The sequence below is a fragment of the Buttiauxella sp. S19-1 genome (genome assembly GCF_022134725.1).
Classification (GTDB): domain Bacteria; phylum Pseudomonadota; class Gammaproteobacteria; order Enterobacterales; family Enterobacteriaceae; genus Buttiauxella; species Buttiauxella ferragutiae.
Map to the genome: position 1 here is coordinate 1 of NZ_JAHWLU010000027.1, position 48,761 is coordinate 48,761.

General features: G+C 50.2%; 40 protein-coding genes, 2 tRNA genes and 1 pseudogene. 17 read left to right on the forward strand and 26 right to left on the reverse strand.

What is annotated here, in order from left to right; all coding sequences use genetic code 11:
• Window positions 1–142, reverse strand: a 142-nt coding sequence (locus tag MES37_RS08790; protein ID WP_237931144.1) for a tautomerase family protein, incomplete at its 3' end; no start/stop codon positions are given.
• 61 nt (window positions 143–203) lie between these two features.
• Window positions 204–1,004: an arylamine N-acetyltransferase family protein gene (locus MES37_RS08795; RefSeq protein WP_064547290.1), complete on the reverse strand. Its 801-nt coding sequence runs from the start codon at window positions 1,002–1,004 to the stop codon at window positions 204–206.
• 87 nt (window positions 1,005–1,091) lie between these two features.
• Here MES37_RS08795 and MES37_RS08800 point away from each other — a divergent pair, with 87 nt between their 5' ends.
• From MES37_RS08800 to pqqU, 4 genes are all read left to right on the forward strand, one after another.
• Window positions 1,092–2,198, forward strand: a complete 1,107-nt coding sequence (locus MES37_RS08800) for a LacI family DNA-binding transcriptional regulator (protein WP_064547292.1) — start codon at window positions 1,092–1,094, stop codon at window positions 2,196–2,198.
• A gap of 112 nt (window positions 2,199–2,310) precedes the next feature.
• Complete coding sequence (locus MES37_RS08805; RefSeq protein ID WP_237931137.1) at window positions 2,311–5,406, forward strand: beta-galactosidase; 3,096 nt, start codon at window positions 2,311–2,313, stop codon at window positions 5,404–5,406.
• A 209-nt stretch (window positions 5,407–5,615) separates the two neighbouring features.
• Window positions 5,616–7,082 carry an L-asparagine permease gene (ansP, locus tag MES37_RS08810; RefSeq protein WP_064547296.1) on the forward strand — a complete coding sequence of 489 codons (1,467 nt, stop codon included), beginning with the start codon at window positions 5,616–5,618 and terminating at the stop codon, window positions 7,080–7,082.
• A 244-nt stretch (window positions 7,083–7,326) separates the two neighbouring features.
• On the forward strand, window positions 7,327–9,450 hold the full coding sequence (pqqU, locus tag MES37_RS08815) for a TonB-dependent receptor PqqU (protein WP_237931138.1): 2,124 nt from the start codon (window positions 7,327–7,329) through the stop codon (window positions 9,448–9,450).
• 62 nt (window positions 9,451–9,512) lie between these two features.
• Here the strand turns inward: pqqU and tonB are convergent, their stop codons facing one another.
• A complete protein-coding gene (tonB, locus tag MES37_RS08820) occupies window positions 9,513–10,232 on the reverse strand; it encodes a TonB system transport protein TonB (protein WP_133522039.1) in 720 nt (239 codons plus the stop codon).
• Between the two features lie 223 nt (window positions 10,233–10,455).
• On the opposite strand from tonB, the gene MES37_RS08825 reads away from it, so the two are divergent.
• Window positions 10,456–10,752, forward strand: coding sequence for a YciI family protein (locus MES37_RS08825; RefSeq protein ID WP_064547302.1), 297 nt, complete (start codon window positions 10,456–10,458; stop codon window positions 10,750–10,752).
• 77 nt (window positions 10,753–10,829) lie between these two features.
• On the opposite strand, the gene MES37_RS08830 is transcribed toward MES37_RS08825, so the two are convergent.
• On the reverse strand, window positions 10,830–11,177 hold the full coding sequence (locus MES37_RS08830) for a hypothetical protein (protein WP_064547305.1): 348 nt from the start codon (window positions 11,175–11,177) through the stop codon (window positions 10,830–10,832).
• Window positions 11,178–11,465: 288 nt separating this feature from the next.
• On the opposite strand from MES37_RS08830, the gene MES37_RS08835 reads away from it, so the two are divergent.
• Together MES37_RS08835 and MES37_RS08840 are read left to right on the forward strand one after the other, a co-directional pair.
• The gene (locus MES37_RS08835; protein ID WP_064547307.1) at window positions 11,466–11,723 is read left to right on the forward strand and encodes a DUF1471 domain-containing protein; all 258 of its coding nucleotides are present in this window, start codon (window positions 11,466–11,468) and stop codon (window positions 11,721–11,723) included.
• 112 nt (window positions 11,724–11,835) lie between these two features.
• Window positions 11,836–11,991, forward strand: a complete 156-nt coding sequence (locus tag MES37_RS08840; protein ID WP_157092958.1) for a hypothetical protein — start codon at window positions 11,836–11,838, stop codon at window positions 11,989–11,991.
• Between the two features lie 47 nt (window positions 11,992–12,038).
• Here MES37_RS08840 and MES37_RS08845 read toward each other — a convergent pair whose 3' ends face one another.
• Window positions 12,039–12,221, reverse strand: a complete 183-nt coding sequence (locus MES37_RS08845; protein WP_074388575.1) for a YciY family protein — start codon at window positions 12,219–12,221, stop codon at window positions 12,039–12,041.
• Between the two features lie 205 nt (window positions 12,222–12,426).
• Here MES37_RS08845 and cls point away from each other — a divergent pair, with 205 nt between their 5' ends.
• Together cls and MES37_RS08855 are read left to right on the forward strand one after the other, a co-directional pair.
• On the forward strand, window positions 12,427–13,887 hold the full coding sequence (gene cls / locus MES37_RS08850) for a cardiolipin synthase (protein ID WP_064547309.1): 1,461 nt from the start codon (window positions 12,427–12,429) through the stop codon (window positions 13,885–13,887).
• A gap of 37 nt (window positions 13,888–13,924) precedes the next feature.
• Window positions 13,925–14,254 carry an HI1450 family dsDNA-mimic protein gene (locus tag MES37_RS08855; protein WP_034455830.1) on the forward strand — a complete coding sequence of 110 codons (330 nt, stop codon included), beginning with the start codon at window positions 13,925–13,927 and terminating at the stop codon, window positions 14,252–14,254.
• A gap of 50 nt (window positions 14,255–14,304) precedes the next feature.
• Here MES37_RS08855 and MES37_RS08860 read toward each other — a convergent pair whose 3' ends face one another.
• From MES37_RS08860 to MES37_RS08890, 7 genes are all read right to left on the reverse strand, one after another.
• Window positions 14,305–15,111, reverse strand: coding sequence for an ion transporter (locus MES37_RS08860; protein WP_064547311.1), 807 nt, complete (start codon window positions 15,109–15,111; stop codon window positions 14,305–14,307).
• Between the two features lie 80 nt (window positions 15,112–15,191).
• Complete coding sequence (gene oppF / locus MES37_RS08865; protein ID WP_064547313.1) at window positions 15,192–16,196, reverse strand: murein tripeptide/oligopeptide ABC transporter ATP binding protein OppF; 1,005 nt, start codon at window positions 16,194–16,196, stop codon at window positions 15,192–15,194.
• Window positions 16,193–17,206 (reverse strand): ABC transporter ATP-binding protein, encoded by a 1,014-nt coding sequence (locus MES37_RS08870; RefSeq protein ID WP_064547315.1) that lies wholly within the window; start codon window positions 17,204–17,206, stop codon window positions 16,193–16,195. The genes oppF and MES37_RS08870 overlap by 4 nt, the downstream gene beginning before the upstream one ends.
• A gap of 11 nt (window positions 17,207–17,217) precedes the next feature.
• Entirely contained in the window at window positions 17,218–18,126 is a 909-nt protein-coding gene (gene oppC, locus MES37_RS08875; RefSeq protein WP_064547317.1) for an oligopeptide ABC transporter permease OppC, read from the reverse strand.
• 14 nt (window positions 18,127–18,140) lie between these two features.
• Complete coding sequence (gene oppB, locus MES37_RS08880) at window positions 18,141–19,061, reverse strand: oligopeptide ABC transporter permease OppB (protein ID WP_064547319.1); 921 nt, start codon at window positions 19,059–19,061, stop codon at window positions 18,141–18,143.
• Between the two features lie 217 nt (window positions 19,062–19,278).
• Window positions 19,279–20,913 carry an oligopeptide ABC transporter substrate-binding protein OppA gene (oppA, locus tag MES37_RS08885; RefSeq protein ID WP_064547322.1) on the reverse strand — a complete coding sequence of 545 codons (1,635 nt, stop codon included), beginning with the start codon at window positions 20,911–20,913 and terminating at the stop codon, window positions 19,279–19,281.
• Window positions 20,914–21,673: 760 nt separating this feature from the next.
• Window positions 21,674–22,321: a YchE family NAAT transporter gene (locus MES37_RS08890; protein WP_064547324.1), complete on the reverse strand. Its 648-nt coding sequence runs from the start codon at window positions 22,319–22,321 to the stop codon at window positions 21,674–21,676.
• A gap of 479 nt (window positions 22,322–22,800) precedes the next feature.
• Here MES37_RS08890 and adhE point away from each other — a divergent pair, with 479 nt between their 5' ends.
• Window positions 22,801–25,488 carry a bifunctional acetaldehyde-CoA/alcohol dehydrogenase gene (gene adhE / locus MES37_RS08895; protein ID WP_121815560.1) on the forward strand — a complete coding sequence of 896 codons (2,688 nt, stop codon included), beginning with the start codon at window positions 22,801–22,803 and terminating at the stop codon, window positions 25,486–25,488.
• 122 nt (window positions 25,489–25,610) lie between these two features.
• On the opposite strand, the gene tdk is transcribed toward adhE, so the two are convergent.
• Window positions 25,611–26,216, reverse strand: a complete 606-nt coding sequence (tdk, locus tag MES37_RS08900; protein ID WP_064547328.1) for a thymidine kinase — start codon at window positions 26,214–26,216, stop codon at window positions 25,611–25,613.
• A gap of 556 nt (window positions 26,217–26,772) precedes the next feature.
• Here tdk and hns point away from each other — a divergent pair.
• A complete protein-coding gene (gene hns, locus MES37_RS08905) occupies window positions 26,773–27,183 on the forward strand; it encodes a histone-like nucleoid-structuring protein H-NS (protein WP_034494985.1) in 411 nt (136 codons plus the stop codon).
• 144 nt (window positions 27,184–27,327) lie between these two features.
• On the opposite strand, the gene MES37_RS08910 is transcribed toward hns, so the two are convergent.
• The 5 genes from MES37_RS08910 to rssA form a co-directional block, all read right to left on the reverse strand.
• Window positions 27,328–28,338, reverse strand: a complete 1,011-nt coding sequence (locus MES37_RS08910) for an NAD-dependent epimerase (RefSeq protein WP_064547330.1) — start codon at window positions 28,336–28,338, stop codon at window positions 27,328–27,330.
• Window positions 28,339–28,352: 14 nt separating this feature from the next.
• Entirely contained in the window at window positions 28,353–29,693 is a 1,341-nt protein-coding gene (locus tag MES37_RS08915) for a UDP-glucose dehydrogenase family protein (RefSeq protein ID WP_064547332.1), read from the reverse strand.
• Window positions 29,694–29,717: 24 nt separating this feature from the next.
• A complete protein-coding gene (gene galU, locus MES37_RS08920) occupies window positions 29,718–30,626 on the reverse strand; it encodes a UTP--glucose-1-phosphate uridylyltransferase GalU (RefSeq protein WP_064547333.1) in 909 nt (302 codons plus the stop codon).
• A 199-nt stretch (window positions 30,627–30,825) separates the two neighbouring features.
• Window positions 30,826–31,839, reverse strand: coding sequence for a two-component system response regulator RssB (rssB, locus tag MES37_RS08925; protein WP_064547335.1), 1,014 nt, complete (start codon window positions 31,837–31,839; stop codon window positions 30,826–30,828).
• A gap of 92 nt (window positions 31,840–31,931) precedes the next feature.
• Window positions 31,932–32,840, reverse strand: a complete 909-nt coding sequence (gene rssA / locus MES37_RS08930; RefSeq protein ID WP_064547337.1) for a patatin-like phospholipase RssA — start codon at window positions 32,838–32,840, stop codon at window positions 31,932–31,934.
• A 115-nt stretch (window positions 32,841–32,955) separates the two neighbouring features.
• Between rssA and MES37_RS08935 the strand changes: the two genes are divergently transcribed.
• From MES37_RS08935 to MES37_RS08950, 4 genes are all read left to right on the forward strand, one after another.
• The gene (locus MES37_RS08935) at window positions 32,956–33,414 is read left to right on the forward strand and encodes a YchJ family protein (RefSeq protein WP_064547339.1); all 459 of its coding nucleotides are present in this window, start codon (window positions 32,956–32,958) and stop codon (window positions 33,412–33,414) included.
• A gap of 53 nt (window positions 33,415–33,467) precedes the next feature.
• A complete protein-coding gene (gene purU / locus MES37_RS08940; protein ID WP_064547341.1) occupies window positions 33,468–34,310 on the forward strand; it encodes a formyltetrahydrofolate deformylase in 843 nt (280 codons plus the stop codon).
• Window positions 34,311–34,476: 166 nt separating this feature from the next.
• A tRNA-Tyr gene (locus MES37_RS08945) sits at window positions 34,477–34,561 on the forward strand.
• Window positions 34,562–34,604: 43 nt separating this feature from the next.
• A tRNA-Tyr gene (locus tag MES37_RS08950) sits at window positions 34,605–34,689 on the forward strand.
• 305 nt (window positions 34,690–34,994) lie between these two features.
• Here the strand turns inward: MES37_RS08950 and narI are convergent.
• The 8 genes from narI to narU form a co-directional block, all read right to left on the reverse strand.
• Window positions 34,995–35,672, reverse strand: a complete 678-nt coding sequence (gene narI / locus MES37_RS08955) for a respiratory nitrate reductase subunit gamma (RefSeq protein ID WP_064547343.1) — start codon at window positions 35,670–35,672, stop codon at window positions 34,995–34,997.
• 2 nt (window positions 35,673–35,674) lie between these two features.
• The gene (narJ, locus tag MES37_RS08960; protein WP_237931140.1) at window positions 35,675–36,376 is read right to left on the reverse strand and encodes a nitrate reductase molybdenum cofactor assembly chaperone; all 702 of its coding nucleotides are present in this window, start codon (window positions 36,374–36,376) and stop codon (window positions 35,675–35,677) included.
• Entirely contained in the window at window positions 36,373–37,908 is a 1,536-nt protein-coding gene (narH, locus tag MES37_RS08965; RefSeq protein ID WP_237931141.1) for a nitrate reductase subunit beta, read from the reverse strand. Before narH ends, narJ begins: the two co-directional genes overlap by 4 nt.
• On the reverse strand, window positions 37,905–41,651 hold the full coding sequence (locus MES37_RS08970) for a nitrate reductase subunit alpha (RefSeq protein ID WP_237931143.1): 3,747 nt from the start codon (window positions 41,649–41,651) through the stop codon (window positions 37,905–37,907). Before MES37_RS08970 ends, narH begins: the two co-directional genes overlap by 4 nt.
• A gap of 299 nt (window positions 41,652–41,950) precedes the next feature.
• Window positions 41,951–43,216 (reverse strand): MFS transporter, encoded by a 1,266-nt coding sequence (locus MES37_RS08975; RefSeq protein ID WP_232886818.1) that lies wholly within the window; start codon window positions 43,214–43,216, stop codon window positions 41,951–41,953.
• 92 nt (window positions 43,217–43,308) lie between these two features.
• Complete coding sequence (locus tag MES37_RS08980; protein WP_064547353.1) at window positions 43,309–44,283, reverse strand: sugar phosphate isomerase/epimerase family protein; 975 nt, start codon at window positions 44,281–44,283, stop codon at window positions 43,309–43,311.
• 8 nt (window positions 44,284–44,291) lie between these two features.
• Window positions 44,292–44,999, reverse strand: a complete 708-nt coding sequence (locus MES37_RS08985; protein ID WP_064547355.1) for a GntR family transcriptional regulator — start codon at window positions 44,997–44,999, stop codon at window positions 44,292–44,294.
• Window positions 45,000–45,194: 195 nt separating this feature from the next.
• The gene (narU, locus tag MES37_RS08990) at window positions 45,195–46,589 is read right to left on the reverse strand and encodes a nitrate/nitrite transporter NarU (protein ID WP_064547357.1); all 1,395 of its coding nucleotides are present in this window, start codon (window positions 46,587–46,589) and stop codon (window positions 45,195–45,197) included.
• 307 nt (window positions 46,590–46,896) lie between these two features.
• On the opposite strand from narU, the gene narX reads away from it, so the two are divergent.
• Both narX and MES37_RS09000 read left to right on the forward strand, forming a co-directional pair.
• Window positions 46,897–48,687, forward strand: a complete 1,791-nt coding sequence (gene narX, locus MES37_RS08995; RefSeq protein ID WP_237931145.1) for a nitrate/nitrite two-component system sensor histidine kinase NarX — start codon at window positions 46,897–46,899, stop codon at window positions 48,685–48,687.
• A pseudogene (locus tag MES37_RS09000) lies at window positions 48,674–48,761 on the forward strand (two-component system response regulator NarL); the annotation flags it as partial. The gene narX and the pseudogene MES37_RS09000, both read left to right, overlap by 14 nt.

Consider the following 48,761-nt stretch of genomic DNA (forward strand, 5'->3'; position numbering starts at 1 on the left):
GGATTGGGGTCAACGCGACAGACAATGATTCATCCGTTGAATTGAAATGCTTCTTGAGTACGGCACAAATATCGGCAGCCAGCGCTTCTTTTTGTTCGTCAGTCAGTTCACGCGGAAAGTGTTTTACAGTGATATGTGGCACAGTGGTTCTCCCCTTTATTGGAAACAATATACTTACGTTAAGCGCCCGTTCCTTGCAACTGTTAAGGCAGAGAAATCGCTGCGAATTCCGCAAGACTGAAGCCATAGCGTGGGTGATTGACCCGCAAACCAAATTTATCCTGTAGCAACTGATAAAACTCGGCGGCATCGTCAAGCGTCCGCGGCTGGCCATCGTTAAATTGCCTGTCATTTTGCGTAAACGTTGTGCCATCGGCATTTTTCAAACAGATCATTAAATGTTGGCAGAAATGCGACTGCGGCCAGGTCGAAACATAATAATTAGCCACCTCGAAGTCTGACAGATACTGGGGCTGCAAATCGAAACGATACAGCGCCAGCCATTTATCCTGCTGATGCGTGCTCAGCAAAAAGTCACCGTCCACCTGCGTTAATTGATAATCACCGAAATCGGTGGTCTGCACGACGTCCATGTCGAATCGCAGCGGGGACGTCAGCGTTTTGCCACCAAAACCAACATCGGCCAGGTAGCGTTGTTGATTGAGGGTGACGAGCAATAAACGATGCGTTCGCGGCGGCATCTCGGTAGGTTGCGTAATCAACACCCGGGCAGCCAGGTCTTCGACCACAAAGCCGATACTCTCAAGAGCCGCACGCAGCAATGCATTTTGCTCGTAGCAGTATCCCCCTCGCCCTGCGACCACCAGTTTTTCAAAAACGGACTCTATTTCTAAGCGGATTTCTCGTCTTAACAGCACATCCAAATTTTCAAAAGGAATGGCGCACGTATGCAGCAGATGAATGCGTTGTAAGGTTTCCAGATCCGGTTTTGCCTCGCCCTGCAAACCAATGCGCGTGAAATATGCCTGAAGGTCAAAAGCCATGATCTCAATCTCTTAAAAACAGATGAATTCACTATAATGCGTTTTTTTGCTCGCAGATGATCGATAATGCCCTACACACTCAGGAATATGAGCGCCATAAGGAAACTCACCGTGAAAACCAAGTCGATAACGCTTTACGATGTGGCGAAACATGCCAATGTTTCCTATCAAACGGTGTCACGCGTGATTAATCAGGCGACGCATGTTTCTGATAAAACCCGGCGTAAAGTCGAAGCGGCCATGCAGTCGCTCAATTACGTTCCCAATCGTGTAGCGCAGCAGCTGGCGGGGAAACTGAGCCAGAACATTGGCCTGGTGACCAGTAATTTGTCGCTACATGCCCCGTCGCAAATCGCCGCTGCCATTAAGTCACAGGCCAGCCGGCGGCACTTTAATGTCATGATGTCGATGATTGAACAGCCTGATCCAGAAGCCTGCAAAAGTGCGGTCAACAACTTGCTTGCGCAGCGCGTCGACGGTTTGATCGTCAACATTCCATTGGAAAGTGAGCAGGCACGAATCATCAACGAAATGTCTGGCACGGTGCCCGTGCTGTTCCTCGATGTCTCACCCGCGCTGAATCTGGACAGTATTATCTTTGATGCTACGGCAGGTGCGCATCTGGCGGTTGAGCATCTGGTTGCGCAAGACCACCAGCGAATTGCTTTACTGAGTGGGCCGTTGGCTTCCGTTTCTGCGCGCCTGCGTCTTGAAGGCTGGCAACAGGCGCTGGCAAAGCATCAGCTGACCGCCGTGGCACAATTGCAAGGCGACTGGAGCTCACAAGCGGGTTATCTACAGACACTGGCATTAATCGGCCAGGGCATCACTTTCACTGCCCTGCTGGTCGCCAACGACCAAATGGCACTTGGCGCGTTACGGGCGCTGAATGAATCTGGTTTAGCGGTGCCGGGGCAAGTATCGGTAATGGGTTATGATGACACCGAAGACAGCGCCTGTTTTATCCCACCGCTGACCACCATCAAACAAGATTTTAAGCTGCTGGGTTCTGCCAGCGTTGACCGCCTGATTGAACAAATACGCTCGCCAAATATGCCCGTGCAGGCCACGGTACTGCCGATCACGCTTATCGAACGTAAAACGACGGCCGCGCCAGATACCTCAACCCCTTCCCCACAAACGCTGGCCGATGCGCTGACTGTGCTCGCCCGCCTGGTTTCGCGGCTGAAGTAATTTCTGTGAATCGCCTCACCTGAAGCTGTTTTGCTGCTTTACTTTGCCAGTGACAAAAATCATATTGCTATAAATTGTGAGCGCATCACAAAAATGCAAAGGAACCTCCAGCATGACAATTCAATCAGGTACTGTTGCCGCCTCTCTGGCAGCGATTCTTGGCCGCCGTGACTGGGAAAACCCGGCAGTCACGCAATTAAACCGCCTGCCAGCTCATCCACCGTTTGCCAGCTGGCGTGATGAACGGGCTGCGCGCGAAGACGCAGTTTCAGAAAGTGTGAAACACCTGAACGGGGACTGGCAGTTCAGCTACTTTACGCAACCCGAGAAGGTTCCCGAAGATTGGCTGGATGCGGACTTAGCGGATGCACAGACTTTTCCGGTACCATCAAACTGGCAAATGCATGGTTTCGATGCGCCGATTTACACCAATGTCACTTATCCCATTCCGGTCACCCCACCGCACGTTCCTGAAGAAAACCCCACTGGTTGTTACTCGCTCACATTTAGTGTCGAACCTTCCTGGCTTGAGAGCGGCCAGACACGGATTATTTTTGATGGTGTGAATTCAGCGTTTCACTTGTGGTGTAACGGGCACTGGATTGGCTACGGGCAAGACAGCCGCCTGCCATCGGAGTTTGATCTCAGTGGCGTGCTGCACTCAGGGCAAAACCGCCTTGCGGTCATGGTGCTGCGCTGGTCCGACGGCAGCTATCTGGAAGACCAGGACATGTGGCGTATGAGCGGGATTTTCCGCGACGTGACGCTGCTGCATAAACCCACCACACAAATCAGCGATGTGCGTATCAGCACGCAGTTAAACGAAGATTTTAGCCACGCGATGTTACAAGCGCAGGTGGTTGTTAAAGGCAATATCGACAGCGCTGGACAAGTCAGCTTGCAATTGTGGCACGGCGAAGATTGCATCGGCGAAACACAACAAGCCCTCGGCAGTGAAATTATTGATGAACGTGGCGCATATCATGACCGCACAACGTTAAAAATTGCGGTCGCCAACCCGCACCTGTGGAGTGCCGAGCAACCCCACCTATATCGCGCAGTGGTGACGTTACGCGATAACCAGGGCGCGACGATCGAAGCAGAAGCTTATGATGTCGGTTTCCGTAAAGTTGAAATCCATCAGGGGTTGTTGAAGTTAAACGGTAAACCATTGCTGATCCGTGGCACCAACCGCCATGAACATCATCCGCTAAACGGCCAGGTCATGGACGAACAAACCATGCGCCAGGACATCGTGTTAATGAAGCAGCACAACTTCAACGCCGTGCGCTGCTCGCATTATCCCAATCACCCATTATGGTATCGGCTGTGCGACCGTTACGGCTTATATGTGGTGGATGAGACGAACATTGAAACCCACGGTATGGTGCCAATGAATCGCCTGAGTGACGACCCGGTCTGGCTACCTGCGATGACAGAACGCGTCACGCGCATGGTACAACGCGATGTTAACCACCCTTCTATTATCATCTGGTCGCTCGGTAATGAGTCCGGGCATGGTGCGAACCATGACGCTCTGTATCGCTGGATAAAATCATTCGACCCCACACGCCCGGTGCAATATGAAGGCGGCGGTGCCAACAGTGTTGCCACCGATATCATTTGCCCGATGTACGCGCGTGTCGACCAGGATCAGCCGTTCCCGGCGGTGCCAAAATGGTCGATTAAAAAGTGGATCGGCATGCCGGATGAAACACGCCCGCTGATCCTTTGCGAATATGCCCACGCCATGGGCAACAGCTTTGGCGGCTTCCACAAATACTGGCAAGCATTCCGCCAGCATCCTCGCTTACAAGGCGGCTTTGTCTGGGATTGGGTCGACCAGTCGTTGATTAAACATGACGAAAACGGTGAAGCCTGGTCAGCTTACGGCGGTGATTTTGGCGACAAACCAAACGATCGGCAGTTCTGTATGAATGGCCTGGTGTTTGCCGACCGCACACCGCATCCGGCGCTGTATGAAGCCCAGCAAGCACAGCAGTTTTTTCAGTTCGCCCTGCATCGTGAAACCCCATTGCGCCTTGAGGTGATAAGCGAATATTTGTTCCGCCCTAGCGATAACGAGCGCCTGATTTGGGAGGTTTCGCAAGCTGGAGTGCTGCTCGCAGAAGGTGAAGTGTTGTTAGATATTGCCCCTGAAGGCACACAGAACCTGGTTTTTGATGCCCTGCCGCCGATAACCGAAAATGGCGACGTGTGGCTGACGGTGAAAGTGCAGCAAATCCACGCTACCGACTGGTGTGAAGCCGGGCATGTTTGCGCCTGGGATCAATGGCAGTTACCGGGCATACTCAGCACCACACCGCTGCCATTTAGCGGTGAAACGCCAGGGCTTGAAACCAGCCATTGTCATTTCACTATTCGCCTCGGCAAGCACCACTGGCAGTTCAATCGTGAAACCGGTTTATTAAGCCAGTGGTGGAAAGCGCAGCAACCCGCACTGCTGCAACCACTGCAAGACCAGTTCACTCGCGCCCCGCTGGATAACGACATTGGCGTCAGTGAAGCCAGCCGTATCGATCCCAACGCCTGGGTCGAACGCTGGAAAGCGGCGGGCATGTATCAACTGGAATCCCAGTTGCAAAATTGTGAAGCCGAACAACTGGCCAACGAAGTGCTGATCCGCACCACTCATAGCTGGCAGCACAACGGGAAAACGCTGTTTGTCAGCCATAAAAGCTGGCGTATTGATTGCGAAGGCACAGTACATATTAGCGTTGATGTTGAGGTGGCTTTTGGCACCCCGCCTCCGGCGCGCATCGGGCTGACTTGCGAGTTAGCGCAAATTGATGCGCCTGTCAGTTGGCTGGGGCTGGGGCCGCATGAAAACTACCCTGATCGCCAGCAATCGGCATTATTTGGCCACTGGCAGCGCCCGCTTGAAGATCTGTATACGCCATATGTTTTCCCATCCGAAAACGGCCTGCGCTGCGCTACCCAGAGGCTGGAATATGGCGACAACCTTTGGCAGGGGAACTTCCATTTCAATATCAGCCGCTTTAGCCAACAACAATTGCGCGAAACCTCGCATCGCCATTTATTGGTCAAGCAAGCTGGAACTTGTTTAAATCTGGATGGTTTCCATATGGGCGTAGGTGGCGATGACTCCTGGAGCCCGAGCGTATCACCCGAGTTTTGGCTTGATAAAAAACACTATCACTACGCGATAAGCTGGCAGCGCCGCTGATTCCTCGCATCTTCCTCTATGCAGCGCGGGTTTTCCGCGTTGCATTTTCGTAACATTTTTTTCGCGCCCCAACCCCCTTTTTCAAAAAAAGACATTAGCGTCCGTTAACAATCCTGTATAGGATCTAGCGCCCGATTTGCCATGGCGCTGAAGTTATAAAAATGCCAGGCAAATGCACGGGGATCTTTTAACAAGGGAACAGGGTTAACATGAAAGCAACACACAAAACGGAAGCAGAAAAACACGCAGCCAAGCGACGCTGGCTCAATTCTCATGATTCCGGTTATCACAAAGCGATGGGTAATCGTCAGGTACAAATGATTGCCATCGGCGGCGCCATTGGCACCGGTCTGTTTTTAGGTGCAGGTGCTCGTCTGCAAATGGCAGGCCCGGCGTTAGCGCTGGTGTATCTGGTTTGCGGGATCTTCTCTTTCTTCATTTTACGCGCACTGGGCGAGCTGGTGCTCCATCGCCCATCAAGCGGCAGCTTCGTTTCTTACGCCCGTGAATTTCTCGGTGAAAAAGCTTCGTATGTTGCAGGCTGGATGTACTTCGTCAACTGGGCAATGACCGGCATTGTCGACATTACCGCTGTCGCTTTATATATGCATTATTGGGGTGCCTTCGGTGATGTACCGCAATGGGTATTTGCACTGTGCGCACTGGGTATAGTCGGCACCATGAACATGATCGGCGTGAAGTGGTTTGCCGAAATGGAATTTTGGTTCGCGTTAATTAAAGTCCTCGCCATCGTGGTCTTTTTGGTGGTGGGTACTATTTTCCTCGGCAGCGGGAAAATGCTCGATGGCAATACCACGGGTTTCCATTTAATTACCGATAACGGCGGATTCTTCCCACACGGTTTATTACCGGCATTAGTGCTGGTGCAAGGCGTGGTATTTGCCTTCGCCTCGATTGAACTGGTGGGTACGGCGGCTGGCGAGTGTAAAGACCCGCAGAATATGGTACCAAAAGCCATTAATAGCGTTATCTGGCGTATCGGTCTTTTCTACGTCGGTTCGGTGGTTTTACTGGTGCTGTTGTTGCCATGGAATGCCTATCAAGCCGGACAAAGCCCATTTGTCACCTTCTTCTCAAAACTCGGCGTGCCGTATATCGGCGACATTATGAATATGGTGGTTCTGAGTGCTGCATTATCCAGCCTGAACTCTGGCCTCTATTCCACCGGACGTATTTTGCGTTCGATGTCGATGGGCGGTTCAGCGCCTAAATTCATGGCGAAAATGAGCAAGCAGCAAGTCCCTTACGCGGGTATTCTGGTGACGCTTGGAGTGTATGTGATTGGCGTATTCCTGAATTACCTGGTGCCGTCGCAGGTATTTGAAATCGTCCTTAACGTGGCTTCGCTGGGTATTATTTCTTCCTGGGCGTTTATCGTGGTTTGCCAGATGCGTTTACGCAAGGCGATTAAAGAAGGCAAAGCCGCAGATGTCAGCTTTAAAATGCCGGGTGCGCCTTTCACCTCGTGGCTGACGCTGTTATTCCTGTTCAGCGTGTTAGTGTTGATGGCCTTTGATTACCCGAATGGAACCTACACCATCGCCTCTATCCCATTGATTGCTTTGGTGCTTGTCATTGGCTGGTTTGGTGCACGTAAACGTGTCCATGAACTCGCTCACGATGTTAATAAACACTACGAAGACAACGCCAGCTGACAAAACTTGCGCAAAGGGTGGATGACGCTATCGCTAATCCCCCTGCAACACCTGTTTAGTGGCCTTTGTCAGCCATCTGATAGCCCCATTTTGGGGCTATTTTTTTAGCCTGCCGTTTTTCATCGCATTAACGTTATGTGCCGTTAACACTTTTCAAACATTCATCACAAGTATTAACATATGCACTTGAATGTTCCAGATGGTTCGTCCGGAGCGTAAATGTTCCTACCTGTGAAAATGTCTGATGAAAATTGTGCAACATGGAAAGCTGTCGCTTCCACTTATCTTAGTTCCGGCCCTTTCTTCGTTCGCCCTGCCCGCGCTTGCGGCAGAAGAGACGATGGTCGTGACTGCAACACAAGGCACGATTTCCGAGTTGGATACGCCTGCGGCTGTGAGTGTTGTTAATGGCGATGATATGCGCCAGGCGGCACCGCGTGTGAATCTTTCCGAGAGCCTGGGCAGTGTTGCAGGCTTGCAAGTCCAGAACCGTCAAAACTATGCGCAGGATTTACAGTTGTCGGTTCGTGGTTTTGGTTCGCGTTCCACTTACGGTGTGCGTGGCGTACGCATGTATGTAGATGGCATTCCGGCAACCATGCCTGATGGCCAGGGCCAAACCTCAAATATCGACATCAATAGCGTAGAAAGTATCGAGGTGTTACGTGGCCCCTTCTCCGCACTTTACGGCAACGCTTCTGGCGGTGTGGTGAATGTCAGCACCACTACCGGAACTCAGCCACCAACGCTGGAAGCCAGCAGTTATTACGGCAGTTTCGGAAGCTGGCGCAACAGCATTAAAGCCACCGGTGCAACAGGCGATGGCACACAAGCAGGCGATGTCGATTACGCGGTTTCGGCTTCGCGCTTTACCACTCATGGTTATCGTGACCACAGCAGCGCGCAAAAAAATCTCGGTAACGCCAAATTGGGTGTGCGCCTTAATGAAGCCAGTAAATTGACGCTGCTGCTCAATAGCGTCGATATTGATGCCAACGACCCAGGCGGTTTAACCGAGCAGGAATGGCACGATAACCCCACTCAGGCACCTCGCGCTGAGCAGTACAATACGCGTAAAACCACAAAACAAACGCAGGCCGGCCTGCGTTACGACAGGCAATTAACCGCTAATGATGACCTCAGTGTCATGACCTATGCAGGTGTGCGCGAAACCACTCAATACCAATCGATACCCGTCGCTCCGCAGTTAAACCCAACTCATCCCGGTGGTGTGATTGAGCTGAGCCGCCATTATCAGGGGATTGATTCACGCTGGACGCACCGTGGCAATCTGCTATCTGTCCCAGTGACATTTACCACGGGTCTTGATTACGAAACCATGTCAGAAAAGCGCAAAGGCTATGAAAACTTTGTGGTCGAAAATGACACCACGGTTTTGGGTGAGAAAGGCGATTTGCGCCGTGACGAACGTAATCTGATGTGGAATGTTGACCCGTATCTACAAACCGCGTGGCAACTCACCGATAAGCTGAGTCTCGATGCTGGTGTGCGTTTTAGTTCGGTTTATTTCGATTCGAATGACGAATACATCACTGCCCGGAATGGCGATGACAGTGGTGACGCGAGCTATCACAAATGGCTGCCAGCGGCGGCACTGAAGTATGCAGTCAACGATGCGTGGAATGTGTATACCTCTGCGGGTCGCGGTTTTGAAACACCGACCATCAACGAACTCTCCTATCGTGATAATGGCCAGGCGGGTTTGAATTTCGGTCTGAAGCCATCCACCAGCGACACCATAGAAATCGGCAGCAAAACCCGGGTCGGCAACAGTTTGTTGACCGCCGCGCTATTCCAGACAGACACCGACGATGAGATTGTTGCCGACCAAAGTAGTGGTGGCCGCACAACCTATAAAAATGCCGGTGAGACACGCCGTCGTGGCATGGAGCTTTCTGCTGATAGCCAGTTAGGTTATGACTGGCGCGTAAAAATGGCGTGGACTTATCTGGATGCAACGTATCGCAGTAACGCTTGTGGGGGTGAAGACAATTGCGAGGGAAATCGCATTCCGGGTATTGCGCGTAACATGGGCTACGCGGCGCTGGAATACGCACCGCCAGAAGGTTTTTATGCCGGTGCTGACGTTCGCTATATGAGTGACATTCAGGCCAATGATGAGAATAGCGAACAGGCGCCTGCTTATACGGTTGCCTCGCTCAACAGCGGTTACAAATTGCGTATTCAGGAACGCTGGCTGTTGGATGTTTGGGGGCGTGTCGATAACTTATTTGATCGGGAATATGTCGGCTCTGTCATCGTCAACGAAAGTAATGGTCGCTACTTCGAACCTGCACCGGGGCGCAATTATGGCGTGGGTGTGAATTTGAGTTACACCTTCTTGTAAGTACAGCTTATAAACAAAAAACGGAACCATTAGGTTCCGTTTTTATTTGGCAAGGAGCTTGATCACTCCATCGTTGCGCCGCCGTTAAGTTTGAAGACCACATTGACAATCAAACCCTGGCCTGGCTTTCCGCTTTCGTAGCGCCATTTTTTCATCGCCATTTTCACTTCACGCTCAAACATATTGGCAGGCGTTGCGGAGAGGATGCTCACGTTACTCACGCTGCCATCCGGGCCAACATCAAACTTCACCCGCACTTTACCTTCAATGCGTAACGCATGTGCACGAGAAGGATACTGTGGCGAATTACGGTTAAGCGCGCGTGGCCCTGTCGCAACCGGAGCGGTAGACGCCACTGGTGCCGTTTTAGCAACCGGTGCCGGACGAGCTGGTGCCGTGTTAGTTACCGCAGTTGCTGGACGGGGTTCAACCGGTTTGGCTTCTGGCTTCGGCTGTTCCACTTTTTTCACCGGCTTTGGCTTAGGCTTTGGTTTGGGTTTCGGCTCAGGCTTATGGATGACTACCGGCGCTTCTTTTGGCGGTTCGGGAATCGGTTCTGGCTCAGGTTCTGCTACCGGCTGCGGAGGCGGTTGCACCACTTCAGGTTGTGGGGGTTCGAGCTCAGCCGGGGTCACCATGGTGACACTGATAGGCTGTGCGGGCGCTGGCAACTCAATAACCTGATGTACCGAGGTATAGAGCAACCCCGCGACAACAGCACCATGTATCACAACCGAGAGAACGGTTGGCCATGGAAAGCGGCGAGGTAAATCAAAGGTCATTGACGTCATAATGGCTTAAGTCTCTTAAACAGGCGTCAATTTTAAATGCAAATAGCAATCATATTCAACAACGCATCGAAGAAAGTGGCTCTTTTTCCTTCCACCTGCAGGTTTTTCCCCCATTCGTGACCGCGATTTAACATCTTGTTTATGTTTCAATTGCAGTCTTTGCGCCATTCACTTACCGTATTTTACAACCCTCATATCAAAAGGAGTGCTGCACGTGCTGTATATCATTTATGCGGAAGATAATGCCGATTCTCTCGAAAAGCGGCTAGCTGTGCGCCCTGCCCATCTTGCACGCCTACAACTTTTACGCGATGAAGGTCGCTTGTTAACCGCGGGGCCAATGCCTGCCGTTGATAGCAATGATCCAGGGGCTGCGGGTTTTACCGGTTCAACGGTTATTGCTGAGTTTGCGTCGCTAGAAGATGCACAAGCCTGGGCCGAGGCCGATCCTTATATCGCCGCTGGCGTCGTTAAACAGGTCGCGATCAAGCCCTATAAAAAGGTCTTCTGATTTATTCTTTAATTCATAAAGGGCACAAATAAGTACTCATCGTATTTTGAAGTGCCTTTTCTTTCTGAATACGACACTCAGAACTTCAACTCTGGGACCAACGCATCGGCATTTTGCATGCATATTTTCCACGCACTCCCCGGTACGTCATTATCCAGAACTGTGGACGTTCTGTACTCAACTGCGCGCAGATTTTCTGTGCCATCGGAGCCTGTCACCACATACTGTAAGGTCGTCCAACGGACGGTAGTTGACATTCCTTTGGCGGTTAATTCGATGGTTTTATTTTTTACTTCTTCTGCACATTGATGCGCGGCGGCATTTACACGTTGGTATTTCTTTTCTTGTGGGGATAAATCATTCTGGGATGCACAGCCTGAAACAAGAACGCCTGTCACGGCAATAACACAGAATTTTTTCAACATGATTCATTCCTTAGGTTACGAAAATCAACCCTTTAGCGGCTTCCCCCTAATAGTAGTCAATGTTATCCGGTTTATTGAATAAATCTAACTGCCGAGCGCAATCATGATCGGCTGACACGGTTCCAATTCACAAGTGTTGCATGAAAATCAAAACAGCAAATTCGTCATGTTTTAGCATTAACAAAATGAGAATTATCCCATCGTTTTTTTGACTTTTCGCCAAGTCATTTCACCTACACTTTATGAGGTAATTACTTTTAATCACTCGTAAGCCTTGAGGATGTAATGATGAAAAATTTACTTTATTTTTCAGTAGCTGCGGTCCTGATAGCCCTTCCGATAACGACCCTGGCTGTTGATACTCTCGCCGATGAAACCTCTTATAACCAACAAAGCGGCACCCTCACAGCAAGGGGGAGCACTATTGAAGAAGTGGAAAACTCCCTTAAAGCAGAAGCAATAAACAACGGTGCATCAGCCTATACGATCACGACCGAGAGTAGCGATGATGGGCAGGTCTACGGAGAGGCGACCCTCTACAAATAACATTGGATAACCAGGAAACATTGTTCAAAGATTCACAAAAGGTGACAATGCGCAGCGTACTGAATGGGTAATTTTAAGTTAATGCTGTTATTGAATTTGTCGGGAAATTTTCATGGATCTTTTTGATGAGTCTTATGAACAACATAAGCAATCGGTGGGAAATCAGGAAGCTCGCTGGAATGCCTGGCTGGCCAGTCACCCAATGGTGTTAGTGGCGGCGGCCACAATAACAGTTCTGATTATTGTACTTGCGATGCATTTCTTCTAAAGGTCGCAGCTAAATGATACTGGGCACCGCGAGCGGTGCCCTTTTCTTTACGACGCCCATTGATCGTGAATAGCAAACAGCAAGGAATTACGCGCGCGGTTTGTCTGGCACTTTCTGATGGCGTGAATGCGCATGTTGCGGCGTGACTGACCTTCCAGCCAACGCGATCTGCGCCGTTGCGTCTGACGAAGCATACGCCACCGTCCGACCTCAGTTCTACTACGCCTCATTTTTACGACTCGGGTTGCATGTAAGACGCGCCATTATAGTGCCTTCTGCCCTACAGACCAGTCGTTTTACGATTATACCCGTCACACTTCAAGCTGTTGGCCCGCTGGCTGCTCGTATTCCCAATTTTGGGTATAGTTTTAGTGTTAACCGCTGGCTGTTGTGCGTAAACTCAAAAGCATACGGTTTCTAAAGGATTTTTGAACGATGACAACCTTCTATACAGTCTTTAGTTGGCTGATAATTTTAGGTTACTGGCTTTTAATAGCCGGCGTGACGCTACGAATTTTGATGAAGCGTCGTGCAGTTCCTTCAGCCATGGCATGGCTTCTTATCATTTATATTCTTCCGCTGGTTGGGATCATCGCCTATCTCTCATTTGGCGAACTGCATCTGGGTAAACGCCGCGCAGAGCGCGCGCGTGCCATGTGGCCATCAACCGCCAAATGGTTGAACGATCTTAAAAGCTGCAAACATATTTTTGCCGAAGAAAACAGCGAAGTGGCGACATCACTGTTCCAGCTGTGTGAGCGCCGCCAGGGGATTGGCGGTGTCAAAGGCAACCAACTCCAACTGCTCACCACGTCAGATGAAACGATGCACGCGTTGATTCGTGACATCCAGTTGGCTCGCCACAATATCGAGATGGTGTTTTATATCTGGCAGCCAGGGGGCTTAGCTGACCAGGTTGCTGAATCGCTGATGGCAGCCGCGCGTCGCGGGATTCATTGCCGATTAATGCTCGATTCTGCGGGTAGCGTCGCGTTCTTCCGCAGTCCGTGGGCGAATATGATGCGTAACGCTGGCGTCGAAGTGGTTGAGGCGCTCAAAGTTAACCTGATGCGTGTGTTCCTGCGCCGCATGGATTTACGCCAGCACCGTAAAATGGTGATGATCGATAACTACATTGCTTACACCGGCAGTATGAATCTCGTCGATCCGCGTTTCTTTAAACAGGATGCTGGCGTCGGGCAATGGGTCGATTTAATGGCGCGTATGGAAGGCCCGGTCGCCACTGCGATGGGGATTGTTTATTCCTGTGACTGGGAGATAGAAACCGGTAAGCGTATTTTACCACCGGCTCCAGACGCGAATATTATGCCTTTTGAAGAGGCGACCGGGCATACCATTCATACCATTGCCTCAGGTCCTGGTTTCCCGGAAGACTTAATTCATCAGGCGCTGCTAACGTCAGTTTATGCGGCGCGTGAATATTTAATTATGACGACGCCTTATTTCGTCCCAAGTGATGATTTGCTACATGCTATTTGCACCGCGGCGCAACGTGGCGTCGACGTGAGTATTATTGTCCCACGCAAGAATGACTCTCTCCTGGTGGGCTGGGCGAGCCGAGCCTTCTTCACTGAGTTACTGGCTGCTGGGGTGAAAATTTACCAGTTTGAAGGCGGTCTGCTGCACACCAAGAGTGTGCTGGTCGATGGGCAATTGAGTTTAGTCGGTACCGTGAATCTGGATATGCGCAGCTTGTGGCTTAATTTCGAGATTACGCTGGTGATTGATGACTCCGGTTTTGCCAGCGATCTGGCGGCGGTACAAGACGATTATATCTCCCGCTCTCGCCTGTTAGACCAGCGTTTGTGGGTTAAGCGTCCAATGTGGCAGCGCGTGGTAGAGCGACTGTTTTACTTCTTTAGCCCGTTGCTGTAAAACGTGGCGCATCAGTATTTAATAAGTGGAACCAGACATGGAAATGGATCTGAACAATCGCCTGACAGAAGATGAAACCCTCGAGCAGGCTTACGATATTTTTCTTGAGCTGGCGGTCGATAACCTCGACCCAGCCGATGTAATTTTGTTTAATCTGCAATTTGAAGAGCGCGGCGGTGCTGAGCTTTTTGACCCGGCAGAAGACTGGCAGGAACATGTGGATTTCGATCTGAACCCTGATTTCTTCGCCGAAGTGGTGATTGGCCTGGCCGATACCGATGGCGGTGAAATTAACGACATCTTCGCACGTGTACTGTTGTGCCGCGAAAAAGACCACAAACTTTGCCATATTCTCTGGCGCGAATAAGCCTTTGTAGGGCGGATAAGCGTTAGCGTCATCCGCCATTTACATCTGACCTACAGCTTAGGTAACGCACTCCCGCAGGATTTGCAGAATCGAGCCTCTTCGTCGTGATTGCCTTTATGGCAGTTTGGGCACAAACGGGCATTCCGCTGTTTCTGAAACTCGTTAGTCATATGCGCGGTAATAATCCCGGTTGGGATGGCAATCACCGAGTAACCAATCAAGATAAGAATTGAAGCGACCATGCGCCCCGGCCCGGTATGCGGAGTGATGTCGCCATACCCCACTGTCGTCACCGTCACCACCGCCCAGTACACCGACGTCCCCAGGTTAGTAAAACCGTTTGGCGGCCCTTCAATGCCGTACATCAGGCCACCAGCGACCACCATCACGATGAGAATAAAGGAATAGAACAGAATCAATTGGTGGCGAGCATTAACAATAGCTTGCCATAAGGTGTGCAACGTCGGCATGTAGCGCAGCAGTTTGAGTATTCTAAGTACGCGGATTGCACGCATTGCGCGCCACGCAAACACGTAATTGACGCCTATTTCAGGCCACAGCCACAACACGTACAGCGGCAAAATCGTCGCCAGATCGATGAAGCCCCAGAAGCTGAAGACGTACTTTCTGGGGTCAGGCCAACACAGCACCCGCAGAATATACTCCAGCGTAAACAGCAGAGTGAAGCCAATTTCCAGAGCCACAAAGAGCTGCCATTCATCGTAGGTCAGATGGTATTGCGTGCCGAGTCCTGACTCGATAAAGACCGCAATCACGCTGAGTAAAGCGAATAACCCGCATAACGCTTCAAAGCGTCGGCCTGAGCGCGTTTTTTGATCAAAGAGAAGATGGTACATCCGCTGACGGGTAACAAGAATAAGCACAGGCAAGTAACCTCACAAACAAAAAGGGCTGGCATCATGCCAGCCCTGCGAGATTATAACGGGTCTACCTTAAGACAGGAAACGGCATGCTTGAAGCTGCCCTCCAGCACCGGGCGAGTTTTGGCACATTCTGGCCCAGCAATAGGACAACGGGTACGGAAAACACAGCCTGACGGCGGGTTAATAGGCGATGGCAACTCCCCTTCAAGAAGTTGTATCGTTTTGTTTCTTTCCAAATCCGGGTCGGGAATGGGTACCGCAGACATCAAGGCTTTGGTGTAAGGATGCAGCGGGTTGTGGTACACCTCGTCGTAAGTACCCAGCTCAACTGCATGACCCAGATACATCACCAGGACGCGATCTGAAATGTGTTTTACCACCGCCAAGTCGTGGGCGATGAAGATCAACGACAGTCCCATTTCACGTTGCAGTTTTTGCAGTAGGTTCACCACCTGAGCCTGAATGGATACATCGAGTGCCGAAACGGGTTCGTCACAGATGATCAGTTTTGGCTCAAGGATCAGCGCGCGGGCAATCCCGATGCGCTGACACTGGCCGCCTGAGAATTCGTGCGGGTAACGGTTGATGAGGTTTGGCAGCAAGCCCACTTTCATCATCATCGCTTTCACACGGTCACGGACTTCCTGACGCGGCATTTTCGGGTGATAGGTACGCAGCGGCTCAGCGATAATATCGCCGATGTTCATTCGCGGGTTGAGTGATGCCAGCGGGTCCTGGAAAATCATCTGGATGTCGCTGCGCACATCGCGCCACTCGTCCTGATTCATCCCCAGCAGATCTTTACCCAGCCACGCAACTCTGCCTTCGGTGGCTTTGACCAGGCCGATAATGGCACGGGCAAAGGTCGATTTTCCGCAGCCAGACTCCCCTACCACACCCAGCGTTTCACCCTCGTACAAACGTAGTGTCACGCCATCAACCGCTTTCAGCGTTTTGGAGGGTTGCCAGAACCACTGTTTGCCGTCTTTGATATCAAAGTGAACTTTAAGATCGGCAATTTCCAGCAGGACTTTTTTATCTTGTGTCACGGCGTTCATACCAACTCCTCCACTGGCTTAAAGCAAGCGCGTAAGCGGCCTTCACCAAATTGTTCCAGCGGCGGAGCCGTGTTGCAGATTTCCATGGCGTGTGGGCAACGTGGCTGGAACGGGCAACCTTTCGGCAGACGTAACAGGTTTGGTGGATTGCCAGGAATGGTCAGCAAAGATTCGCCTTCAGCATCAAGACGTGGAACCGCGTTGAGCAGGCCGATGGAGTAAGGATGAACCGGGTTGTAGAACACGTCGCGCGCCTGGCCATATTCCATAGTACGACCTGCATACATCACCAGCACTTTGTCACAGATCCCGGCGACTACGCCAAGATCGTGGGTAATCATGATGATCGCAGTATTGAACTCACGTTTGAGATCGTTAAGCAGCGTCATGATTTGCGCCTGAACGGTGACGTCCAGCGCAGTGGTCGGTTCGTCGGCAATCAGCAATTTTGGACGGCACAGCAGCGCCATCGCAATCATCACACGTTGACGCATACCACCGGAAAACTCATGCGGGAACATGCGCATACGCTTACGCGCTTCGGGCATTTTTACCGCATCAAGCATACGAACAGATTCTTCAAAGGCTTCGGCTTTGCCCAATTTCTTGTGCAGCATCAGCACTTCCATCAACTGCTCACCTACACGCATGTAAGGGTTCAGTGAGGTCATTGGGTCCTGGAAGATCATGGAAATCTGCTCTGCACGCAGTCGGTTGAGTTGGTTCTCTGGCAGATTCAGGATCTCTTTACCGTTGAATTTAGCCGACCCGCCAATACGGCCATTCGCCGCCAGCAAGCCCATCAACGCAAATGCTGTTTGCGATTTACCGGAACCGGATTCACCTACGATGCCCAGTGTTTCACCGGCGCGCAGGCTGAAATTCAGATCGTTTACCGCCGTAACGTCACCATCTGGAGTACCAAAGGTGACGCGCAGATCTTTTACGTCTAACAGCGTAGAAGTCTGGCTCAGTGGAGTCACCACCGCAGGATTTTCAATTGTGCTCATCGCGGCACTCCTTAACGATCTTTCGGGTCGAGGGCATCACGCAGGCCATCGCCGATAAAGTTGAAACAGAACAGAGTGATAACCAGGAAGCCTGCCGGGAACATCAGCAACCATGGGGACACTTCCATGGAGTTGGCACCATCGCTCAGCAATGCACCCCAGCTACTTAATGGCTCTTGTGTACCCAGACCCAGGAAGCTCAGGAAAGATTCGAACAGGATCATGCTTGGCACCAGCAGCGAGGCATAAACCACCACCACGCCGAGTACGTTTGGCACAATGTGACGAACAACGATGTTAACGGTAGAGACACCGCCAACCTGGGCTGCTTCGATGAACTCTTTACGTTTCAGGCTCAGAGTTTGGCCACGGACGATACGCGCCATATCCAGCCAGGAAACCATCCCGATTGCCACAAAAATCAGCAGGATGTTTTGCCCAAAGAAGGTCACCAGCAAAATCACGAAGAACATGAATGGGAAGGAGTTGAGGATTTCCAGCAAGCGCATCATCACTGAGTCGGTTTTACCGCCCAGATAACCCGCGAGCGAGCCGTATAATGTGCCAACGACTACCGCGACCAGCGCCGCAGCGACACCCACCATCAGAGAAATACGCCCGCCGATTGCCACGCGAACTAACAGATCTCGACCGGAGGAGTCTGTGCCAAAGTAGTGCCCGGATTCCATATCTGGTGCTGCCGACATCATTCCCCAGTCGGTATCAAAGTAGCTAAACTGCGACAGCATCGGCGCAAAGGCCACGAACAGCGCGATAATCGCCAGAACAATCAAACTGGCAACCGCGGCACGGTTATGCATAAAACGGCGACGGGCATCTTGCCAAAGGCTACGGCCTTCTACTTCTAGTTTTTCACTGAAGTTTTCCAGCGCCTCGCTGTTTTTCTTACTCAACATCATGGCGAACTCCAGTGTCAGTAACGGATTTTTGGATCGATAACGGCGTACAGCACGTCAACAATCGCATTAAAGAGAATCGTCAGCGCGCCTACCAGAATGGTAAGGCTCAGAACCAGTGAGTAGTCACGGTTCAACGCTCCGTTTACGAACAACTGGCCAATACCCGGTAACCCATAAATGGTTTCAATCACCATCGAGCCGGTGATAATACCGACAAAAGCTGGACCCAAATATGACAGTACGGGTAACAGAGCCGGTTTCAACGCGTGGCGCAAAATAATGCGACGCATTGGCAAACCTTTAGCGCGAGCTGTACGGATGAAGTTAGAGTGCAGCACTTCAATCATTGAGCCACGAGTGATACGCGCGATACTCGCAATATAAGCTAATGAAAGTGCAACCATCGGCAGGATCATGTATTGAATGGCACCGCCGTTCCACCCGCCTCCGGGCAGCCACTTAAGTGTTATCGCAAATATCAGAACCAGTAATGGCGCCACCACGAAACTCGGGATAACAACCCCCGTCATGGCCACCCCCATTACGGCGTAATCCCATTTGGTATTTTGATTCAGTGCGGCGATGACCCCCGCTAAAACACCTAAAACAAGCGCAAAGATAAATGCAGCAGCACCTAATTTTGCCGAGACAGGGAAGCTTGAGGCGACCAAATCGTTTACTGAATAATCTTTGTATTTAAATGACGGGCCAAAATCACCGTGCGCCAGTTGTTTCAAATAACTGAAATACTGTGTCGTGATTGGATCGTTTAAATGATATTTAGCTTCGATGTTCGCCATCACTTCTGGCGGAAGCGCGCGTTCGCTGGTGAATGGACTACCCGGCGCAAGACGCATCATGAAGAATGAAATAGTTATAAGAATAAAGAGTGTCGGAATTGCTTCCAGACAACGACGTAGAATAAATTTCAACATTGCCCGTACCTTCTGGCTGTGCCTTTAGCATGCGATTAAATAAGACACGATGGGGTAAGTCCTACCCTTTTTACCCTAAATAATTCACGTTGCAGGAAGCCAACAAACTCATGAATCCCCAGGAACATAGACAAACTATATGACTGGGGTGAATGAGCGCAGTTAACGCACCTGCAGCGTGAAGTATGAAGGGTAAAACTTACCCCACGAATTGCCATTAATGTTTGATGATATACATATCTTTAGTATAGATATTATCCATCGGGTCTTTGCCGGTATAACCGCCTACCCATGGTTTCACCAGACGGGCGTTCACGTAGTAATAAACCGGAACGATTGCAGAATCTTTGCCCAACTGCTGTTCCGCTTTATCGTACGCGGCGGCACGTTGTGCTTCATCTGTTGCTTTCAGCGATTCCGCCATGATGGCGTCAAAGGCCGGGCTCTTATAATGCGCGGTGTTCATTGAGCTGCCAGACAACATGGTGTTCAGGAAGGAAGTCGGTTCGTTGTAATCCGCACACCAGCCAGCACGTGCAACGTTGTAGTTGCCCTGGTGACGAGTATCAAGGAAGGTTTTCCACTCCTGGTTTACCAGCTTAACGTTCACACCGAGGTTTTTCTGCCAGATAGAAGCGGCAGCGATGGCCAGTTTCTTGTGCAGATCGGAAGTGTTGTACAGCAGGTCGAAGGTCAGCGGTTTGTCTTTGGTGTAGCCCGCTTCAGCCAGCAATTTCTTAGCTTCTTCATTACGTTTTTCCTGAGTCCATGAGAACCACTCAGGCTTAGTCAGTTTTGCACCGTCAGCATAAGGAGGCGTGTAGCCGTAAGCTGGCAGATCGCCCTGCGCCTTCACTTTATTAACGATGATGTCACGATCCAGGCCCAGTTTCAGAGCGGTACGGACGCGCACATCGTTAAACGGAGCTTTCTGGTTGTTGATTTCGTAGTAATAAGTACACAGATACGGGTCAACGTGTACTTCAGCTGGAATTTCTTTTTTCAGCTTCTGGAACAGTTCGATTGGCAGGTTGTTATATGTCATGTCAATCTCGCCGCTGCGGTAGCGGTTAACATCCGTGACTTCAGAGGAGATTGGCAGATAAGTAATTTGTGAAATAACAGTTTTCGCGTTATCCCAATAATTGGTATTACGCTCCATCACGATACGTTCGTTAACCACCCAGTCCTTCAGTTTGTAAGCACCGTTGCTCACGATGTTGGCAGGTTGGGTCCACTTCTCACCAAACTTCTCAATGGCCGCTTTATTCACCGGGGACATCGCCGGGTTAACCAGAAGTTTGTAGAAGTAAGGAACAGGCTCGCTCAGAGTGACTTCCAGCGTGTGGTCGTCAATGGCTTTTACGCCCAGTTCACTTGGTTTCATTTTGCCGTCGATGATGGCATCAACGTTTACGATATGGCCGTATTGCGGGTAGCTTGCGTATGGGGAAGCAGTATTTGGATCAACCAGACGCTGCCAGCTATAGACGAAATCTTGTGCCGTGACTGGCTCGCCGTTAGACCATTTCGCATCTTTACGCAGATGGAAGGTCCAGACTTTAAAATCTTTATTATCCCAGGACTCTGCCACGCCCGGAATTGGGTGGCCGTCTTTTGGAGAGGTAATCAGTAAGCCTTCAAACAGGTCACGGCTCACGTTTGACTCAGGAACACCTTCAATTTTGTTTGGGTCCAAAGACTGTGGTTCAGCACCGTTATTGCGAATCAACGTTTGCTTTTCTGACAGTTGAACACCGGCAGGAACTTCGGCCGCCATGGCCACATTGCCTACGATTAGCGCGGATAAAATGCTTGCTGCTACCAGACTTTTTTTTGTGATGATGGACATTGTGTTGATACTCCACTCATTATAATTACCGACCCGAAAGCCAGCCTCTTCCCCTCAGGGGTTCCTTTACAGTGCAAGAGCGTTATGCAACTGCCAGGCTTTATTTTTTGTCTTACTTGCTATCACCGACTTTATTTGGGGGATGCTCTTTATGGCACCCTGCTCCGTCGATTCTTAATCAACCTACCCTGTACTGAGGTTGATTTTGATGAGTCATCTGTAAATGAAACATTTTTCAGATAATTGTGTTGTCCGGAAAGTATCAAAAGCACCTAATTCCCGCCAATACAATTTGCAAATTTGTTAACCATTTCTCTTTTATCTATCCAGAACGTCGTCTGGAAAGATGCTGCATCAATGCATTTCGTCGAGTTAACACGCTAAAAAATAAAGAAATTGCAGTGTTAATCTGGTTTGTTCTGTTGCAACATGAACACAACACACTAGCGTTCACATAAAATTAACAATTGGCTATTTTTTAGCACATTCATCTGCAAGACAGCTTGATTAACTAATATCATCTCAATAAAGCCGCAGCAAGCATCATTGTGTAGGGTTAGTTAAATAACGATTTGATTGTTAACTTTATGTACAACGGACAAATGCCGGGGCCGCTAATATACGGTTTCCAAAGCATTTTCTTATGAATGGTTTTCTAGTGAAAAGAACAGCAGCGCTTATGATTCAAATCAGTTGGTGGGAATTTAACAAAAAAAGCAGAATGGTTATTCTGCTTTTTCATATGTAGCTTTCAGCAGAACTAACTTAATAATCCTGGGAAAATGGTTTTCAGACCAGTCACAATAAATTCAATACCCAGAGCCATCAATAACAGACCCATTATACGGGTAATAACGTTAATCCCCGTTTGCCCTAACAGGCGCACTAGCAAAGGAGCTAGACGGAAAACTAACCAACAGCAAAAAGCAAAGAGCGCAATGGCAATCGTAAAACCGATTAAATAATTCCAACTGTGGTATCGCGTGCCCCAGACAATAGTCGAACTGATTGCACCAGGACCTGCCATTAATGGAAGAGCTAACGGAACGACGCCTACGCTTTCGCGAATAGCACTTTCTGATTTTTCTTGTTTGTTCTGTTTATCTTCACCCAGTTTACCGCTGATCATCGACATCGCAATGGTCACCACCAGAATGCCGCCGGCAATTCGGAAGGAATCAATTGATATGCCGAATAATTGGAGGATACCGTCACCGAGGAACAACGACGTCCATAAAATAATCGCTACTGACAGGTTGGCGGTAAGGTTTGTTTTATTCCTCGCCAACGCGGTTTGGTAGCTGGTCATGCTGATAAACACGGGAATGATCCCAACTGGGTTTACCAGCGCGAACAGGCCAATAAAGAACTTAAAATAGGTTGGCAAATCAAATAAGGATTGAGCCACTAAAAACTCCGCAAATGAACGTAGCAAAGGCCGCGGTAATGTAATGGAAAACCAGTTCTGGCGCTACGCCCTTTCGCAGCATAGATAACTACTTTTATGCGCAATTGCGATATTAAACAATATTGTTACTCACTTGTTGAAAATATGGTAGTTTGTTTTAGCTTTGCTGTGACAAGAATTTTAAAGACTTATCAATAACCTGAATCTGTCATGCTGAATGGAGTCAGCCTTAGGATAATGTGATGCAAGTCACAAAAAACCTACTCAGAAGTGAGTACTCTTGGAAACATCTGAAGAGCGTATGATTCAGACCATGAATAGGTTTTTTCGATAAGGCTCTTTTAGTAAATCAGCAAGATGTTTTGGGAAGTTTTTGGATAGTCGTGGCCCTCTTCTACGCAAGCTGTTGCCCGCTGACTATACTGTCGACTCGAGCAGCTCATTTACTAAAAGAGTTTAAACATTATCAGGAGAGCATTATGGCTGTAACTAATGTCGCTGAACTTAACGCACTTGTAGAGCGCGTCAAGAAAGCCCAGCGTGAATATGCCAACTTTACTCAAGAGCAAGTTGATAAAATCTTCCGCGCCGCCGCTCTGGCTGCCGCTGATGCTCGAATCCCTCTCGCGAAACTAGCCGTTGCCGAATCTGGCATGGGTATTGTTGAAGATAAAGTGATCAAAAACCACTTTGCTTCTGAGTATATCTACAACGCCTATAAAGATGAGAAAACCTGCGGTGTGTTGGATGAAGACCACACCTTCGGGACTATCACTATCGCTGAGCCAATCGGTATCATCTGCGGTATCGTGCCAACGACTAACCCAACTTCAACGGCTATCTTTAAATCTCTGATCAGCCTGAAGACTCGTAACGCGATCATCTTCTCTCCACACCCACGTGCAAAAGACGCGACCAATAAAGCCGCAGACATCGTTCTGCAAGCTGCTATCGCTGCTGGTGCACCTAAAGATCTGATTGGTTGGATTGACCAGCCATCTGTCGAACTGTCTAACGCTCTGATGCACCACCCAGATATCAACATGATTCTGGCAACCGGTGGTCCAGGCATGGTTAAAGCAGCATATAGCTCCGGTAAACCAGCAATCGGTGTTGGCGCAGGTAACACCCCTGTTGTTGTTGACGAAACTGCCGACATCAAACGTGTTGTTGCTTCTATCCTGATGTCTAAAACCTTCGACAACGGCGTAATCTGTGCTTCCGAGCAATCAGTTATCGTTGTTGACTCTGCATACAATGCAGTACGCGAACGTTTTGCATCCCACGGCGGCTACATGCTGCAGGGTAAAGAGCTGAAAGCTGTTCAGGACATCATCCTGAAAAACGGCGCATTGAACGCCGCTATCGTTGGTCAGCCAGCAACTAAAATTGCTGAACTGGCAGGCTTCACTGTACCGGCTGACACCAAGATCCTGATTGGTGAAGTTAGCGTTGTTGACGATTCGGAGCCATTCGCTCACGAAAAACTGTCTCCAACTCTGGCTATGTATCGTGCTAAGAGCTTCGAAGACGCTGTTGTTAAAGCTGAGAAACTGGTTGAGATGGGCGGCATCGGCCACACCTCTTGCCTGTACACAGACCAGGACAACCAGCCAGAGCGCGTTAAGCACTTCGGCGACAAAATGAAAACTGCACGTATCCTGATCAACACCCCTGCTTCACAGGGTGGTATCGGTGACCTGTACAACTTCAAACTCGCGCCTTCCCTGACTCTGGGTTGTGGCTCATGGGGTGGTAACTCCATCTCTGAGAACGTGGGTCCTAAGCACCTGATCAACAAGAAAACCGTTGCTAAGCGAGCTGAGAACATGTTGTGGCATAAACTTCCGAAATCTATCTACTTCCGCCGCGGCTCTCTGCCAATCGCGCTGGACGAAGTGATTACTGATGGTCACAAACGTGCGATGATCGTTACCGACCGTTTCCTGTTCAATAACGGCTATGCAGACCAGATCACTTCTGTTCTGAAAGCAGCTGGCGTTGAAACTGAAGTATTCTTCGAAGTAGAAGCGGACCCAACTCTGACCGTGGTACGTAAAGGTGCAGAGCTGGCGAACTCCTTCAAACCAGACGTGATCATCGCGCTGGGCGGCGGTTCACCGATGGATGCTGCGAAAATCATGTGGGTTATGTACGAGCACCCAGAAACTCACTTCGAAGAACTGGCGCTGCGCTTCATGGACATCCGTAAGCGTATCTACAAGTTCCCGAAAATGGGCGTAAAAGCGAAAATGATCGCGGTTACCACCACTTCCGGTACTGGTTCAGAAGTGACCCCGTTTGCTGTTGTAACTGATGATGCAACTGGTCAGAAATACCCGCTGGCGGACTACGCTCTGACTCCAGATATGGCAATTGTTGATGCCAACCTGGTGATGGATATGCCTAAGTCCCTGTGTGCTTTCGGTGGTTTGGATGCCGTGACTCACGCACTGGAAGCTTACGTTTCCGTACTGGCTAGCGAATTCTCTGACGGTCAGGCTCTGCAAGCACTGAAACTGCTGAAAGAAAACCTGCCAGCATCTTACAACGAAGGCGCTAAAAACCCAGTTGCTCGTGAGCGTGTACACAACGCTGCGACCATCGCCGGTATCGCGTTTGCTAACGCCTTCCTCGGTGTGTGCCACTCAATGGCGCACAAACTGGGTTCACAGTTCCACATTCCTCACGGTCTGGCGAACGCCCTGTTGATTTCCAACGTTATCCGCTATAACGCGAATGACAACCCAACCAAGCAGACTGCATTCAGCCAGTATGACCGCCCACAAGCGCGTCGTCGTTATGCTGAAATCGCAGACCACTTGGGTCTGAGCGCACCGGGCGACCGTACTGCTGCTAAGATCGAAAAACTGCTGGCATGGCTGGAAAGCATCAAGGCTGAACTGGGTATTCCTAAGTCCATCCGCGAAGCAGGCGTTCAGGAAGCTGACTTCCTGGCTCACGTTGATAAACTGTCTGAAGATGCGTTCGATGACCAGTGTACCGGTGCTAACCCGCGTTACCCACTGATCTCTGAACTGAAACAGATTCTGATGGATACCTTCTACGGTCGTGATTATGTAGAAGAAGGTAGCGTGCCAGCATCGACTGCAAAAGAAGCTGCTCCAGCAGCTAAAGCTGACAAGAAAGCGAAGAAAACCGCTTAATTGTAAAGCCTAATAAAAAACCCGCCTCGGCGGGTTTTTTTATGTCTGCTTTTCAAATTCGAAATGTACAGCCCTTGACGAAGACCAGCGGGAAAGACTAGCCTTCCCCTCACTTTTATTTTTTATGCGCTCTGGATGCCCTGCAGAGAGCCTTTTTGTAGCGCTTCTTTATAATGCTTGCGGCAAACCGACACATAACGTTCATTGCCACCAATAACCACTTGCTCACCCTGGTTATATGGACGGCCTTCCTGATCAAGTCGCAACACCATACTGGCTTTACGACCACAGAAACAAATAGTTTTTAATTCTACTAGCTTATCTGACCACGCTAATAAATAGCGGCTTCCGCCAAATAATTCGCCCTGAAAATCAGTACGTAATCCATAACACAGTACGGGAATATCTAATTCATCCACCACGTCTGATAACGCTAGTACTTGATCGCGTGTCAGGAACTGGCATTCATCCACCAGAACACAATGCACGGCATCACGCTGATGCTCTTCACTTATTTCATTGAATAATTGGGTTGAGCCATTGTAGAGCTTAGCGGGCGACGATAATCCAATACGTGAACTCACCTTCCCAGAGCCAAACCGGTTGTCAATTTCTGCGGTATACACCAGCGTACGCATCCCGCGCTCTTGATAGTTGTATGAGGATTGCAGTAATGCCGTGGATTTACCCGCATTCATTGCGGAATAGTAAAAGTAGAGTTGTGCCATTGGTCAGCTAGCCTGAGTTAAAATGTAAATATTATTAACACGGATTATATCATAAGCCGTTACAGAGTTATCGTTGCCTGAGGTTTGTAAGAAAAAATTCTGTATTGTTCTTCTGATATATAAGTAGTAGAGCAAAATGGTTGTTATGCACCTGATGTTTGAAGTTCGTCACGCTGCACTTAACTTACGGAGTTTTCAGCATTTTCATTGCTATACGATGGAACTCATTGAATCCCTAATAATAATTATCTATTAAGAATATCCACTGTTTTGGACAATAATACCAAAGGTTGATATTTCACCATTAATGCGGTCACACCTCAATTTAGAGCCTCAACAACCCCTGTTACTATCAGGGTTGTTGTTGAAAAAGTGAGTTATCCACGTTTTGTTTTCCCGCCGTATGAAGCAAAATTTAAGTTAATGTTCTTTTATAAATCGACAAAATATTATGGAATTTTGAATTCCTTACATTCCCGCCTATTGCAGAAGTTAATTTAAGCCTCTATTATTAGCCCATCAAGCCAACCATCAATATAAGATTGAGATTACTAAAATGAGCGAAGCACTTAAAATTCTGAACAACATCCGTACTCTTCGTGCACAAGCTAGAGAATGTACTCTGGAAACGCTGGAAGAAATGCTGGAAAAATTAGAAGTTGTTGTTAACGAACGTCGCGAAGAAGATAATGCTGCTGCTGCAGAAATTGAAGAGCGTACTCGTAAACTGCAACAATACCGTGAAATGCTGATCGCTGACGGCATTGATCCTAACGAATTACTGAATAGCATGGCTGCTGTTAAATCTGCAGGCAAAGCAAAACGCGCTGCGCGCCCAGCTAAATATCAGTACATCGACGAAAACGGCGAAAGCAAAACCTGGACTGGCCAGGGCCGTACTCCAGCAGTAATCAAAAAAGCAATGGAAGAACAAGGCAAGAAACTGGAAGACTTCCTGATTGCCTAATTTTCGCTTTTAGTGCTGCTTATTAAATCCCGCTTCGGCGGGATTTTTATTTGTGTGTAATGTTTTTTTAAATTATGCCGAAAACAGTATCCACAAAAAAGGAAGCCTGAGCTTCCTTTTTCATTTTACAAACTAATCACAGTGTCAGCTGACTTTATAGAATGCCTTATACCAGTCTACAAAGTTCTGTACGCCATCGTTTACTGATGTCTGAGGCTTGAAGCCGATAACATCATACAGCGCCTGTGTATCCGCACTGGTCTCCAGTACATCACCAGGCTGCATAGGAAGCATGTTCTTGTGCGCAACTTTACCCAGTGAGGTTTCCAGGGCCGTAATATAATCCATCAGCGTCACTGGGTTGCTATTACCGATGTTATATACACGATACGGCGCTGAGCTAGTTGCTGGCGTTCCCTCTTCTACCGTCCATTGTGCATCAGCTTGTGGAATGACGTCCTGTAAACGCACAATCGCCTCAGCAATATCATCGATATAAGTAAAATCACGACGCATTTGTCCGTGATTGTAAACATCAATACTCTTCCCTTCGACAATCGCACGAGTAAATTTAAATAACGCCATATCCGGGCGCCCCCACGGACCATAAACGGTAAAGAAACGCAAACCCGTCGTTGGCAATCCATATAAGTGCGAGTAGGTATGTGACATCAACTCGTTGGCTTTTTTAGTTGCCGCATATAAAGAAATTGGATGATCGACACTGTCATCCGTGGAGAACGGGAGTTTACGATTCAGGCCATATACTGAGCTTGAAGACGCATATAACAGATGCCCGACTTTATTATGGCGGCAACCTTCGAGCACATTTAAATGCCCTACCAGATTTGAATCCGCATAAGCGTGAGGGTTATCGATTGAATAACGAACACCAGCTTGCGCAGCAAGATGAATCACACGATCGAATTTCTCAGTGGCAAATAATTGCGCCATACCATTACGATCGGCGAGGTCAATTTTTTCGAAACGGAATGATGAATGAGGAGCAAGGCGATCAAGACGAGCTTGTTTGAGATTGACGTCATAATAGTCGTTCAGGTTATCGATACCGATAACCTGGTGACCGGCGTTGAGCAGACGTTCACTAACATGGAATCCAATAAAGCCTGCGGCGCCGGTAACCAGAAATTTCATACAACCCTCATTTATTATGCAATATTGATGGACGCTCCGCGGCCGATTGCATAATAAACAAAGCCGCGCTTGCTGAGTCTCTCAGGATCATACAGGTTACGGCCGTCAAAGATAACCGGTTGCTTTAGTGATTTCTTAATTGCATCGAAATCAGGTGCACGGAAACTTTGCCACTCTGTACAAATAACCAGAGCATCTGCATCTTGTAATGCAGCTTCTTTGGTACCCATCAATTTCAGGTCTGAACGATGTCCGTAAATGCGCTGGGTTTCATCCATTGCTTCCGGGTCATACGCCTGCACCTGAGCACCGCGTTCCCAAAGCGCTTCCATCAGGACGCGGCTTGAGGCTTCACGCATATCGTCAGTATTCGGTTTGAAAGAGAGCCCCCACAGCGCGAAGGTCTTGCCTTTCAGGTCTTCACCAAAGTGACGAGAAATAAACTCAGGGAGTTTTAACTTCTGGTCGTGGTTTACCTCTTCTACTGCTTGCAGAATACGTGGCGTATAGCCAATCTGCTGAGCAGTACGAATCAGTGCCTGCACATCTTTAGGGAAGCAGGACCCACCATAACCGCAGCCAGGATAGATAAAGCTGTAACCGATGCGCGAGTCAGAACCGATACCCATACGCACTTTCTCGATATCCGCACCCAGACGTTCTGCCAGGTTAGAGATTTCGTTCATAAAGCTGATTTTAGTCGCCAGCATGCAGTTGGCTGCGTACTTGGTCAACTCGGCGCTACGGATATCCATCAGGATCATACGGTCATGATTGCGGTTGAACGGTTCATACAGTTCACGCAATAAATCGACCACATCATCGTTATCAGTACCGATAACAATACGCTCAGGGCGCATACAGTCAGAAACTGCGGCACCTTCCTTCAGGAATTCAGGGTTAGAAACTACATCGAATGGAATTTCTACGCCACGCGCTTTCAGTGTTTCTTCCATTACGCTGCGCACTCTGTCTGCGGTTCCGACTGGAACGGTAGACTTATCGAGCACAACTTTATGAGAAGTCATGTGCTGCGCGATGGTACGCGCCACAGCTGTGACATATTTCAGATCAGCAGAGCCGTCTTCATCAGGCGGCGTGCCAACAGCAATAAATTGCATTTCACCATGATGAACACCCATTTCAGCATCGGTGCTGAACTGCAAACGGCCTTCTTCATAGTTTTTCTTAACCAGTGGCGTTAAGCCAGGTTCAAAAATCGGGATCACGCCGTTTTTCAGATTTTCAACTTTCTTCGCATCGACATCTATGCACATCACTTCGTGACCGACTTCTGCAAGCACCGCAGCCTGCACAAGTCCAACATAGCCGATACCAAATACAGTAACTTTCATCTTTCTATCCTGCGTTGAAATGAATTACTTTTTCGCGCCAACAATCTCTTCTAACCAGGCTTTAAAATCTGGCCCCAGAGAACTATGACGGATACCGTATTCCACAAACGCCTGCATGTAGCCGAGTTTATTACCGCAGTCATGGCTAACGCCTTTCATGTGGTAGGCTTCAACAGTCTGTTTTTCCATCAACATAGCGATGGAGTCAGTCAGCTGAATTTCATCGCCAGCACCCGGAGGCGTTTTGGACAGCAGCGGCCAGATATCTGCCGTCAGGACATAACGCCCCACTACAGCAAGATTGGATGGCGCAACATTTGCTTTCGGCTTCTCAACGATACCCACCATTGGCACGCTATCGCCTGCGTTCAATTCAACGCCTTTGCAGTCAACAACACCATAAGCCGTCACATCTTCTACGGGCTCAACCATGATTTGGCTGTGGCCTGTAGCATCAAAACGTTTGATCATTTCAGCCAGGTTATCCTGGGAAAGATCAGATTCGAACTCATCAAGGATCACATCAGGCAGGATTACCGCAACTGGCTCATCACCCACAACCGGGTGAGCACACAACACGGCGTGACCAAGGCCTTTTGCCAGACCCTGTCGAACCTGCATAATCGTGACATGTGGAGGGCAAATAGCCTGAACTTCTTCCAACAACTGGCGCTTAACGCGTTTTTCCAGCATCGCTTCCAGTTCGAAACTGGTATCGAAATGGTTTTCGATGGAGTTTTTCGAAGAGTGAGTCACCAGAACAATTTCAGTAATACCTGCGGCGATACATTCGTTGACCACATACTGAATTAAAGGTTTATCAACCAAAGGCAACATCTCTTTAGGAATAGCCTTAGTAGCCGGTAACATACGCGTGCCTAATCCCGCGACAGGGATTACTGCTTTTCTTACTTTTGAATTAAGGGCAGCCATTGAAAAATCTCCTGGACTGTTCAAGTTTTCACTTGCAAGTCAATTAAAAAACGCCTCGAGTATATCAGCTTAAAAATGAAATCTACGGCTGTTTACCCGATGCGTTGGTAATTTAAGATAAATACGAATGAGTTAATTGCGATATTAACACCCACGCTGTCAGGGGAGAAAAACTAAATGTTTTCAGTCGTCCAGATGCTCATTCCGCAGACAACATCAGGCGTAATCGTCCGCCCGTACCCCAAACCTGGCACTGCCAGGATTCGCAGCGCTGGCTGATTTGGTTGAGGTAAGTATTGCCCAGGGTTCCTAACGGCACACCGTTGCTGACCTGGATTTGATGCTCGCCGGTATTTAAGGTGGCATTCAGCCCCGCCGAGACCAAAATCAGATTCTTGAGCTCGCTATGATAATAGCCCACCATCAACGGGAATTGGCCGGTCAAATTCGCCTGGCGTAATAACTGGTTCACTTGTTTAAGTAAATTCCCTAACTCTGGTAAGCGCTGGCGTTGCTGGGAAAGATGCTCTTGCAGTAAGCCATTAAATAACGCGCGTAATAACAACGCGGCTAATACACCGTTATCCCCGGCGCGGGTCACATCAAGACAATAAAATGCCAGATCGTTTTCTGAAAGCGGCGCGATATCCAGCACAAGCCCAGGCTGATTAAGGGTGATCAGTTGACGGTAATTGATGCGGCAGTGCGACATCACTTGTTGCACGGGAGGTTGCAACTCTTGCAATAATTTGGATGCTGCCTGCGGGTCGCTAACCAGCGCGTCCCAGTCTTTAAATAATCGCTCTTCTTCTTCGACACGAGAATTGAACATGTTGGGATAGAGGCAGGCGAACACCGTTTCACGCAGGCGGTTGAGATCTTTAATCGGTTTGAGCAAGACATCCTGCACACCAAAGCGTAATGCTTTGGCGATATCTGACATATTTTCGGTGGCCGAAATGACCAGTATCGGCGTTTGAATCCCTTCATTACGCAAATGCTCTACCAGTTTTAGCCCGTTCATGCGCGGCATAGCCAGATCGCAAATCAACAAATCAGGGGCTAAATGGCTCATTTTCTCCAGCGCATCAATGCCATCTGTGGCAACCGTAATTATCGCCCCTAAAGAGGTAAGGTAATTATCCAGCAAAGAGCGGAAAACGGGCTCATCCTCAACAATGAGGATGAGCTTTCCATCGAGTGGCTGTGTCATGTGCGCTCCCCTGACTGGCAATAATTAAATAGTGGCATGGTATGGCCTTGGTCGCCTGTCAGAATTGCCAGAAGTCATGTAAATCAGAAAATTCATTCATGGGTACGAACCAGTGGCAGCAACTCATCTATCTTTTTTTCAACCGCCAGGCTCCCGGCACTGATCGCCTCAGCGGCACGGTGGAAATCCAGAGTTGAAATCTGCGGGCAGAAAGGTTGCAGCAAAATATCTGGTGGGTCGCCCGCCATACGGTTGCGTTTCAGGCGGTTTTCCAACACTTGAATGGAAGTGGTCATGATTTCCATCGCCGTTGGCGTAGTACTGGCTCGTCGGGTGGTGATTTTACCCAGTTGCTCACGCAACCGCCCACGCCAGCTATCAGGTTGCACCTGGTTGTCTGCCAAGGGCGTCGTCATATTGACGGAAAGTAAATCTTGCTGCATCAGATGCGCGTCGTGCTGTAGATCGACTGCGATAACGATATCGGCCCCTAACGCTCGGGTTAGCGACACTGGCACAGGGTTGACCACCGCACCATCCACCAGCCAATAACCGTTGTATCCAACAGGCGACAACAACCCAGGCATGCTACAAGACGCACGAACCGCCTGATGCAGATCACCATCCGTGAACCATAGCTCGCGGCCAGTACTTAAATTGGTGGCAACGGAACCGAAGCGCAGCGCGCAGTCTTCAATATTTTCTTCGGTGATTATCTTGCGAATGTTATTGAACACTCTTTCGCCACGCAACAAACCGCCACGGCGCCAGGAAAGATCCATAAGTCGTAGAACATCCCAATAGCCGAACGAGCGCACCCAGCGTTCCATCATAGGCAAGCGATTACTGGCATAAGCGGCACCGACCAGTGCCCCTACGGAGCAACCTGCAACGATATCAATCTGAATGCCTGCACGTTTTAACGCATTAATGACACCAATATGCGCCCATCCTTTTGCTGCTCCCGACCCTAACGCCAGGCCGATCTTTACCTGTCTCATTCCGCCTCGGTCTTTGTTCCCCGGTATATCATCCGTGACGAAGTCGCCACTGCTCAGTTAACATATCAACCCCGCGTATTTACGCCGACTCTTTTTTTGTAACCAAGGAGATGCTGTGTCGCAACTTTGCCCATGTGGTAGCGGTCTGGAGTATAGCTTATGTTGCCAGCCTTACCTACGCGCAGACCGGTATGCGCCAACCCCGTCACAGCTTATGCGCTCACGTTATACCGCCTATGTGATGCAGGAAGCAGATTATTTGGTAACAAGCTGGTATCCGCAGACACGCAGCCCGACACTGAAAAGCGATATTTCGGGTAGTTTTGCAACGACACATTGGCTGGGTTTGACGGTGTATGAAACCGCTGACGGACGTGATGAGAACGAAGGTTTCGTCGCTTTCGTGGCGCGTTTTGAAGAGCAAGGCGTAGAAAGTGCCATCATCGAACGTTCGCGTTTCTTAAAGGAAAACGGTCAGTGGTACTATGCTGATGGGATGCGCCCACAGTTTGGCCGTAATGACCCCTGCCCTTGCGGCTCCGGGAAAAAATTTAAAAAGTGCTGTGGCCGATAACGAGCCGTGGCAGACATTGAAGCAAATACACGCACAACAGGACTTACCAAGCGATGCAAGCATTACAACGAAAAGTACTACGCACCATCTGCCCTGACGCAAAAGGGTTAATCGCCAAGATCACCAATATTTGTTACAAACACGAGCTGAACATTGTTCAGAACAATGAGTTTGTTGACCATCGCACCGGTCGCTTCTTTATGCGTACCGAGCTTGAAGGTATTTTCAACGACAACACCCTGTTGGCCGATTTAGATAGCGCATTGCCTGAAGGTTCGGTGCGTGAGTTAACGCCTGCTGGCCGTCGCCGCGTCGTCATTCTGGTGACCAAAGAAGCGCACTGCCTGGGCGATCTATTAATGAAAGCCAACTACGGCGGCCTGGATGTCGAAATTGCCGCGGTTATCGGCAATCACGAAACGCTGCGCACTCTGGTAGAACGTTTTGATATTCCGTTTGAGCTGGTGAGCCATGAAGGGCTGACTCGTGAAGATCACGATAAGCAGATGGCAGATGCCATTGAAGCGCACAAACCGGATTACGTGGTACTGGCAAAATATATGCGCGTATTGACGCCAGAATTTGTTTCACGCTTCCCGAACCAGATTATCAATATCCACCATTCGTTCCTGCCGGCGTTTATCGGCGCTCGTCCTTATCACCAGGCATACGAACGTGGCGTGAAGATCATCGGTGCCACCGCGCACTATGTGAATGACAATCTGGATGAAGGCCCAATCATCATGCAGGATGTAATTCACGTCGATCACACCTACACCGCAGAAGATATGATGCGCGCCGGGCGTGATGTTGAGAAAAACGTTTTAAGCCGCGCGTTATACCAGGTACTGGCGCAACGCGTGTTTGTTTATGGCAATCGCACCATCATTCTCTAGCTGTTGGCGTATGAATTGTTTAGCTTTACAACGTTACGTGTAAAAAAACGGCAAACGATTCATTTTCTTACAGTGAATGCTTTACAGCGGCGCTTCATTTGATATGATGCGCCCCGCTTCCAGACAAAGGACGCGAGCAAGAAAGCCAACAAAATGTAATACCCCTGGCGGGGTTCCCGAGCGGCCAAAGGGAGCAGACTGTAAATCTGCCGTCATCGACTTCGAAGGTTCGAATCCTTCCCCCGCCACCATCTTCAAGCTTCAAAAGCACGGCCTGTAATAGCAAACACCCCTGGCGGGGTTCCCGAGCGGCCAAAGGGAGCAGACTGTAAATCTGCCGTCATCGACTTCGAAGGTTCGAATCCTTCCCCCGCCACCATCTCTTAGTAATAACTCCCGAACTTATCCAAATCGCACCATACTCAGCACTTCTTGTTGGATGACGCTTCGCTTATCCAACCTACAAAACCAAAATTCAAAACCAAAACCAAAATCAAAACCGAACCGTAGGTCGGATAAGCGCAGCGTCATCCGACACAGCCACTACAAAACCAAAATTCAAAACCAAAACCAAAACCGAACCGTAGGTCGGATAAGCGCAGCGTCATCCGACACAGCCACGCCAACAAAAGCGCAAAAAAATACCCGGCCTAAGCCAGGTATCTTCAAATTAAACAACAAAACTTAGCGACGAGCGCGAACCACCTGATACTTACGCGTCAAATACTCCACCGGCGCGCTCCATACATGCACCAGACGGGTGAATGGGAATAACAGGAACAGCGTCATACCCAATACCAAATGCACGCGGAAGATAAACGCCACGCCATCAAGGTGCTCAGATGCACCGCCCTGGAACGTCACCACTGCCTGCGCCCAGCCGACCAGTTTCATCATCTCGCTGCCATCCATATGTTGGGCAGAGAATGGAATGGTCAACAAGCCCAGTGCGCACTGAATCATCAACAGGCTAAGGATCAGTATATCCGCCGTCGTTGATGTCGCACGAATCCGCGGGTTAAACAGACGGCGCTTAAGCAGCAACAAACCACCCACCAGCGTCATCACGCCACATGCACCACCGGCAATCATCGCCATTTTCTGCTTCACATCGATAGGCAGGAAAGACTCATACATCCAGTGCGGCGTTAACATCCCCAGTAAGTGACCAGCGAAAATCCCCAGAATCCCGATATGGAACAGGTTGGACGCCAGGTTCATCCCTTTGCGATCCAGCATCTGACTGGAACCGGCTTTCCAGGTGTACTGGCCGTAGTCGTAACGCAACCAACTGCCGAGCAGGAATACCGTGCCGCAAATGTACGGATAGATGTCGTAGAAGAACACATTGAGAAATTGCATGATTACTGTCCTCCGATATTCAGATACTGCGGAGCGACAGCCCCGGCAAAACGACGCTGATGGCTGCTGATTTCAGACTCGCCGCACCCTGCGTCAGCCACAAATTTCACCTGTTCTTCTTCCCAGACGGCGTCCAGTGCTTGCAGCGTATCATCACGTGCTTCATCCGCAATTTGCTGGCTAACGCTTTCCACCACCACATCGCTTTGCGAGATAGCCAACAGCACATCAAACAGCGCCGCATAATCGCTTTCACGCTGTTTCAGGCGTGCTGCCAGCAGAGCCAGAATCGGCGCGACATCCTGCAAACCGCCACGCGCCTCGCTTTCTTCCCGCTGCGACAGATATTCCAGATACAGCGGCAGATGGTCCGGCAGCTCACGGCTGTCAATTTCCATACCCGCCTGCTGATACTGGTTCATCAGGTTGACCATCGCCTGGCCACGGTCACGAGATTCGCCGTGAACATGTTCAAACAACAGCAATGAAGTGGCGCGCCCACGGTCAAACAGCTGGCTGTAACTGGCCTGCGCATCCAGCAAATCACGGCTGCACAGCGCCGTAATAAAGCCGTTGAGTTGAGCAGCCTGTTGCAAATTAAGCGCCTCGCCCTCGGCTAAAGCATCGCGTAGCTCTTGTTGATGCTGCCAAAGAGTATCATCCGGGTACTCAAGCAAACGGGAAATGATCAGCAGCTCAATCATGGTTTTGGCTCCGTTTTGTTCGACACATCAATCGCGTCGATACGTTTGCTGTTGAACAGGTTGAATTTGCTATCAGAACCGTGGCAACCGTCGCCAAAACTGAAGCCGCAGCCTTTGCTTTCAGGGAACGCATCCGCCGCCAGCTCGCGGTGGCTTGATGGCACCACGAAACGATCTTCGTAGTTAGCAATCGCCAGATAGCGATACATTTCCTGCGCCTGCGCTTCCGTCAGCCCAACTTCTTCCAGTGCACGGGTATCAATAACGCCTTCGACCGTTTCAGCACGTTTGTAATGGCGCATCGCCATCATGCGTTTCAGCGCACGCAGCACCGGCGCGGTGTCGCCCGCCGTCAGCAAGTTCGCCAGGTATTCAACAGGAATACGCAGGCTTTCAACGTCAGGCAGAATGCCGGTATGCGGCAGTTCACCCGCGTCAGCCGCAGACTGAATTGGCGACAACGGCGGCACATACCAAACCATCGGCAGCGTGCGATATTCAGGATGCAGCGGCAGCGCCAGCTTCCAGTCGATCGCCATTTTGTACACTGGCGACTGCTGCGCGGCATCAATCACACTCTGCGGCACGCCATCTTTCAGCGCCTGTTCGATAACCGCCGGGTCGTTCGGGTTGAGGAAAATACTCAACTGGCGCTCGTAGAGATCTTTTTCGTTCTCGGTACTGGCGGCCTGTTCAATGGCATCGGCGTCATACAACACCACGCCGAGGTAACGAATACGGCCCACACAGGTTTCCGAACAGACTGTCGGCATCCCCGCTTCAATACGCGGATAACAGAAAATGCACTTCTCTGATTTGCCGGTTTTCCAGTTGAAGTAGATCTTTTTGTACGGGCAACCGGTGATACACATCCGCCAGCCGCGGCATTTGTCCTGGTCAATCAGCACAATGCCGTCTTCTTCACGCTTATAAATCGCCCCGCTTGGGCAAGTCGCGACACAGGCTGGATTCAGGCAGTGTTCGCACAAGCGCGGCAAATACATCATGAAGGTGTTTTCGAACTGGCCGTACATCGCCTTCTGCATGTTCTGGAAGTTCTGATCTTTGGCGCGTTTTTCAAATTCGCCACCGAGGATCTCTTCCCAGTTCGGGCCCGCTTCGATTTTGTTCATCCGTTGGCCGGTAATCAGCGAGCGCGGGCGCGCAATCGGCTGGTGCTTGCCTTCCGGTGCGTTATGCAGATGCTGATAGTCGTAATCAAACGGCTCGTAATAATCGTCGATGCCCGGCAGATGCGGGTTAGCAAAGATTTTACCCAGCAACATGGCGCGGTTACCCATGCGTGGTTGCAGTTTGCCGTTGATTTTACGGATCCAACCGCCCTTCCATTTTTCCTGGTTTTCCCAGTCGTTCGGGTAGCCAATCCCCGGTTTGGTTTCGACGTTGTTAAACCACGCGTACTCCATCCCTTCGCGGCTGGTCCAGACGTTTTTGCAGGTCACAGAACAGGTGTGACAGCCGATGCACTTATCAAGATTCAGCACCATGCCGACTTGTGAACGAATTTTCATTTTACGCTCTCCTGTTTCTGGTCGTTGCCTTCACCGTCTAACCAGTTAATGTCTTTCATCTTGCGCACCACCACGAACTCATCACGATTGGAACCGACGGTGCCGTAGTAGTTAAAGCCGTAAGCCAGTTGCGCGTAACCGCCAATCATGTGCGTCGGTTTCGGGCTAATACGGGTGACCGAGTTATGAATCCCGCCACGCTGGCCGGTAATTTCAGAACCCGGCAAGTTCACAATGCGTTCCTGCGCGTGATACATCATGGTCATGCCTTCAGGCACGCGCTGGCTGACCACTGCACGCGCCGTCAGCGCACCGTTTTTGTTGAACACTTCAATCCAGTCGTTATCTTCGATGCCCAAATCTTTGGCGTCGATTTCACTCATCCAGACAATCGGCCCGCCGCGTGACAGCGTCAGCATCAGCAAGTTGTCGCTATAAGTTGAGTGAATGCCCCATTTCTGGTGCGGCGTCAGGAAGTTCAGCGCTTTCTCCGGATTACCGTTGGATTTTTTACCCATCACGCCTTTGACGGAGCGGGTATCAATCGGTGGACGGTACACCAGCAGGCTTTCGCCAAAATCACGCATCCACTGGTGATCCTGATACAGCTGCTGGCGGCCAGACAGGGTGCGCCATGGAATCAGCTCGTGAACGTTGGTGTAACCGGCGCTGTAAGAAACGTGTTCATCTTCCAGGCCCGACCAGGTTGGGCTGGAGATAATTTTGCGCGGCTGTGCCTGAATATCGCGGAAGCGAATCTTTTCATCTTCTTTATTGAGCGCCAGATGCGTATGGTCACGACCGGTAAATTCGCTGAGCGCCGCCCAGGCTTTCACGGCAACCTGGCCGTTGGTTTCGGGTGCCAGGGTGAGGATCATTTCAGCGGCATCAATAGCCGTGTTGAGAGTCGGCTGGCCAATCGCTGGGCCGTCGGCTTTGGTGTAATTGAGCTTACGCAGCAGGTCCATCTCAGACTGGGTATTCCAGGCGATGCCCTTGCCGCCGTTACCGAGGGTTTCCATCAACGGGCCAATCGAGGTGAAACGCTCGTAAGTCGCCGGGTAATCACGTTCAACCGTCACCAGATGCGGTGCGGTTTTACCTGGGATCAGGTCGCATTCGCCTTTTTTCCAGTCCATCACGCCAAACGGCTGCGCCAGTTCTGCTGCGGAATCATGCTGAATTGGCAGCGTTACCACGTCGGTTTCTTTGCCTAAATGGCCGACACACACTTCAGAGAATTTCTTAGCGATGGCTTTATAGATTTCCCAGTCGCTTTTTGAATCCCAGGCTGGGTCAACGGCTGCAGAAAGCGGGTGAATAAACGGATGCATATCCGAAGTATTCATATCGTCTTTCTCATACCAGGTGGCCGTTGGCAGCACGATATCGGAATACAAACAGGTGCTCGACAAACGGAAGTCCAGCGTTACAACCAGATCCAGTTTTCCATCGAGGCCGTTATCCACCCACTCGACTTCTTCCGGCATCACGCCGCCTTCTTTACCGAGGTCTTTGCCCTGAATACCGTTTTCGGTACCCAGCAGGTATTTGAGCATGTACTCGTGGCCCTTACCGGAAGAACCCAGCAGGTTTGAACGCCAGACGAACAAGTTGCGCGGATGGTTATTGCCGGCATCCGGTTGCTCGGCGGCAAAACGAATATCGCCACTTTTCAGCTGCTGAACGGTGTAATCCGCCGGGCTCATGCCTGCCGCTTTCGCCTGCTGTGCAATATGCAGCGGGTTAGTGTTGAGCTGAGGTGCTGACGGCAACCAGCCCATGCGTTCAGCACGCACGTTGAAGTCAATCAAATGGCCGCTATAACGGGATTTATCTGCCAGCGGAGAGAGCAGTTCTTCTGCGGTCAACGATTCATAGCGCCACTGGCTGGAGTGGTTGTAGAAGAATGACGTGCTGTTCATATGGCGCGGTGGGCGCTGCCAGTCGAGGGCGAACGCCAGCGGAGTCCAGCCGGTTTGTGGGCGCAGTTTTTCCTGGCCAACGTAGTGTGCCCAGCCGCCACCGCTTTGGCCGACGCAACCGCAGAAGATCAGCATGTTGATCAGGCCACGGTAGTTCATGTCCATGTGGAACCAGTGGTTCATACCGGCACCGACGATAATCATCGAGCGGCCATGGGTTTTATCTGCGTTGTCAGCAAACTCACGTGCGATGCGGATAATGTTCTGGCGAGAAACGCCGGTGATTTGCTCAGCCCACGCTGGGGTATACGCTTTAACATCGTCATAGCTTGCTGCGCAATTCGAGTCGTCCAGACCACGATCGAGGCCATAGTTGGCCAGCGTCAGGTCATAAACGGTGGTCACTAACGCGCTTGAACCATCAGCCAGTTGAAGTCGTTTAACCGGCAGTTTGTGCATCAGTACGTTATCGAGCTTCACGTTGCTGAAGTGTTCGGTGCTTTCACCACCAAAGTATGGGAAACCGACATCCGCCACTTCGTCGTGGCTACCCAACAGGCTCAGGCGCAGTTCAGCTTCTTCACCGCTGGTGCCATCGCGCTGCTCAAGGTTCCACTTGCCCTTCTCGCCCCAGCGGTAACCAATCGAACCATTCGGTGCCAGCAGTTCGCCGTTCTGGCTATCGATGGCCACGGTTTTCCACTGCGGGTTATTTTCCTGGCCGAGGCCATCCACCAGATCAGATGCGCGCAGCATACGGCCTGCTGCGTAGAAGCCGTCACGCTCTTCGAGCATCACCAGCATTGGCATGTCGGTATAGCGGCGCACGTAATCGGTGAAATACTGGCTCGGGTTATCGAGGTGGAACTCACGCAGCATCACGTGGCCCATTGCCAGCGCCATCGCGGCATCAGTGCCTTGTTTTGGTGCCAGCCACTGGTCGCACAGTTTGGCGATTTCGGCGTAATCCGGCGTCACCGCCACAGTTTTGGTGCCTTTGTAACGCACTTCGGTAAAGAAGTGGGCATCAGGTGTACGCGTCTGCGGGACGTTAGAACCCCAGGCGATAATGTAGCTGGAGTTGTACCAGTCGGCCGATTCCGGCACGTCCGTTTGCTCGCCCCAGGTCATTGGCGAAGCCGGTGGCAAATCGCAGTACCAGTCGTAGAAGCTCAGACAGGTGCCGCCAATCAGTGAAAGATAGCGCGCGCCAGAAGCGTACGAAACCATCGACATCGCTGGAATCGGTGAGAAACCCGCGATACGGTCAGGGCCGAAGGTTTTGGCAGTAAAGACGTTGGCGGCAGCAATCAGCTCATTCACCTCCTGCCAGCTAGAGCGCACAAAACCACCGCGACCACGGGCTTGTTTATAGCTTTTGGCTTTTTCCGCGTCGTTGATGATGGAAGCCCAGGCGTCGACCGGGTCAGCATGAAGGGTTTTAGCTTCACGCCACAGTTTGATCAGGTGCTTGCGCATCAAAGGATATTTCAGGCGGTTGGCGCTGTAGAGATACCAGGAGTAGCTTGCACCGCGTGGGCAGCCGCGTGGCTCATGGTTTGGCATATCAGGGCGGGTACGCGGGTAGTCGGTTTGCTGAGTTTCCCAGGTCACCAGGCCGCTTTTGACGTAGATCTTCCAGCTACAGGAGCCTGTGCAGTTTACACCGTGAGTGGAGCGAACCACTTTGTCGTGCTGCCAACGCTGACGATAACCTTCTTCCCAATCACGGTTGGTATCGAGCAGTTGGCCATGTCCATCGGCAAAAGTTTCGCCCTTCTGTTTGAAGTAACGAAACCGGTCAAGAAATTTGCTCATCGGGGTTCTCCTGATGTGGAGCCTGGAGGCTCTTCTGGTAAGGTCGACATTGCTAAGACTGCTGGCACGGTAACCCGCGCATAGGTGGGGAGAATTGATGAGGATCAACTGGGGTTGAGCAGTTTCCAGGCAAGAACAGCCGATATACCACCAAAGTGGCAAGCGCCAAACAGAAAGTAAGTCATTAATAAAAAAGATTATTTATCGGTATTTACGGCTAAAAAGGAGTTGAAAATTGAGAGACTGGGTATTAAGGGGTAATCACTGGGGCTTGCAGCAAGGCAAGCCCCAAATATTCATCAGACAGATTCGACAAGTTCAGGCTGGCGAGTCGCACGGATGTTTCTCATCAGCAGGCCAGAAACGATAATCCCTGCGCAAGCGAATACCGCCATCAAACCAAACACAATCTGGTAGCCGATAAGCCCAGCGTTGTGGTCCAGAATATAACCATACAGGCTGTAGCAGAACATCGCCGGGGCATAACCAATAAAGCTGCCCAGCGCCATCGCCGCACCGGTGTTCTTTTCACTGATGCCCGCCTCGCCGATAGGGGCAAAGAACACGGCACGTTGGGTAAAGATCACTGCGCCAAACAGCAAAGTACAAGCCATACCCAAATAAACAGGCATATGTTCATGTGGTAATAAAATCAGGCCGACTAATGCAATGGCACTAACAATAAAGGTATAGAACAGATACTTGCTTGGTGATTTTAAAACTTTATCGGCAATTAAACCACCAATTGGGCCACCGACCATTTTCAGGCAATATTGGTTAATAATCCCGTAAGCACCCACCAGGGCAATCGGTAATGCGTAGATATTTCTTAAGAATGGAATAAAGAAAGTCAGGCCGCAATACACCGCATACACAAAGAATACGCTGAAAGCAATTAACCAAACGGTCTTATTTTTTAATACGCTACCCATACCTGGTTTATCTGCTTTTTCCCCGGAACATTCTTGCTTCACCACTTGTTCTTCCGGGCTTTCTTTCAGCACAAACATAATGACCACGCCGACGACAATCGCGATAGCGGAATAGAATATAATAGCTGCTCTAAAACCAAAGTAGTCGCTACCGAACCAGGTAAACACTGCCAGTGCACTGAAGGCAATAATAGTATCAACAATGCCACGTCCGGTTTCGAAGAAGCCAAACAAGCGCCCTTGCTGGGTGTTGTCACCGAGTAAACTGACGGACTTTAGTAGCACCGGCCAGTTGAGCATGTCGCAGGTCACACCAAACAGCGCCCAAACAAACAGTATCCCCCAATAGCCCGGCATGGTGGATAAGTAAATACCTAACAGACCGGTGGCGATCAGTGAAAACGACATGGTAAACCGGCGTGGCAGACGGTCAGAAAAATAAATAGACAGGAAGAAACCAATCGTCGTGACAATCGAGTTGACCGACATCGCGTTACCAATTTCACCGTTGGTGAGATGAAAATACTCCTGCATAGGAACATAAAATGCATCTTTCAATGAAGGCAATTTATATATTGTTCCACCGCACAGAACCAAAAGACTAAATATAGTCCATCTTTTTTTAGTTAGCATAAGACACCCCACCCTGAATTAGCGGCATTCATTATTTTTGAGAATATAGCCATCTCACACAATGTGAGAAATCTGGCTTTAAATGATTTTAATTATTTATTTAAAACAGCTAGCGCATCTTTATTCAAGTCAGCAACAATATTGCGGACATGACTTATTTGATTCATTGCATCATCAATTTCTTTATTCAGCCTTTCAGCCAGCCCCGATGTGGGTAAAGGAGTTTCACTCATCTCACGTAATGGGATCCATGGGTTGCTGTCTTCATCGGTAAAACGAAATGCGGGCGCGTAATAATCCACTTCTTCTTCCAGACCGAATGCCGTGACCTGGGGTTTATCCTCACCCAAACAGATTAATTGCAGCAGCAACTCTTTAAACGGCAATTCTCCTTGCCCGGAAATACATGCGGTATGTCCGCGCCCGGTACCTTCGTGATTAATCAGCGCATCTTTGATATGTACCTGGGTGGTTTCTTTTCCCATCACCGCCAACGCTTCAAGTGGCTCTTCATTGGCATTAATCATGTTGGCAAAATCAAACAGCAGGGAAAGCTGCGGGAAGTCGGCCTGTTGCACCAGGTGCACCAATTCGTGACTTTGCAGATCTTCGTGTTGCTCAAGGGTAAAGGTCAGGCCGCTGTGTTGGTATTGCGCTTTAATGTACTGAATATCCTTCGCAATAATGTCCATTACCTCAGACAACGAACCTTCATAGCGAGGGTAAAACCGCACTGAGGTGGCACCCGATTTCAGCGCAATATTGACCGCTTCATCAATCGTCCGCGCATCCGACGCACTGGTTTCGATATGCACATCCAGCCCTAGCTGGCGCGCTTTCGCCGCAAAACGCTCGAGCCGCTCACCGCTGGCATGCCTTAGCGACTGGCTTTCACCATCAACAACATGAATCTTCACCCCTTTCAGTTGCTGTTGGCTGGCAATATCCAGCAAATCTTCCGGCAGGATCTTCTCCATACGCATGTTTAAATGAAACGCATAGGCATGCAGATAAAGCGGCAGATTTGCGGCGCGCTCGACAATTTTTGTAGCTTGGATGCTATCCATGGTAACTCCTATAAATCGATATAAAACTCTACAGATTCAAAACGCCAATATTCAATATCAACCTGAATAACGTGCCCGGCTTCGTCGGCACGGTATTTTTCAACACGGATAGCCGGTGTACCGGGCGTGCCGCCCATACCTTTGCAGGCGCCCGCCGAAAGCCGTGTTGGTTTAAACGCTAAGTGCTGCGTGTGCGAGCTTTTGCCGAAGGCTTCTTGCCACACATCAACAAATGAACGGTCGCCTAATTTGTCGATAAAACCGGGTGCAAACTGCGCATTGATAAAGGTTTCATGATAGAAAACTTTATGATTATCAAGGGCTCCCCATCCACAAATCTGGTAGATTTCATCACCCTCTTTGACGTTCAACAACGCCAAAATTTCCGGCTCAGCACTATAAACACGCTCTTTCTCCAGGAATCCCCAGGATGGCAAACGGCCCTGTTCAAGTGCGGCCTGCTTAAAACTGGTGGACGTGTTCGGGGTGTATTTGAAACACGGTAAGGCAACGAACCAGCCGCGACGATCTTTACGGAAGATCTTTTCTTCCCCTTCGAGAAACAACAGCGCCTGCCGCAGTGTCATGCGCTTGATGCCCAGTAACTCTTCCAGTTCACGTTCAGAAGGTAATTTACTGCCCGGCTGTACCACACCTTTGCTCAGCCAGTCGTTGAGCATCTCTTTTGCGGCTTCTACTGTGGAACGGCTTTTCATGCTTTAACCCATTTGGTTTAAACCAGATTTACGGCAAAGGTACTCTTTGCCTGCGAAAGTGACAATGGTACCAGGGGTAGTAGTTATTCTAAATGTGAGGTTTCTCTCAGAATAAGGCAGGATCAGGGGGGTATTTCAGGCAAAAAAAAGCGCGACCGAAGCCGCGCAAGGGATAACCAAATGGTTAAAAATGGACTATTTACGCGATGATTTGCGGCCATAAACGGCCCAGGTAATCACCACACAAACAATGTAGAACACCAGGAAAACTTTCATTGCCCCCGCCGGAGAACCGGTTAGAGCAAGGGATGTACCAAATGCTTTCGGGATAAAGAAGCCGCCAACAGCACCAATCGCCGAGATAAAGCCCAGTGCCGCCGCCGTATCGGTTGCCGCTTCGCGCAGCGCTCTTTCTTCAGTGCCGCCCTGCGCTTTCACACGATCCATGGTCAACTTACGGAAGATAACGGAGATCATCTGGAAGGTGGAACCACTCCCCAAACCCGCCGTCAGGAACAACATCAGGAATACCCCGAAGAAGGCGATAAAGTTACCGCCGACACCATTGTGTGGCAGCGTGGTAAACAGCAACGCACTGAAAATCGCCATAAATACAAAGTTAATCAGCGACACTTTGGTGCCACCAAAACGGTCGGAAATTGCGCCACCCGCAGAACGCGCCAGCGCACCGAACAGCGGGCCAAAGAAGGCGAAGTGCAGAATGTTGACATCCGGGAACTGGGTTTTTGCCAGCATCGCAAAACCGGCAGAAAAACCGATAAACGAACCGAAAGTCGCCAGATAGAGTACGCCCATGATCCACAAGTGCGCGCGTTTAAGCACCGGCAACTGTTCTTTCAACGAGGCTTTCGAGGTGGCGAGGTCGTGCATACCAAACCACGCGGCGAGAGTGAAAATCGCCAGCAATGGCACCCACACCCAGGCGGCGTTTTCGAGGAACAGCATGGTGCCATCCGCTTGCTCAACGCCAGTTCCACCGAATACTGCAAACATCGACAGCGAAATCACCAGCGGCGCAACAAGCTGCATCACGCTCACGCCCAGGTTCCCCAGTCCGCCGTTAATACCCAGTGCACCACCCTGTTTTGCTTTCGGGAAGAAGAAACTGATATTCGCCATGCTGGAGGCAAAGTTTGCCCCCGCAAAACCGCAAAGCAGCGCGATGATGATGAACACGCTAAATGGCGTTGCTGGGTTTTGCACCGCAAAACCTAACCACACGCAAGGAATGATCAAAATCCCGGTACTGAACGCCGTCCAGCGGCGGCCACCGAATACCGGCACCATAAAGGAGTAAGGCACGCGCAACAAAGCCCCGGAAACTGACGGCAGCGCGGTCAGCATAAACAACTGGTCAGTAGTGAAGTTGAAACCCACCTTATTCAGGTTTACCGCCACCGCACTAAACAGCATCCACACGCAGAATGCTAACAACAAACAAGGTACGGAAATCCATAAATTGCGGCTGGCAATGCCGTGACCCCTGCTTTGCCAAAACGCCGGTTCTTCTGGTCGCCACTCGGTAATAAGCGATCCCGTTTTTTGGCTACTATCGGGAGACTGGGACATAAACACCTCAAAAAAAGTGAGAGTAATTGCCGCCACATTAGGGGCTAATCAGGAATAGAAATTGATGTGAATCAAGGGATAAACCATCTAAACAACGTTCAAAAACTCACCGTCATTCTTTATGGGTAAGCACTGAAAATGAAAATAGTGTGGTTTTTCACATGGCTGAAAGCAGGTGTTAGTCACCCGCTATCTCGCTATGCCACCCCTGGCAATTAGTGGGTAATCCTTAAGGGGTATGGGTATACTCCAGGGGATGTCTGAGAATACCCGCACTCTCTATCCTGACTCCGGAGTTCACCTTTCGATGCTAAAACGCCTGCTGTCCCCTCTCACCTTGTTTAACCAACTGGCATTGATAGTGCTGTTGTTGGCGTTGCTCGGTGTTGCGGGAATGAGCCTGGCAAGTTGGCTGGCACAAGGTATTCAGGGCAACGCGCACGCTATCAACAAAGCCGGGTCGATGCGCATGCAGAGCTATCGTCTGCTAGCCGCCATTCCGCTCACCGAACAGGACAGCGCCCTGCTCGACGAGATGGAAAAAACCACCTGGAGCAACGATTTAGCACAAGCCGCACAGCAGGATGGGCAACAAGACAAATTAGCTGCACTGCAACATTACTGGCGCGAGGTGCTAGAACCCGCACTGCGTCGTGCCCAGAATGCCGACCAGGTCAAACCGCATGTCGCGGGTTTCGTCGGGCGCATAGACCAACTGGTCACCACCTTTGATCACACCACCGAACTGCGCCTGCAGCGAATTATTCAGCTACAAATGGGCATGGCCGCGTTAATGGGTTTGCTGATCATTTTCACCGTCATCTGGTTACGCAAACGCCTGCTACGCCCGTGGCAAAAATTATTGACTATGGCTCAGGCGATTGGCCAGCGTGACTTCACCCATCGCGTGCAGGTGCGCGGGCGAAATGAGATGGCAACGCTGGGCATCGCCTTAAACAGTATGTCGGCGGAACTGGCAGAAAGTTACGCCAGCCTTGAGCAGCGCGTGCGCGAGAAAACCGCCGGGCTTGAGCAAAAGAATCAGATGTTATCGTTTCTCTATCAGGCCAATCGCCGCCTGCACTCGCAGGCTCCGCTGTGCCAGCGCCTGTCTCCGGTACTCAGCGAACTACAGCATTTGACGCCGCTGCGGAATCTCGAATTGCGGGTGTATGAGTATGAAGATGAAGAGAATTACGAAGAATACACCTACCAGCCAGACAGCAGTTGCGAAGCCAGCGGCTGCAATCTTTGCCCACGCGAACCGGCACCGCAGCCTTGCGAATCCACGCCGCAAAAGTGGCGATTAACCGACAACCACATTCAATATGGCCTGGTGCTGGCGCAATTACCGATCGGCTGCAGTCTGACGCACGACCAGCAGCAATTAGTGCTGACCCTGATGGAACAACTGACGGCCACTCTCGCGCTGGAAAGGCAATATGAACGCCAACAGCAACTGGTGGTGATGGAAGAGCGTTCCGCCATTGCCCGTGAACTGCACGACTCCATCGCCCAATCGCTATCCTGCCTGAAGATGCAGGTCAGCTGTTTGCAAATGCAGGGGGCCACGCTGCCGCCTGAGATGCAGACCTTACTCAGCCAGATGCGCAGCGAACTGAATACTTCATGGCGACAGTTGCGCGAACTGCTGACCACTTTCCGCCTGCAGTTAATCGAGCCTGGACTGCGTCCGGCACTTGAAGAGAGTTGCCGCGAGTTTAGTGAAAAACTGGGTTTCCCGGTGGTTCTTGATTATCAAGTACCGCCGCGTCTGGTGCCCTCACATCAGGCGATTCATCTGGTGCAAATCACCCGTGAAGCGTTGAATAACTGCCTCAAACACGCCCGCGCCACCGCGTGTGGGGTAAGCGTGATACATCGCGAGAATCAAATGACCTTAACCATATGGGATAACGGTCGTGGTATCCCCGACAACGGCGAGCGGCGCAATCATTACGGACTGATCATTATGCGTGACCGCGCGCAGAGTCTGAAAGGTGACTGCCAGGTACTGGCGCGCCCAAATGGCGGTACCCAGATCGTCGTCAGTTTTATCCCCGAAATAGCCACAGGAGCCAATCATGAGTCACCCTGAAGCCTCAACCATTTTGCTCATCGACGATCATCCGATGCTGCGTACTGGTGTTAAACAATTGATCAGTATGGCGC

Coding starts and splice junctions, on each gene's coding strand:
- narJ (WP_237931140.1), bottom strand. CDS start 36,376: ATGATTGAGCTGCTGATCATTTCCCGTTTGCTTGAGTACCCGGATGAT.
- MES37_RS08910 (WP_064547330.1), bottom strand. CDS start 28,338: ATGAAATTTCTGGTTACCGGCGCCGCAGGCTTTATTGGATTCCATGTT.
- pqqU (WP_237931138.1), top strand. CDS start 7,327: ATGAAAATTGTGCAACATGGAAAGCTGTCGCTTCCACTTATCTTAGTT.
- rssA (WP_064547337.1), bottom strand. CDS start 32,840: ATGAGACAGGTAAAGATCGGCCTGGCGTTAGGGTCGGGAGCAGCAAAA.
- oppF (WP_064547313.1), bottom strand. CDS start 16,196: ATGAACGCCGTGACACAAGATAAAAAAGTCCTGCTGGAAATTGCCGAT.
- MES37_RS08800 (WP_064547292.1), top strand. CDS start 1,092: ATGAGCGCCATAAGGAAACTCACCGTGAAAACCAAGTCGATAACGCTT.
- MES37_RS08975 (WP_232886818.1), bottom strand. CDS start 43,216: ATGCTAACTAAAAAAAGATGGACTATATTTAGTCTTTTGGTTCTGTGC.
- MES37_RS08835 (WP_064547307.1), top strand. CDS start 11,466: ATGAAAAATTTACTTTATTTTTCAGTAGCTGCGGTCCTGATAGCCCTT.
- MES37_RS08980 (WP_064547353.1), bottom strand. CDS start 44,283: ATGGATAGCATCCAAGCTACAAAAATTGTCGAGCGCGCCGCAAATCTG.
- oppA (WP_064547322.1), bottom strand. CDS start 20,913: ATGTCCATCATCACAAAAAAAAGTCTGGTAGCAGCAAGCATTTTATCC.
- MES37_RS08845 (WP_074388575.1), bottom strand. CDS start 12,221: ATGAGGCGTAGTAGAACTGAGGTCGGACGGTGGCGTATGCTTCGTCAG.
- MES37_RS08860 (WP_064547311.1), bottom strand. CDS start 15,111: ATGTACCATCTTCTCTTTGATCAAAAAACGCGCTCAGGCCGACGCTTT.
- MES37_RS08795 (WP_064547290.1), bottom strand. CDS start 1,004: ATGGCTTTTGACCTTCAGGCATATTTCACGCGCATTGGTTTGCAGGGC.
- tdk (WP_064547328.1), bottom strand. CDS start 26,216: ATGGCACAACTCTACTTTTACTATTCCGCAATGAATGCGGGTAAATCC.
- tonB (WP_133522039.1), bottom strand. CDS start 10,232: ATGACCTTTGATTTACCTCGCCGCTTTCCATGGCCAACCGTTCTCTCG.
- MES37_RS08855 (WP_034455830.1), top strand. CDS start 13,925: ATGGAAATGGATCTGAACAATCGCCTGACAGAAGATGAAACCCTCGAG.
- MES37_RS08970 (WP_237931143.1), bottom strand. CDS start 41,651: ATGAGCAAATTTCTTGACCGGTTTCGTTACTTCAAACAGAAGGGCGAA.
- cls (WP_064547309.1), top strand. CDS start 12,427: ATGACAACCTTCTATACAGTCTTTAGTTGGCTGATAATTTTAGGTTAC.
- MES37_RS08830 (WP_064547305.1), bottom strand. CDS start 11,177: ATGTTGAAAAAATTCTGTGTTATTGCCGTGACAGGCGTTCTTGTTTCA.
- adhE (WP_121815560.1), top strand. CDS start 22,801: ATGGCTGTAACTAATGTCGCTGAACTTAACGCACTTGTAGAGCGCGTC.
- narX (WP_237931145.1), top strand. CDS start 46,897: ATGCTAAAACGCCTGCTGTCCCCTCTCACCTTGTTTAACCAACTGGCA.
- narI (WP_064547343.1), bottom strand. CDS start 35,672: ATGCAATTTCTCAATGTGTTCTTCTACGACATCTATCCGTACATTTGC.
- oppB (WP_064547319.1), bottom strand. CDS start 19,061: ATGTTGAAATTTATTCTACGTCGTTGTCTGGAAGCAATTCCGACACTC.
- galU (WP_064547333.1), bottom strand. CDS start 30,626: ATGGCTGCCCTTAATTCAAAAGTAAGAAAAGCAGTAATCCCTGTCGCG.
- MES37_RS08840 (WP_157092958.1), top strand. CDS start 11,836: ATGGATCTTTTTGATGAGTCTTATGAACAACATAAGCAATCGGTGGGA.
- purU (WP_064547341.1), top strand. CDS start 33,468: ATGCAAGCATTACAACGAAAAGTACTACGCACCATCTGCCCTGACGCA.
- oppC (WP_064547317.1), bottom strand. CDS start 18,126: ATGATGTTGAGTAAGAAAAACAGCGAGGCGCTGGAAAACTTCAGTGAA.
- MES37_RS08915 (WP_064547332.1), bottom strand. CDS start 29,693: ATGAAAGTTACTGTATTTGGTATCGGCTATGTTGGACTTGTGCAGGCT.
- MES37_RS08805 (WP_237931137.1), top strand. CDS start 2,311: ATGACAATTCAATCAGGTACTGTTGCCGCCTCTCTGGCAGCGATTCTT.
- MES37_RS08870 (WP_064547315.1), bottom strand. CDS start 17,206: ATGAGCACAATTGAAAATCCTGCGGTGGTGACTCCACTGAGCCAGACT.
- narU (WP_064547357.1), bottom strand. CDS start 46,589: ATGTCCCAGTCTCCCGATAGTAGCCAAAAAACGGGATCGCTTATTACC.
- ansP (WP_064547296.1), top strand. CDS start 5,616: ATGAAAGCAACACACAAAACGGAAGCAGAAAAACACGCAGCCAAGCGA.
- hns (WP_034494985.1), top strand. CDS start 26,773: ATGAGCGAAGCACTTAAAATTCTGAACAACATCCGTACTCTTCGTGCA.
- narH (WP_237931141.1), bottom strand. CDS start 37,908: ATGAAAATTCGTTCACAAGTCGGCATGGTGCTGAATCTTGATAAGTGC.
- MES37_RS08985 (WP_064547355.1), bottom strand. CDS start 44,999: ATGAAAAGCCGTTCCACAGTAGAAGCCGCAAAAGAGATGCTCAACGAC.
- rssB (WP_064547335.1), bottom strand. CDS start 31,839: ATGACACAGCCACTCGATGGAAAGCTCATCCTCATTGTTGAGGATGAG.